The organism is Secundilactobacillus kimchicus JCM 15530 (assembly GCF_001433995.1).
Lineage (GTDB): Bacteria > Bacillota > Bacilli > Lactobacillales > Lactobacillaceae > Secundilactobacillus > Secundilactobacillus kimchicus.
On the sequence record NZ_AZCX01000001.1, the window covers coordinates 114,499 to 171,873 of the forward strand.

Sequence of the window (57,375 nt, forward strand, 5' to 3'; positions counted from 1 at the left end):
GCTATCGACTCAATTTGGGCCAATCGGTGCTGAAGTTTGAATTGGAATTTCTCAACGTCTTGATTGATTGCAGTTATTGTCGGCGCCGCGTCTTTAAGTGTCGTTTGAAGCCGTTCTGCGTTTTGTTTAACGGCTTGGCTCGCTTGATTAAAGCGGTCATACTGGACTTTCTTGAGCTTGATCTCGGCGGCTTTTTCCTGAGCAAACGCCCAAGGCGTCTGACGTTTTTCAACGAGGTGGGCTGCCAATAAAGCCCCAGCTGCCATCAGACTTGAAATCAGTAATCGCTTCATGAAATCACTCCTAAGTGAGTTAGTTGAATTGCGCTTGAATCTGGGCCTGAATGGCGGCGTATTTAGCGTCATCATAGTTGGCAGAATTATCTTTGAACAGCATTTTGAAGTCGTCTTGATCAGTGTAACGAGGCACAAGGTGGAAATGGGAATGAAAGACCGATTGGTAGGCAACTTCGCCGTTATTATTGACAATGTTCATCCCATTAATTGCGGGATTTGCATCACGAACGGCACGGGCAATCATCGGAATTTTGGCAAAAACAGTGGCTGCCAAATCTGCATCGTAAGCGAAAATATCAGGGACGTGGGTTTTGGGAATGACCAAAGTGTGACCTGGCGTGCCTTGGGAGATATCCAAAAAGGCCTTAACGTCGTCGTCTTCGTAAACGGTATAACTGGGAATTTCGCCCTTGATAATTTTACAAAAGATACAGTCATCATCATAGTCGTGAGTCATAAGCGGTTCCTCCTTAAAGTTGTTTCTAAAGTTATCTTAAATTATACACGGAAACGGCGTGAGTTTCATTGCATTCCGACTGCCGGTCTGTAAAATAGGGTATACTGTATTGAAAAGACAAACTAGTAGAAACGAAGGGATATTGATGACGCTCAAAGTCACAAAAGTCGTCGGTGGTTACTCACAAATTCCAGTATTAAAAGAAGTGACTTTTGATATTAAAAACGGTGAATTAGTGGGGCTTATTGGTCTTAATGGGGCCGGAAAGTCAACGACGATTAACCACATTATTGGGCTCTTAACGCCGTTTAAGGGGCAAATCGAGATCAATGGGGTCACCCTTGCCAAGGATCATGATGCCTATAAAAAACAAATTGCCTACATTCCTGAAACTCCGATTTTATATCAGGAGTTAACACTTCAGGAACACTTAGAAATGACGATGATGGCTTACGATCTTGAACCTAATCAGGCTTGGGAAAAAGCCCACCGATTGTTGAAAATGTTTCGTTTGGATAATAAACTTGATTGGTTCCCAGATAATTTTTCTAAAGGGATGAAGCAAAAAGTCATGATTGTCTGTGCCTTTATCACGGATGCCCCATTGTTTATCATTGATGAGCCATTCTTAGGTCTCGACCCAATTGCGGTGCACGACTTACTAGACTTAATTGAGGAGCAAAAGCACCGCGGCGCAAGCGTTTTGATGTCGACGCACGTTTTGGATACAGCAGAAAAATACTGTGATCGGTTTGTACTTCTTCACGATGGTCAGGTTAAAACGGAGGGAAGCTTACCCGAATTGCGGGCAGCCTTACCTGACGCTGGCGAATCCCTAGATGATATTTACATGTCGATGACGAAGGCGGCGCAACAATGACAGGTTTATTTAACACCCGACTCAAACGACATCTTAAGGAGATGTTTAAGTATCTCCGATTGGTCTTTAATGACCACTTTGTATTTGCTTTGTTAATTATGCTCGGCGGATTAGGACTCGCGTATTCAAACGCTCTAAAGACGCTTCCTAGATTGCCTTGGTGGGGAGCGCCAACTGTCATCGTTGTTTTGATTGCCATCTTACAACTGGGGAGCCTGGCCACTTTTCTCAAGGATGCGGACGTTGTTTTCTTAATGGCTAAGGAAGGTGGCATGACGGACTATTTGCGTTACGCCAAGCGGTATAGTTTGGGCTTGAGTGCCGTTGTCCAAGTTCTTGGGGTGTTTGTTCTCCTGCCATTTATTCAAGTGACTGTCGGTCTATCAGGGGTCGCGATTTTAGTCCTAACGGTTACCCAATTATTACTTAAAGATAGCTGGCTTGAAATTGATCGATTAGCAAAGTTCCGGGGCTTTCCGGGTTGGCAAACAAATCGCTTTGTATGGCGGTTAGTGATTCCGACCATTATTCTTATTAGTGGGCTTTACGGCACAGAATGGTTGGCGCTAGTCCTGGCAGTGTTGCAGGCAGGATTACTACGCGTTCAAGGTCGTCATACCCGAACTCAACCACTGAATTGGTGGGCTGCAATTAAAACTGAAAATAATCGAATGATGCGGATTTACCGGTTCTTTAATCTGTTTACGACGGTGCCAATGTTAAAGGGTGAAGTTAAGCGGCGGCGATACTTGGACTTTTTGTTGACCCGGATTAAAAAGACCCACTCAAACGCTTATTTGTATTTGTATAGCCGCGGTTTGATTCGGAGCGGTGAATTCAGCGGGTTGTATTTTCGGTTAACCTTGATTGGGATGGTGCTATTGTATTTCGTTCATGGCACCTGGCTTCCAATAGCATTAGCGGCTTTGTTTATCTATTTGATTGGGTTTCAACTTATCCCGTTTTACTGGCAGTTTGACGACATTGTCTTTACCCATCTTTACCCCATTGATGATCGCCAAAAAGCAGCCAGTTTTAAGAAAATTTTGGCCACTTTATTAACGGTGACAAGTGGGTTAATGCTGATTGTTGTGGCCGTCGTTAATTTTAACTGGTCGGTGATTGCTATTACGGCAATCGTTGAAGCCATCGAGGTTATCGGGATTTCAGGTTATTACTTGCCACTTCGATTGCGCAAAAATCGTTAGTTGACTCGCATTCAATAGTTTCATAAAATGTTTCATTGATGAGAGAAGCGAAAACGGCAGGCTTTTTGACTGAGTCAAGAAGACCGCCGTTTTACGTCTTTAAGGAGGAATAAATTAATGAGAGTCCGAAAAAAGCCTTGGGCAGAAGGCTACATCAAGACCCACAGTGACTTAATTACGACCAATCCGGCTGAGCACCTTGGCCACTGGCAGGAGCGGTTTGCGACCGTCCAACCGCTTCAAATTGAAATTGGAATCGGGAAGGGCCAATTCATTGTTGAAATGGCCCGGCAACACCCTGAAATCAATTTTCTGGGGATCGAAATTCAGGAATCCGTTATTGCCGTCGCGTTACGGAAACTAGTTGAGAGTGGTTTGAATAACGTCCAGCTTGTTGAAACGGATGGCGCTAATGTTGATACTTTATTTGCGCCGGGTGAAGTTGATCAACTTTTCTTGAACTTTTCAGATCCTTGGCCAAAAACGCGGCATGCCAAGCGTCGCCTAACAGCACCAGGATTTTTGGGCCACTATGCGAACGTTTTAAAGCCGGCGGGCAAAATTCAATTTAAAACGGACAACCGTGGATTATTTGAATATTCGCTAGCCAGCTTTAACAACACGGGACTTATTTTTGATGAAGTCTGGTTAGACTTACACCACAGCGACGGTAACGTCGGAAATGTCCAGACGGAATACGAAGAAAAATTTAGCCAAAAGGGACCAATTTATGAACTTATTGCGCACTTTCCGCAGAGCTAAGGGCAATCTTTAAGCTGTTGTTTTTGACCTGAAGGTTGTATAATGTGTACTATTAAAAAGTAAGTAAGGAGTGGTCGAAGTGGAAGCATTACCTAAAATGACGATCGATGAATTAAAGGACAGAATTAAGGATGGTAAGTACATGCTGTTTTTCTCGGCCACTTGGTGCCCAGATTGCGCATTTATTAAGCCGGCCATGCCTGAAATTGAAGCCGAATACCCAGACTATCAATTTCTAGCCGTTGATCGTGACGAAAATACGGACTTGGCAGTTGACCTGTTTGTCCTTGGCATTCCGAGTTTTATTGCGTTTGATCAAGGGAAAGAAATCGGTCGGTTCGTTAACAAGGACCGGAAAACAAAAAAACAAGTTGAAGACTTTATCGATGCCCTTTAGAATGGATAAGGCAAAGTTACAGGCTCGTCAAATTTGTTTTGAAAGGGATTCCGCATGTTAATTTCTAGTTACAATAAAAAAGCGCTGGGTGATGTTTTAATTGTCATCTGTGCGCCAGATGTTGAGCAGCAGGCTTCAGAGACACGGGGTAGCGTGACTCGAATTTTCGATGTTGCGACCGGTGAAACATTAGGCTACAACTTTGATCAAGTCTCAAAAACGTTGGGTGACTTGTCGGTGGCCGGTCAAATTGTTTTGACGACCGATCAGGTTGGGCAACTTAATGACGTTCTGTCGGCAGCTGGATTTACGCCTGATTTAATGCCGGATACGCGATCCAAGTTTGTGGTGGGGTATGTCAAAAAGATGACGCCGCACCCAGATTCCGATCATCTTACTGTGACAACGACTGTTGTCGAGGAGGGCAAAGAGCTACAAATCGTCAGCGGGTCGCCCAACATGCAGGCTGGTATTAAAGTCGTTGTCGCCGAAGTTGGGGCCATGATGCCGGACGGGCTGATTATTTGGCCCGGTAAATTGCGCGGTGTGGAGAGTAATGGTATGATTTCATCAGGACGAGAATTACGGATTCCAAACGCGCCTAACCGGCCTGGGGCGTTGATTTTGCCTGATGATTACGAAGTGGGTCAACCCTTTGATTTTGAACGGGCCAAAACGCTTTTTAGTTAAATTTGGTAAGAATTACAAAAAAGGCTTTAGGGCCTTTTTATTTTTGGGTAAAATAGGAGTTGGACGTTTTTTCGGATTTATGAATTAGATATTATTTGAATGGATGAGTGATATGAAACACTATGATGGCCCTGCCTTCTTTCGGAGGTATTCCAACCCTGATCAAAAAGCACCACGTCAGGCTAGATCTCAAAAGCCTCGAACCCGACGGTCAACACCCGCGGATAGTCAGTCGTTAGAGCCAATCCGACGACAACCAGTTCAAATTAAGGAAGCAACAACCGGTAAAGCTTCAATCCCACTGGAAAGTGTTGGTAATCCGGTGAAATGGGAAAGCAATGCACCGTTTCGCTTAACCACGGTACCTAAGCAGTTACCAAGACGCCAACGGGTCCAGCCAAGGGTTGATTTTGAAAAGTTAAAACAACAGTTTGAAAAACCAGACGAGCAAGTCTTGGTGTTTTCGACCGACCAGCAGGGAACGCCGACGTTATATGATCAGTTACCGCCGGCCACGGCTAAGTTTGGGCTGTCTGAGACCTCTGAGACGGTCGCCACACCTTCGATGGCGACAGAGGTTGCGTCAGAATCAGCGACGGCTAACCCGGTTGCTCAATCAACCGCCCCAAAGGCCAGTCAGTCAAAACTTGATGATCGTGAAATTGCAGCTAAGAAACAGGCCGCCATTGATCGGTTAAAGGCGCGGGCGTTAGCTAAGCATGCCAAAAAGACTGCTCAACGCAGCGACCATGTCACTAATCCGATTGATGAAAGTCAAACCCGAGAAGCTAATGAACACCAACCGTCAGAATCGGCTACGATGACCTCTAACCAACCAAATGAAGCAATCGTTGTGCCGGCCGTGAGTCAGGCACCCGTGTCTCAAAATGCCGCGACGCCGACAGAGAATTTGACACCAGTTGAGCCGGTTGATGCGCCAGCCGTTGAATCAGTTCAGATGTCTCAGCCAACTACTCCGTCCAGAAGCGCTGTTTCGCACGGTTTGGGGCATTCGCTGGGCGATATTTTGAATGAAGAACAAAACAGCACCAAACAGAGCGATTTGGCACTTTTTCAAGATAAGCCGTTAGCGCCTAAGCCAGTTGTGTCTGGCGTTAACGTGGCAGGCTACCAATATCCAGATCCTAGTTTGTTGAACCCACCTGTGCACCAAGACGAAAGCGCAATGGACGAGTGGATCGAACACCAGGGTGAGGTTTTGGATGAAACGCTCCAGGCCTTTCACGTTGATGCGCACGTCGTGGATTGGACGGTTGGGCCAACTGTCACCCAGTTCCAAGTTAGCCTAGCGCTGGGAGTGAAGGTCAATAAAATCACTAACCTGACGGATGACTTGAAGCTTGCTTTAGCTGCCAAGGACATCCGAATTGAGGCCCCAATTCCGGGACGAACGACGGTTGGAATTGAAATTCCAAACTTAAAAACGCGCCCCGTTATGCTCTCAGAAGTTGTGCAATCTGAAGCCTTTAAAAACAGTGCTTCACCGCTGACGGTCGCATTAGGGGTTGATTTATTTGGTCAGCCACAAGTCACGGATTTGCGGAAAATGCCACATGGTTTGATTGCCGGGGCGACGGGGTCGGGAAAGTCTGTGTTTATTAACAGCCTCCTGTTATCGTTGCTTTATAAGGCGACGCCGGCCGAACTGCAATTGATCCTGATTGATCCAAAAGCCGTCGAGCTTGCACCATACGATGGGTTGCCGCACTTGTTATCGCCGGTGATCTCAGATCCAAAGGCGGCTGCTGCAGCGTTAAAATGGGCGGTTAACGAAATGGATGAACGCTACGAACGACTGGCCGCTGGTGGCGTTCGCAATATCGAGCAGTTTAACGACCGCGCTGAATTAACGGAGTCCTATGGGTTAAAGATGCCATACATTGTCATTGTGATTGATGAATTGGCGGACTTGATGATGACAGCTTCCAGTGAAGTTCAAGATTACATTGTCAGAATCACCCAAAAGGCGCGAGCAGCGGGGATTCATTTGCTGGTGGCTACGCAACGACCAAGCGTCGATATTGTAACCGGGGTCATCAAAAATAACATTCCAACCCGGGTCGCTTTTATGGTGTCATCTCAAATCGATTCACGAACGATCCTAGATTCTGCTGGGGCCGAGCGGCTGCTAGGGAAGGGCGATATGTTGTACCTTGGAAACGGTGCCGCCCAAGCCATGCGGTTGCAAGGGACGTTTGTGGAAGATGAGGTTGACCGAGTGACTGATTTTGTTAGAACCCAGGGCGAACCGCACTATGCATTTGACCCAGATGGACTATTGAAAACGGAGCAGGTCGCTCAAAACCAAGATGAGTTGATGCCTGAAGTGCTCGACTACATTGTTAATGAAAGTACGGTTTCAACATCAAAACTACAACGGGTCTTTTCGATTGGGTACAACCGTGCCGCCAATCTGATTGATACACTTGAAAGCAAAACGTACATTTCAGGACAAAATGGGTCCAAGCCGCGCGACGTCTTTTTAACGCCTAAACAGCTGGCTGAAATGCGGGCACCTCGGACTGACTAGCTAAATTAGCCTGGCTTTGTGCTACAATAAAAAAGGATATAAATAATAAATTAACTGTCACTTTATGGTGATCGATGAGAAAGAGGATTTCAATGGATAAGGATACGACGTACTACTTTATTGGCATCAAAGGATCAGGCATGAGTTCGCTGGCTCTGATCTTACACGATAAGGGGATGAAGGTTGAAGGATCAGACATCACTCAGTACACGTTTACCCAGCGCGGCCTTGAGCAAGCTGGGATTACGGTTCATCCATTTGATCCAGAAAATATTAAAGCCGGCCAGACCATTATTGCGGGTAACTCATTTACGGATGATCATCCAGAAATTAAAAAGGCCCATGAGTTGGGCTTGCCGTTTTACCGCTACCATGAATTTCTCGGGGAACTGATTAAGGGCTACACCAGTATTGGGGTAGCAGGGGCGCATGGGAAAACCAGTACGACAGGCCTGCTATCCCACGTTTTGTCGGGCATCGCGCCGACTAGTTACCTAATTGGTGATGGAACGGGGAAGGGGACCCCTAATGCCCGTTTCTTTGTCTACGAAGCGGATGAATATCGTCGGCATTTTTTAGCAACCAGCCCAGATTATGCCATTATGACCAATATTGACTTTGATCACCCGGACTATTATCACGATATCGATGACGTCACGACCGCGTTTGAAACATTTGCGAGTCAGGTTAAAAAAGGGATTTTTGCCTGGGGTGATGATGTGCATTTGCGCCATTTAAAAACTGACGTGCCGATCTACTATTATGGGACCGGTGAAGAAGATGACTTCCAAGCCAAAAACATCAAGCGAACCACTAAGGGGTCACAGTTTGACGTCTATTACCGAGAAGAATATCTGGGGAACTACCACGTTCCGCTGTTTGGTAAGCACAATGTGTTGAACAGCCTTGCCGTCATTGCAGTGGCCTACTTTGAAGACGTGGATTTGGACGAAATTAAAAAAGAACTCGAGACTTTTAAAGGGGTTAAGCGCCGGTTTGCAGAACGGAAAATGGCGGATATGACCATCATTGATGACTACGCCCACCACCCATCAGAAATTCGCGCAACGTTGGATGCCGCCCGTCAGAAGTACCCAGATAAACAAGTGATTGCGGTCTTTCAACCGCACACGTTCTCACGTGTGATTGCGTTGATGGGTGATATTGCAGAAGCCCTTGATAATGCCGATAAAGTGTACCTGACTGACATTTTTAGTTCCGCTCGTGAGCAGAATGGTCAGGTCAGCAGTGAGGATTTAGCCGCCAAAATTAGTAAGGGTGGCGAGATTCTAACCGTGGAGAACATGTCACCACTGTTGGATTACCATGATGCCGTCGTGGTCTTCATGGGGGCTGGGGACATCCAAAAGTATGAGCATGCCTACGAAGACCTTTTGAGTCATCTTTCCTTAAAAGATAATTAAGATGTCAGAGGATAAGCAGCTTTAATTGCTTTTTCTAATTGTTTTGATAGACTGTCATTAACCTGAAAAACAGGCGTTCGAAAATTTGGAGGGACCTAAATGAACAATTTTGAACAACAACCACGACGTGTGGTAAACGACGTCTCTGGATTAAATGGCTTTTTAACCCGGATGTATGGTTGGATGGCTTTGGCCGTGTTAGTTTCGGCCCTTTCAGCCTTCTATGTCTTGACGCAGCCAAGCCTCCAACAAGTCTTCTTGGGTGGCTCGCGATTATTACCATTAATCGTGTGGTTCGTTATTCCAATCGTCATTAATTTTCAAGCAATTAAACGGCCGACCCTGAGTTTTATCCTGCTAATGGCTTACGCGGCTTTAACGGGTGGCATCTTCTCGATGTACGCCATGATTTACAGCGGCGCAACGATCACTTCGGCATTTGTTTCAAGTGCTTCAGTGTTTGTTGTCATGGCCCTTTTTGGGACCTTCACCAAACGAGATTTGACCGGGGTTGGCAACCAAGCAATCGCTGCTTTAATTGCGTTAGTCATTGCGATGCTGATCAATCTCTTTTTACAAAGCCAGTTAATTGCCTATGTGTTTAGTTTCATCGGGATTATTATTTTTACAGCACTGACGGCGTCCGACAGTCAGAAAATGAAAACATTATACAACCAATCAGGTGGTCAAGTTTCTGTGACCGGTTTGGCCGTTATTGGGGCCATGCAGCTCTACCTTGATTTCGTTAACCTTTTTGTTTTCTTTCTACAGATCTTTGGCGGCTTTGGTAACCGGGACTAAGGATTTATTAAAACGACTTTCTTATTGAAAGTCGTTTTTTATTCGGCTCAAGATTTGTTAAACTGGGAGTAACGATTTCAGGAAAAAGGGGTTCACCATGGCAGAAAAACGATTATTATTAATAGACGGAAACAGTGTGGCCTTTCGGGCATTTTACGCACTTTACAATTCGCTCAATCGATTTACCAATCCGGACGGGCTGCACACCAATGCCATATACGGATTTAACACAATGCTGGATACCATGCTCAAAGAAGTTAATCCTACCCATGCGTTAGTTGCGTTTGACGCGGGGAAAACCACGTTTCGGACGGAAAAATACGGTGATTATAAGGGCGGCCGCGCCAAGACACCGCCGGAACTGTCAGAACAAATGCCCTTTTTGCGCGATCTTTTAGCAGCCCGCGGGCTTAGGACGTATGAGCTGGCCAACTTTGAGGCGGATGACATTATTGGGACGATGGCTAAAATGGCCGATCAGCAGGACTGGGCAACAACAATTTTTACTGGTGATCGAGACTTAACCCAATTAACGAGTGATTACACTAATGTTGCCGTATCACGGAAAGGAGTCAGCGACGTTGAGACGTATACGCCGGCTCACGTTGAGGAAAAACTGGGCGTTAAACCCAGCCAAATTATTGAAATTAAAGGACTTCAAGGCGACACTTCAGATAATTACCCTGGCGTTACTGGTATTGGGCCCAAGACGGCGGTTTCGCTGATTCAAAAGTATGGCACCATTGACGGGGTTTATGAGAATTTAGCGACGATTACGGCTAAAAAAATGAAAGAACACCTCATTGAAGATAAGGATCAGGCGTTTCGAGCTCGCGACTTAGCCACTATTCGGCGTGATGCACCCGTCGATTTATCGTTAGATGACCTAACCTTTAATGGGATGAATCGTGACGACCTCGTGGCGTTTTACCAAAAAATGAACTTTCAGTCGTTTCTTAAAAAAATGAGCAGTGAGGACGGTGGCGATATGTTACAGCTTGACCCCGTCGACTGTACGGTGCTGACAGCCGATAATCTGTCGCAACTTGAGGGATTAACGGGTGAAGTTAGCTTTTACTTGGAGATGCCTGAAGCCAACTATCATACGTCACCATTTGCCGGCTTTGTCATTGGGCAAAAAGGGCACTGGTTTGTCTCTCGTGACGTTTCACTACTCTCTCAAGCACCGCTAAAGGCGATTCTTGAGGGGCAAGAAATTAAGAAAAACGTTTTCGATGCTAAGCGAACCTACGTTGGCCTCAACCGCTTGGGCGTACAGTTGAACAACGTGGACTTTGATCTTTTATTGGCGTCCTACCTGCTCGATACCAATGAAAATAGTAATGATTTGGGGGCCCTAGCGGCTCAGCATGGTGATCATCAAGTCCAAAGTGACGAAGAAGTGTATGGAAAAGGTGCAAAACGGGCAATCCCAAGTGATGACCAACTGTTATTTGACCATTTAACACGCAAAGGCATTGCAATCGAAACGCTGGCAGCCCCGCTTTTCAAACAGTTAGAAGAAAACGAACAGTCCAATCTTTACCGTGACTTGGAGCTACCGATTGCCAATGTATTAGCGCACATGGAAATTGCCGGTATTAAAGTGGACGTTGACCGATTATCGAATATGCAAAGTCAGTTCACAGAATTATTGGCCCAGATTGAACAAACCATTTATCAAGAAGCGGGCACTGAGTTTAACATTGGGTCACCTAAACAGCTGAGTGACATTTTATTTGGGACGATGGGCTTGACCCCAATTAAAAAGACCAAAACGGGGTACTCAACTTCGGTGGACGTTTTAGAAAAATTAGCTGCTGAAGCACCGATTGTTGAAAATATCTTGCGCTATCGTCAGATTTCAAAAATTCAGTCGACTTATGTGGAAGGACTTTTAAAAGTGGTTCACACCAAGGACCAAAAGGTGCATACCCGTTATCTCCAAACGTTAACGCAAACCGGTCGATTATCGTCTGTTGATCCAAATTTACAAAATATTCCGATTCGGACTGAGGAAGGTCGCCGTATTCGACAGGCGTTTGTTCCAAGTCATGAGGGTTGGCAGATCTTTTCATCCGATTATTCCCAGATTGAACTCCGGGTTTTGGCTCATATTACCCATGATCATAACCTTCAAGAAGCGTTTATCGAAGGGGAAGATATTCACGCTAGCACGGCGCGTCGGATTTTCCGAATGGACCCAGACGACGTTGTGACGCCGAATATCCGGCGTCAGGCCAAAGCTGTTAACTTTGGGATTGTTTACGGAATCAGCGACTATGGCCTGTCTCAAAACATTGGGATTTCGAGAAAACAGGCTAGACAGTTCATTGATACGTATTTTGAGGAATTCCCTGGCGTTAAACAATATATGGACGACATCGTGAAGAGTGCCCATGATAAGGGCTATGTTGAAACGATTGCTCATCGGCGCCGATACCTTCCTGACATTAATTCGCGAAACTTTAATCAGCGTTCGTTTGCTGAACGGACGGCGATGAATACGCCGATTCAGGGAAGTGCTGCTGATATTATTAAAATTGCGATGATTAAGATGGCAGATGCCATTAAAGACTTGCAGGCTAACATGCTGTTGCAGGTTCATGATGAACTGATTTTTGAAGCACCAGCAGCCGAGATTGCACAACTAGAAAAACTCGTGCCAAGTGTGATGGATTCGGCTGTTAAGCTGGAAATTCCTCTTAAGGTTGAAAGCCATTTTGGTGATACTTGGTACGACGCAAAATAAAACGGACGGGGGAGAGAAAATGCCTGAACTACCAGAGGTTGAAACGGTTCGGCGAGGCCTGACTCGGTTGGTTGGTGGGGCCACTATTCAATCAGTGACGGTTTTGTATCCCAAAATGGTGTCGCCGGAAGCAGCCACGTTTGTGGCCGATTTGACAGGCAAGACCATTGAAAAAATTGACCGGCGTGGGAAGTACTTACTGTTCCGGTTTAATGGTGATCTCACGATGGTGTCCCACCTTCGGATGGAGGGAAAGTACGATGTTCAGCCCGCAGGCTCACCGGTAACTAAGCATACTCACGTGGTTTTTACCCTGACGGATGGGCGGGAGCTTCGGTACACGGATACGCGAAAATTTGGTCGCATGCGGTTAATGGCCACCGGCAAGGAGACTACCTTGCCGGGCTTGGCAACCATGGGACCCGAACCTACGGAAGCAACGTTGACGTTTGACTATATGAAACAACGGTTTCAAAAGAGTAAAAAGGCTATCAAGCCGTTTTTGCTCGATCAAAGCAATATTGCGGGTTTGGGCAACATTTACGTTGATGAAACGTTGTGGATGTCGCGAATTCATCCGTTACAAGAAGTGAATACACTGCCTGACTTTCAGATTCGTCAGCTTCGAGAAAATATTATTAAAGAATTGAATATGGCCATTTTGGGCCATGGAACCACGGTCCACTCATTTTCAACGGCTTTTGGTGAAGCTGGCGAATTTCAAAATCACCTCCGGGTATACGGTCGGAAGGGCCTGGCCTGTCAGCGGTGCGGGACGCCGATTGAGAAAACAAAGGTGGCCCAGCGGGGAACCGCATTTTGTCCAGCTTGCCAGAAGTACCACAAACACGTGAAGCAAACCATGATTTTAGGGTTAACCGGGGGAATTGCAACCGGAAAGTCAACGGTGAGCGCAGTTTTTCGGGAATTTGATATCCCGGTGATTGATGCGGATGCCATCGCCCATTCGGTGCTAGCGCCTGGAAGCGATGGTGTTGATCAGGTGTGGGAAGCCTTTGGAGACCGTGTTTTTGAAGCGGGGAAACTTAATCGAAAAGCGCTTGGCCACATTGTTTTCAACGATGCTGATGAATTGAAGCGGCTGACCGATATTACTGGACCGTTAATCAGCGCGGCCATTAAGGCGGCGGTCTCAACGTATCGGCGAAAGCACGCAAACCTGGTTGTCTTGGACGCCCCAACGTTATTTGAGGCCGGGTATGCCGCTAAGACGAACGAAATTATGGTGGTTAAAATATCCGCAGCTCAACAGTTACAGAGGTTAATGGCCCGAGACGACTTGTCTGAGGATCAGGCTGAAAGTCGGATCAAAAGTCAGTTGCCATTGCAAAATAAGATCGAAAAAGCAGATGTGGTCATTGATAATTCGGGTTCTGTTGAAACGACTCGGGTTCAAGTGGTAGAATGGTTGGATAAAATGGGATTTATCAAGACACCTGCCGAAGATTCGGCTGGGTAAAAAGTGAGGCTAAAATATGCAATGTCCGCACTGCCACCACAATGGCTCTCGGGTCGTTGACAGTCGTCCAACTGATGAGGGACGAGTCATTAGGCGACGTCGAGAATGTGAGAACTGTGGCTTTCGGTTCACGACATTTGAACGAATCGAAGTGACCCCGTTACTCGTTATTAAAAAGAACGGGACGCGTGAGGAGTTTAATCGAGAAAAAATTCTGCGCGGGATTATTCGTTCTGCTGAAAAGCGACCCGTCGGGATGACAGTTATGACTAAAATCGTCGATGAAGTCGAAAACGAAATTCGGTCACTGGGTGAAAATGAAGTGTCAAGTCAGCTCATTGGGGAGTACGTGATGAAACGGCTCGCTGATATTGATGAGATTTCCTATATTCGATTTGCCAGTGTTTATCGGCAATTTAAAGATATGAGTGTGTTTTTAGAAGAATTACAAGATGTTATGAAAAAGGATAAAAAGTCATCAACGAACAAACAAGACTAAAGTGAGGCAAAAAGCATGGTGGAGGGTTCCAACCAAATGACACCTAAAACGACGGTTGCGGTGACTAGCCAGTCACGGTTAACCGAGTCGGACCGATTGGTTTTGGATCGGCTATATCAACCCATTTTGGGCGTTAGCGCGTATAGTTTGGTGACGAGCCTTTGGCGGGAAATTGAATTTCAACCGCACCAACGCATCGAGGTCCCACATTACCATTTTTTGCAGATTCTCAACATTGACCTGCCAACCTTTGAGACGGCTCGAAAGCGATTAGAGGCGGTCGGCTTGTTGCGCTCCTTTCACCGCCGAGATCAGGTACTACCTGAGTGGTTGTACCAGTTAGAACTACCGGTCAATAGCAGTCTCTTTTTTAGCGACAACTTATTGAGCTTGTTGTTACTTGAAATCGTTGGTGAACAGCAGTTTAAGGCCTTAGCCCTCGCTTTTCGTCCAGAACCCGTGGATCATACGGGATTTCAAGAAACAACTGACCAATTTTTAAACGTCTTTAAAGTGGACAACCGGTTAATTGCCACACCACCAGCAGTTATTCAAGAAGTTCAAAACAGCATGGGTGACGTTGAGACTAGTCGTGCGCCAGCAACCGTCACGCCCGATCATGATGGCTTTGATTTCGACTTATTAACTGCCATCTTACAGCGATCGTACGTTGAAGCGGCTGACTTGAGTCACCACCGCGACCTGATTTTAAACGAGGTGGCGCTGTATGGATTAACTGAAACGGAAATGGCGAGCTATATCACGGACGCAACCAGTCTAACCACGAATAAAGTGGACACTCGGCAGCTAAAACTAAAAATTGCTGCGGACCATCGATCTGCTCCAAGGTCTCAAGCAACGCCAGTCTCGACAACCCAGAGTGCAAAGGCTGATACGGTGACCGGTCTAAGTCAACCCGAAAAGTCGCTGGTTAGTCTGGCTAACCGACTATCACCAATGGATTTCTTAACGGCGATTCGAACTGAACAGCACGGCTTTGTTGCGGCAAATGAACAGCGGATTGTTGAACGGTTAGACGCTCAGAAAGTGTTTGGCCATCCAGTCTTAAACATTTTAGTGTTTTATCTGTTAAATGATATGGGAAAGGCAACCCTGACGCAAAGTTTGGCCGATACGGTTGCGAACGGTTGGGCCCAGGCTGGTGTGACGACAGCAGCTGAAGCCATCCGTGAGATTCACCGGTATCGAGCTAAGCAAAACAGTCCGAAAAAGACACCGCGGCGCAGTGCATCTTCTAATCGGCGAACAGTTAAGGAAACGCTGCCAGAGTGGGCTAAGGACGATTATCAGCCAACAAACGGTACTGGTTCGAAACTATCTGATGAGCAACGCGCTAAGATGGCCGAACAGCTCAAGCGGTTAAACGCAAAGAACGGAGGCGACGTTGACAATGGAAAACATTAGTGAGTCAATGCAGCGTTGGATGGACAAAAAGCACTTGAACGATAACTACCAAAAGTTGATGGCTCAGGTTTATAACGACCCGGACGTTCGCGAATTTTTGGAACAGCATCAAGCGGACCTTTCAGAAGAAACCATCGACAGATCATCTGCTAAACTCTACGAGTACGTCAATGCACGGGATCGCCTTGCAGCGGGAAAAACCGTTTTTGCCCCAGGGTACCAGCCGGCTTTGATCATCAATGACCACTTGATAGATGTGACCTATTCGCCGACGGCCGAACAGCAAGAAAAAATGCGGTCTCAAACGGTTCGCCAACGCGTGAATGCGGTAATGATGCCGAAGATGATTCGAGAAGCTAATTTTGACAACTTCGCACGTGATGATCAACGATTAGCTGCATTAGCCGCCGCTGCTGACTTTACCGAGTCCTATGAATCTAATCCTAAGGGGTTTCATAAGGGCCTGTACCTGTACGGTAGTTTTGGAGTTGGGAAGACCTATTTACTTGGTGCTATTGCGAATCATTTAGCGGCCAATGGGTTCAAGACAACCCTTGTCCATTTTCCAAGTTTCGCGGTCGATATGAAAAATGCCATTGGGGATAATCGCGTGGCTGAGAAGTTGGATACGGTTAAAAAGGCGCCCGTTTTAATGCTGGACGATATTGGAGCCGATTCAATGTCGGCTTGGGTTCGGGATGAAGTGCTTGGCGTTATTTTGGAATACCGAATGCAGTCGGAATTACCGACCTTTTTCTCATCAAATTTTTCAATGAACCAATTGGAAACAGAACATTTACAAATAACACAACGGGGCGATGAAGAACCGCTTAAAGCGAAGCGGTTGATGCAACGAATCCGTTTTTTGGCTTCAGAAATTGCAATGGTGGGCAAAAATCGGCGGCTGGATTAACTTGACGGATTTTTCCTAGAGTGGTTTAATGGGTTTTGTAATCATAATTTAAGACTTTAAATGCGTGAAAGACACGATGATTCGGCGCTTTCTAAGAGAGATCAGCCTTGTTCTGTAAGCTGATTGTCAGCCATGACTCATTACCACTTTCTATCAATGCGCGATGGAAATATTGCGCCGGTCTGACCGTTATCAGTTTTGAGGTTTGGTTCGCTGTTTGAATCAGACGAATTTCGGGTGGAACCGCGCAATTAACGTCCCGGCATGCTTAGGCATGTCGGGATTTTTTTGTGGTCACACATTTAAACGATTATCCAAAGGAGTAGGAAAATGGCAGAAATTTCATTACAATTTCCAGATGGTAACAAGAAACAATTTGATGCAGTGGCAACTGCAAAAGACGTTGCCCGATCCATTGCCATTAGTTTGGCAAAAAAGGCGGTTGCTGGGAAACTTGATGGTCAATTAGTTGACTTAAACGCGCCATTGAAGCATGACGGTGCCATCGAAATCGTGACAGCTGATGGTGAAGATGGGTTAACGGTATTACGGCAAACCGTTGCTATTTTGGTTAAGGCCGCATTAAAAGAAACGTTCCCAGAAATTCAATTTGGTCCTGAAAAGGGCGATGCTGACGGCTTTTACGTTGACACGGATAAGTCTGATGGCCAAGTTAGTGTGGATGACCTCGCCGCAGTTAGCGACCGAGTTTCCGCCATGATCAGTCAAAAGGCTGAGATTAGCTTAGAACAATTAAATCAAGCTGATGCTGCCAAAGCGGTTGCCGGCAACCCCTACGAAGCCAAAATGGTGGCAGACAGCGAGGCTACGGTCTTTAATTTCTACACGGTTAATGGTATCCGGGTCTTGAGTGAAGGCGTCAGCTTCGACAACGCTGGAGCTGTGAAATTCTTCAAGTTATTGTCTGTTGCTGGAGCCTACTTTGAAGGTAAGTCATCCAATCCAATGTTACAACGTATTTACGGGACGGCCTTTTACAAGCAAGCTGATTTAGATGCTGATTTGCAAGCTCGTCAAGAAGCCCGCGAACGTGATCACCGGGTAATTGGGAACGATCTGGACCTCTTCTTCGTTGACCCTAAGGTTGGGGCTGGGCTACCTTATTGGATGCCAAACGGGGCCACAATTCGGCGAACTATTGAACGGTACGTCATTGATAAGGAAGTCGGCGACGGCTATAAGCACGTTTATACACCAGTTCTCGCTAACCTTAACCTTTACAAGACGTCCGGTCACTGGGAGCATTATCGTGAAGATATGTTCCCACCAATGGACATGGGCGACGGCGAAATGCTTGAGTTACGGCCAATGAACTGTCCAAGCCACATTCAAATTTACAACCACCATATTCGATCATACCGTGAATTACCGCTTCGGATTGCTGAGCTTGGTATGATGCACCGTTACGAAAAATCTGGTGCCTTATCTGGACTACAACGGGTTCGGGAAATGACGTTGAATGACGGCCATACTTTTGTGACCCTTGACCAAGTTCAAGAAGAATTCAAGAAGATCTTGACGCTGATCATGGACGTTTACAAGGATTTCAACATCACCGACTACAGTTTCCGGTTATCTTATCGTGATCCTGAAAACACTGAAAAGTACTTTGACGATGACGAAATGTGGAATCGTAGCCAGTCAATGTTGAAGGGGGCCATGGATGATCTGGGATTGGACTACTACGAAGCTGAAGGCGAAGCCGCTTTCTACGGTCCTAAGTTAGACATTCAAACGAAGACGGCCCTCGGTAACGATGAAACGATGTCAACAATCCAACTTGATTTCATGTTGCCCGACCGATTTGATTTGAACTACGTTGGGGCCGACGGTGAAGACCACCGGCCAGTGATGATTCACCGTGGGATCGTGGGAACGATGGAACGGTTCATCGCCTACCTGACTGAAATTTACAAGGGGGCATTTCCAACTTGGTTAGCGCCTAAGCAAGTTACAATTATTCCAGTGAGTGATGACAAATATGGTGACTACGCAGAAAGCCTGCGGAAGGAAATGGCTGCTGCTGGAATTCGCGTAGAGGTTGATCACCGTGGCGAAAAAATGAATTACTTGATTCGTGATGCCCAAACTCACAAGATTCCATACACGTTGGTTGTTGGGGAACATGAAATGGCTGACAAGTCGGTCAGCGTTCGAAAGTACGGTGAACAACAAAGTGAAACGATGGCCGCTTCAGCCTTTGTTGATGAGATCCTGAAAGATATCGCCAATTACAGTCGCGAAGATTAAAAAAGGGTCGACAAATGACTCAATCTGGCCTATAATTTTTATTTGTGAGTTTCGGGAAGTTGATTCCCTTGACAGGCAGTGTATTAATTGATAGACTAGTTGAGTTGATAAATGTAAGTAGGAGCGCCCGCTTCTCGCCTTGTGACGTAAGTTGCCTGGCTGATACGTAAATAAACCGACCACGGTTGAGTGGTTGGGGATTTAACGGGTGCTTTAGCGCCCGTTTTTTCTTTGCAACGAGACTTACGTTTAATGTTTTGCTGATACTCACTCGGAGGTGAATGACCATAGCAAACGATATGATTGTTAACGAAGGAATCCGTGCTCGTGAAGTTCGATTGATTGCCGCTGATGGTGAACAATTAGGGATCAAGAGTAAAGCAGATGCCCTCAAGATGGCTGAAGATGCAAACCTTGATTTGGTACTGGTTGCCGCAAAAGCAAAGCCACCAGTTGCTCGAATCATGGATTATGGGAAGTACCGCTTCGAACTTCAAAAGAAGCAGCGTGAAGCCCGTAAGAAGCAAAAGGTCGTCAGCGTCAAGGAAGTTCGCTTAAGTCCGTCAATTGATACCAACGACTTTAACACTAAGTTGAAGAACGCCTTGAAGTTCTTGGCTAAAGGTGAAAAAGTCCGCGTGTCAATCCGCTTTAAGGGTCGGGCCATTACCCATAAGGATATTGGTCGGGAAGTCTTAAACCGGATGGCTGATGCAACAAAGGAAGTTGCAACAGTCGAACAACGGCCAAAAATGGAAGGGCGTAGCATGTTCTTGCAGCTCGCTCCAAAGGCCGACAAATAAGTTAGTATATATTTGAGGAGGATTCATCGTTATGCCAAAACAAAAGACCAACCGCGCTGCTGCCAAGCGTTTCAAAGTGACTGCTAAAGGCGGTATCAAGAGTGCGAATGCTTACACAAGTCACCGTTTCCACGGTAAGACTAAGAAGCAACGTCGTCAATTGCGTGGGACTTCTATGATGAAATCAAACACGATCAAGACAACGTACCGTCAATTATTACAAAAATAATCGCCATTTATTGGCGTCACATTTGGACACGATCGGTATTGTCTGGTCGTTAGTATTAGGAGGAATTCATTATGCCACGAGTTAAAGGTGGAACAGTTACACGCGCACGACACAAGAAAGTTCTTAAGTTAGCCAAGGGTTACCGGGGTTCAAAGCACCGTCTGTTTAAGGTTGCTAAGGGCCAAGTGATGAAGAGTGCTCAATACGCTTACCGTGACCGGAAGGCCAACAAGCGTAACTTCCGTCGTCTTTGGATCGCACGGATCAACGCTGCTGCTCGGATCAACGGTTTGAGCTACAGCAAGATGATGTTTGGCTTGAAGCAAGCAAACGTTGAAGTTAACCGTAAGATGCTTGCTGACTTGGCTGTTAACGATGCTGATGCCTTTAAGGCACTTGCTGAAGAAGCTAAGAAAGCTTTATAAGAAACTGAATTGCGAGACTAAAAATGGCTGGTGAATTTATCGTTCACCAGCCATTTTATTGCATTAATTAAAGTTCAGATCCCGTTATTAGTTAGTTGCTAGCAGGACGATTTTGCCAGGTTTGTGATGCTGCGCCAGTAGCGTATGACTGGCTTTAACGCCGGCCAAAGTCAAAGGGAAAGTTGCCGCAATTGGAACTGTTAATTGACCTTGTTCCATCGCCTGGATGAGAGCCGCAAAAGCGCGCTGCTTTTGTTTGTAAGCAGCGTCGTTAAATGAAATAAACGTTGCCTTGGGGAAGTCATGAACGAGGTCGGTAGCGACTGAGTTGAGGCTGATGACCGTGCCAGTTTCCGTCATCAGAGCCCGAACAACATCTTGATGACGACCACCGGAAACCGCATTAATAATGAGCGGTTGTGGGGCGGGGTTGTTAAGCAGATCGGAGTAGCTGAAACGGTTGATATGCGGTCCTGATACGATGGTTTGAGGATCACTTGCAACAGCTGTAACGGCACTGAAGAGAGGGGCTGCGAGTTGTGTTAATATACTTCCAACGACGCCGGCGGCACCCAGAATCGTGAGTTCATCATGTTGCGTCATTGCAGTTTCGCTTAACAGATCATAAGCGGTGATTCCTGGAGTCGGCAGGGCAGCCGCTTGTTCCAACGAAATTTGACTTGGTAGTTTCGCTATGGCTTTTCGACCGATAGCGACCCGGTCACTGTAGGCGTGTAAGCTTGCTCGACCAACCACGCGATCACCAATGGATAGTTCCGTGGCCTCTGCACCTGCCGCGATGATGGTTCCCACAACGTCTGACCCTGGGACGATAGGGAAAGTTTGCGGTCGATCTGCTTGAGTCTCGCCCTTTCTCATGGCTTGTTCGTAAGGGTTGACCCCAACCGCTTGAGTTTGAACGAGGTATTGAGTGGGCTTGAGTTCTGGATCTGGTCGTGTTAAAGATTCAAAAACCTCTGGTCCCCCGAATTGATTAAAGCCAAAACTTTTCATCAGACTGCCTCCTAATTTATTGGTTATTGTTATTGTAAGCGATATGGACCGATTAGGGGATAAAAACGGCTTCAATAACGTCAACGGATAGTAATATTGCAGAAAATCTCGTATAATAAATTGTCAGAAGCGTGTAAAGGAGAAGTTATGTTAGCCAAGTTTTTGCCAACGTGGATGGTTCAAGCCACCTACGACATTTCGCCAACGAAACTAAAGGAATTAGGAATCAAAGTAGTGTTGACCGATTTGGACAATACGTTGATTGCTTGGAATAATCCGTACGGAACCCAAGAACTCCGGACCTGGATGGCGGCTCTGAAAGCCGCCGGCATCGCGCTTGTTGTGGTCTCAAACAACTCGCAAACCCGGGTTGATCGAGCGGTCTCAAAACTTGAATTGCCCTTTGTCTCAAGGGCATTAAAACCGTTAACGCGTGGCATTAAAAAGGCGATGCATGACTATCAAGTGACTAAAGATGAAGTAGTGATGGTCGGTGACCAGCTACTAACGGATATTTGGGCAGCTAATAATAGCGGTATTGCAAGTATTTTGGTGAAACCGATTTTACCAAGTGATGCTTGGAACACCCGGATTAACCGTTTTTTTGAGAAATTTGTGATGACCGCCTTAGTCAAAAAGTATCCGAAACTGACCTACCGAAAGGACATAAACATTAATGAACGAAACACAAAATGAAGTTTTAGTGAATGATGAACCCCTATTTTGTATTGGCTGTGGGGCTCAGATTCAGACTGCCGATCCCAAAGGACCAGGGTACACACCGCAATCTGCAATACAAAAGGGTCTAGAGAGTGGTGAGCTCTATTGTCAACGGTGTTTCCGATTACGGCACTATAATGAAATTGTGCCGGTCGGATTGACTGATGATGATTTTTTGCGGTTACTGACCCAAATTAAAGATGCCGACGCGTTGATCGTGTATGTGGTTGATATTTTTGATTTCAATGGCTCAATGATTCCGGGTCTGCACCGGTTTGTGGGGGACAACCCGATATTGCTGGTCGGCAACAAAGAAGACCTGTTACCGCGGTCTTTAAAACGGCCGAAGCTACGTGATTGGTTACGTCAACGGGCCAACGAACAGGGTATCCGACCCGTTGATGTGGCCCTCGTTTCAGCAAAAACGAACCACTCCGTTGATCAACTTTTGAACTTGATTGAAAAGTATCGTGAAGACCGCGATGTTTATATCGTTGGGGTGACTAACGTCGGAAAGTCAACGTTGATTAATCAAGTGATTCGCCAAACGACGGGGCAAAAAGATGTGATTACGACGTCTCGCTTCCCGGGGACAACGTTGGATCGTATCGAGATACCATTAGACGATGGTCATTCATTAGTTGACACACCTGGGATCATTCATAATTCGCAAATGGCCCATTTTCTCTCGGGTAAAGATCTCAGAATTGCAACACCACAAAAACAGATTAAGCCAAAGGTCTACCAACTTAATAGCGATCAGACGATTTTCTTGGGTGGCCTGGCGCGATTTGATTACGTGGCTGGCGCAAAGCATGGGTTCACTGTCTATACGGAGAATACGTTACCGTTACACCGGACGAAGTTAAGCAATGCCGATGCTTTCTATGAAAAACATCTTGGCGATTTGTTGACGCCACCTTCAAGTGACGATGTGACGCTGCCTAAGCTGGTTGCCCACGAATTTAAGGTCACGGAAAAAAGCGATTTAGTTTTCGAAGGATTAGGCTGGATTACAGTTCCTGCCGGGGTCACGGTTCGTGGTTACGCCCCTGAAGGTGTCGGTGTTCTCGTTCGAAAAGCCATGATATAAGGAGATATTAATTTGACATTAACAGGAAAACAAAAGCATTATTTACGTTCCCAAGCACATCATTTGCGGCCAATTTTTTCAGTTGGGAAAAACGGGTTGAATGAAACCTGGTTGAACCAACTTGACGGGGCATTACAACACCGTGAGTTGATTAAAATCAATTTACAACAAAGCGCCGACGTTGCGGTAGATGACGTGCAAGCTTTCATTGAAGAGAACACGCCAATTGCGGTCGTTCAAAAAATTGGCCGAGTGCTTGTGTTATACCAGGCTGCTGAGGATGAGAAGTATCAACGATTGTCGATTGAAGTTAACAAGCTCTAGTTGAAAATGGGGAATCAGTTATGGTAAATGTTCTTGAACGAACTGACACGAAAGTCGTCGAGCAGCTGGCGGCCACAGTCGGTAAAAAGCGAATTGGAATTATGGGGGGGACGTTTAATCCGCCACATCTCGGTCATTTGGTGATGGCTGATCAAGTTCTCACGCAGCTCGGACTTGATCGAATTTTGTTCATGCCAGATGCAACACCACCCCATGTGGATCATAAACTGACAATTGCAGCTGAGGATCGGGTCCGGATGGTTGCTGATAGTATCGCGACTAATCGGAACTTTGGGATAGAGCTATCCGAGGTTCAGCGTGGTGGCGTGAGTTATACTTACGACACGATGTTGGCTTTGAAACAGCGTCATCCCGAAATTGATTATTACTTCATTATTGGCGGTGACATGGTGGCTTATTTACCGAAGTGGTATCGAATTGATGAATTGGTGAAACTCGTTCAGTTTGTGGGTGTGAAACGAACAGCGTATCCTGTTCAGACGCCATACCCGGTGATTTGGGTTGATGCCCCCGTTTTGGATATTAGTTCAACAATGATTCGAAATCGGGTTCGACAAGGCCAGTCCATTCGGTATTTGGTGGCAGATCCAGTTGCAGATTTCATAAGGAAACGAGGACTTTATCGTGACTAATACCGTTGTTTATTCGACCCGTTACTTTGACGGGTCACGGGAAGATTTGTTGACTAAGTTGCGTCAACAGCTAAATGATAGCCGGTTTGAGCACGTCAAGCGGGTAGAGCAAACAGCGTTACAATACGCAGATCGTTATGGCGTGGACCGGGAACGAGCATCCATTGCTGGTCTGGTTCATGACTATGCAAAACAACGACCAGATGCTGATTTTTTAAAGGCAATCTCGGACTATAAGCTTGATCCCGATTTGAAGAATTGGGGCAACGCTATCTGGCATGGCGTGGTGGGGGCCGAACTCATTGCAACTGAATTGGGCATTACCGATCAACTCATTTTGGATGCTGTCCGGTTTCACACGACTGGCAATCGGTACATGACGCCTTTAGCCCAGCTGATTTACATGGCAGACTACATTGAGCCAGCCCGGGACTTTGACGGCGTCCAGCAAGCTCGGACGTTGATGACTAATAATCTCCACGCAGCAGTGGCTTTTCAAACCAAGCATACCTTGGCTTATCTGATTGCTGACAACAAACCGGTTTACCCCAAAACAATTGACACTTACAACGCCTGGGTTCCAGGCCAAGACGCAAAGGAGAGTTTAAATGGATAGTAAAAAAATATTAGAAATTGCTGTAAAAGCCGCAGAAAGCAAGCGGGGAGAAGATATTGTTGCGCTTGACATGGAGAAGGTCAGTTTGATTACGGATTACTTTATGATTGTCGATGCTGCTTCCACTCGTCAAGTTCAAGCAATCGCGGACAGTGTAGAAGAGGCAGTTGAGGCGGCTGGAATCGAAATTAAGCGAATTGAAGGGTACAGTGCGGCGCGTTGGGTTCTGATTGATCTAGGTGACGTGATGGTACACGTCTTCCAAAAAGACGATCGGAGCTACTACAACCTTGAAAAACTATGGGTTGAGGCGCCAATGGTGGACGTGAGCGACTGGGTTGAAGCATGATCTATCAGACCTTTGCCAAGTTGTACGATGATTTGTTTGATAGTGATCTCTATGATGACTGGCTCACGTACGCAACCACTGAAATTGAGCAACACAAGCAACCGTTATTAGAACTGGCTTGCGGGGCTGGTCGGTTAGCAGTTATGTTAGCGTCGGCAGGGGTCCCCGTAACCGGTTTTGACCTATCTGAAGAAATGCTGAGCCTAGCTGATCAGCATGCTCAAGAAGCTGGTGTTTCGCTTCCTTTGATTCAGGGGGATATGCGCGATTTGACTGGTCTCTCTCGGTTTCAAACGGTCACCTGTTTTGCAGACTCACTTTGTTATCTAACCGATGAGGCGGCACTGCAAACCGTTTTTGAGCAAGTTTATCAACACTTAAACGACGGTGGCCAATTTTTATTTGATGTGATTTCACCTTATCAAACGGATGAGGTCTATCCTGGTTATATGTATAATTATCAAGATGAGAATCAGGCTTTTTTGTGGGAAAGTAGCTCTGATACGATGCCGCACAGCGTGATTCACGATCTCACTTTTTTTACCTATAACCAGCAAAAAGAGGCGTTTGACCGGGTGGTTGAGACGCATCATGAGCGGACCTATCCAGTTGAGACGTATCTTCTACGTTTAAAACAAAGCGGGTTTGAGGACGTCAGTGTGACCGCCGAATTTGGTACTCAAGTTGTCCAGAAGACAACGACCCGCTGGTTTTTTAGTTGTCGCAAGAGGAGGTAATCCGAGTGCCTAAAGTGCTAGGTATCGTGGCAGAATATAACCCACTTCATAACGGCCACCTATATCAGTTGGCTGAAGCTAAGCGACAAAGTCAGGCAGATTGTGTGATTGTTGTGATGAGCGGTAATTTTATGCAGCGGGGCGAACCCGCCTGGCTGGATAAGTGGCAACGAACTGAGCTAGCACTTTCTGCTGGGATTGATCTTGTGGTAGAGTTACCAGCGAAGTTTGCTGTTCAGCCAGCCCATCTATTTGCCAAAGGGGCCATTCAGATTTTGGCGACGCTGGGTTGTGATGTGGTGGCGTTCGGTGCCGAACATCCGGATCTGGATTTCGATCAATTGGTGGCGAACCAACCGATTCAGGAAAGCGCGCATTTCAAGCAGTTTAATGAAACCTATCCGACCCTCTTTCATGACTACTTGTTGGCCACAACTGGTATCAACCTTGAAGCATCCAACGATATCTTGGCGTTTGCATATGCAGCTGCTAATCAACAATTAAAACGGCCGATGGCGCTCTTGCCCATTCAACGTCGGGGCAGCGATCACCGGGATTCAGAGGTATCTGCCAATCACTCAGTTGCCAGTGGATCGGCGATTAGAAAGCTTCTGGTGAATCGCGATTTTGACCGGATAGCGGCGGTAGTGCCTGAGACCACGTTATCGACTTTAAAAGCCGCACCTGCCGTAACTTGGACGACGTATTGGCCGTTTTTACGATATCAGTTACTCAGCGCTTCCTTAGCGCAGTTAGAGACCGTTTATCAGATGACGGAAGGAATCGAGTATCGACTTCAACGGGCTGCCGAACAAGCGACAGACTTTGCCAATTTTCTTCAATTGGCCAAAACAAAACGCTACACTTACTCGCGGCTCCAACGTTTGGCAACCAGCGTTCTTTGGCAGGTTCACACCGATGAGTTACCAGGCATCTTGGATTATGTTCGCATCCTAGGATTTAACGGGGCCGGTCAACAATTGTTAAACCGGCTGAAGAAAACGGCACCATTACCATTAATTACAAAGGTCACACCAGAATGGGTGGCGGGACCGTACTGGCTTGACTACCGTGTCGGGCGACTACGACAGATGGTAACGGGGGTTGATCAAGACCTTACCCGGCATCCCATTGTAAAGCCATAACTATCAAGGAATTTACCTTGACAAGCCAAAAGGCTGACGGTATACTAATAGAGTTGCATTAGGAGGATGTTCAAGTGGAATTTACGCTATCCGATTTACGCAAAAATAACCGCCATGAACCACAAAAATTTGATACGACCTTGGATTTAAAAAAGACGCTGACCGAACGGGTTCCTGACGAGGTATTGGACTTGTCACCCGTTGTTGTCAGTGGTCTCATCAGTGTTGAATCTAGTGGGGATGCGCTGTTATATGCAAAAGTGAAGGCTACTTTAACGGTACCTTCGACCAGATCACTAGTGCCAGTTACATTGGCCTGTGATTTTGACTTCACCGAGTTTTATGTTGATAGTAAAGCAGCTTTAAACCGATACGACGCCACGGACGTGGTGATTGTTGCGGAAGATGGTGTTATTGATCTTGATACCGCTGTTGCTGACAATTTATTATTGCAGATTCCGATGCAAGTCTTGTCTCCCGAGGAACAAAAGGCTCAAACAATGCCGAAAGGTAAAGGTTGGGAAGTCACCCGCGAAGGTGACGAATCGGCAGACGCTCAATCAGTTGATCCACGTCTTGCTAAGCTAAAGGACTTCTACAAAGACAGTCAATCCTAAGGCGGTTGCAAGGCCCTAAAAACATTTTCACTAGTGGATATATTTTAAGGACAAAGGAGGTGTTGGTTTTGGCTGTACCAGCACGGAAAACTTCAAAGACCAAGAAGCGGATGCGTCGTGGTCACATCAAGTTAAACACACCTAACTTGAGTGCTTGCCCAAACTGTGGTGAATTACGTAAGACACACATGGTTTGCCCAAACTGCGGCTTCTACGATGGCCGTCAAGTTGTTCAAGTGAACAACTAGCACAATAAACACCTTAGAGAACCGCGGTCTCTAGGTGTTTTTTTTTGCCCTCATTTTAAGTGTGGGGGAGACTAAAAAAGCAATCACCGCTGAACGGGATCGCTTTTTTTGGGACTCATATGGATTGCTTACTCTTGGGTAAAGTCGACAACCATTCGGCCGACAATTTTCCCAGCTTTCATTTCGTCAATGATGTCGTTAATTTCACTTAGACGGCGTTTTTGGACGATAGGATGAACGCGACCTTCTGCACCAAATTGGAAAGTTTCAGCCAAGTCTTGACGGGTCCCAACTAGGGAACCTGCAACTTGGATTCCGTCAAGGACGGTTTTAGCGATGTTGAGTGCCATATCACCTTGTGGCAAGGCAACGGCAACTAGCCGGCCATCTGGTCGCAAAGCGTTAACGGATTGGGTAAAGGCATCTTTATTAACCGCTGTGACTTGGGCGTTGTGAACCCCGCCAACCTGTTTTTGAATTTCGTCAGCAACATCTTGAGTGTGACGGTTAATCAAAATGTCGGCCCCATCTTTTTTGGCAGCGGCCAACTTATCATCGTTTCCATCAACGGCAACCACGTGAGCGCCGAAAACGTTTTTAGCATATTGGATGGCTAAGTTTCCTAAGCCCCCGGCACCAACCACTTCGACCCATTGACCGGGCTTGGTTTCACCAACTTTAAGCGCTTTGTACATGGTGACTCCAGCACAGGTCAGAGACGTTGCTTCAACGGGATCCAGACCGTCTGGAACCTTAACCGCGTAATTAGCGTCAACAATGACTTGTTGGGCCATGGCGCCGTCAACGGTAAAACCAGAGTTTTGGACGTTGCGGCAGAAGGTTTCACGACCGGTTAAGCAGTACTCACAGTGGCCGCAGCCCTTGTAGAACCAGGCGATTGACACACGGTCACCAATTTTTAGGTTATCAACACCTTCGCCAAGCTTCGATACAATCCCGACGCCTTCGTGGCCGATAATGCGGCCAGGAACTTTGCCAAAATCACCGGCGGCAACGTGCAAGTCCGTGTGGCATAACCCACAGTATTCAACATCTACTAACGCTTCACCATAGTTTAAGGACCGAAGGGTGACATCCTTCACGTCAACGTAGCCATCTACTGGATCACGTACAACTGCTGCTTTCATTTGATAGACCTCTTTCTGTTTAATTCGTATTGTTTTTCACAAGGTCTATTTAACCACATTGTGAATTAATTTTCAAGCCGTTCTGGTTTGTTTTCGAGGTTTCTTTCGGGATTTTTAAATATTTCGAAAACGGCTGAGTGTTTTCATCCCCAATCTGAACAGTGAGTGGGTTTAATTTGCTAGGATTATGAGAAAATCGGTGGCAGCATCTCGCCAAAAAGAATCGAGTATAGTATGATAAAAGAGTGTGATAATGAATAAAAAGTAATAATGAAGCCAGCGTTTTTAGCGCTGGCTTAACGAAATCTGATATTAGGGGAGTTCATTGATAATGAGTCGTATTTTAATTATTGAAGATGAAGAAAACTTGGCCCGATTTGTGGACCTAGAATTGAAACATGAAGGCTATGAAACCGAGGTTCAATACGACGGTCGTAAGGGACTGGACGCAGCATTAAAACAAGATTTTGATGTAATTTTACTTGATTTGATGTTGCCTGAACTGAATGGGATTGACGTTGCTCGCCGGATTCGGGAAATTAAGAGTACGCCAATCATCATGATGACGGCGCGCGACTCTGTTATTGACCGGGTCTCCGGATTTGATCATGGGGCTGACGACTACATCGTTAAGCCGTTTGCTATTGAAGAACTGTTGGCTCGGGTTCGGGCGTTGTTACGTCGGATTCACATCGAAAGCGAGCAAAAAGATTTCAAACAAACGACGGTCACGTATAAGGACTTGACCATTGAAAAGGAAAATCGGGTAGTCCGTCGTGGTGACGAAGTGATCAACCTGACTAAACGGGAGTACGAATTGCTGTTAACCTTGATGGAAAACGTTAACGTTGTTTTGGCCCGGGATGTCTTGTTAAACAAGGTCTGGGGTTATGAATCCGAAGTTGAAACGAACGTGGTCGACGTTTATGTGCGTTACCTCAGAAACAAAATTGACCGGTCTGGCGACGATAAGAGCTATATTCAAACCGTCCGTGGGACTGGGTATGTGATGCGTGATTAATCATGACCCAAACTAGTTCTGAAAATAACCAGCCGATTCGAAAACACCGCCGGTTATCCATCAAGTGGAAATGGGCGCTAGGGACGGCCTTAGGCGTGTTTATTCTCTTTTTGGCCTTTTCAGGGTTACTCTACCGCGGCTTTTCTGGGGTTTTGTATAACCAGGAAAGAAATCACGTGAGCAGCACTTTGGATACGGTGTTGAGCCGGGTCGACAACTTGCAGGGCCACTTTAATAAGGCAACGGTTAGTTCGGCCTTACAGCCATCTTTGACCCAACCCAGTGGGTCAGTGAGCGCTGAGTCCAAGCTGTATCAGAATTCTCTGATTACGGATTTGTCCCGTGATAGTACGACCGTTGTTGTGTATGATGCTAATCGAAAACAGGTCTTTAGTTCTCGAGATACTCAAATAACAGCACCTGAATTTTCTAGCAAACGAACGATTACGGCAAAAAGTCAGGGGGCCTTTGATGGTCTCGTCGGATTTAGCCCGATTTATTCGGTGGATCGTCATAAGTTGCTTGGTTATGTTCAAGTCACAAACGCAATGGGTGAGTATAAAAATGCTCGCAGTAAACTTATCGCGATTCTAACGGTGTTAATCATTTCCGCGGTCTTTGTTGCAGCCCTCTTTGGTTACATTTTATCAGCGTATCTATTACGACCCGTCGTGGCGTTGAATGACACAATTCGGGCGGTCCAATCAGATCCTCAATCGGAAGAGCGCGTTCCGGTGACGAAGCGTGATGATGAGCTGGCCGATTTAGGGAATCTGTTTAACGACATGTTAGATCAGATGCAACGTTATATTGATCAGCAGCAGCAATTTGTCGAGGATGTTTCCCATGAATTGCGGACGCCAGTGGCGGTTATTCAAGGTCACATTGAAATGTTGCAACGGTGGGGGAAGGATGATCCGACCGTTTTGAATGAATCGCTGTCAGCTGCGATGCAAGAAACTAAGCGGATGCAGAGCTTGGTCGCTGAAATGCTCGATTTAACTCGGGCCGAACAGATTGAAATTACCCTCAATAACGAAACGACGGATGTGAAGGAAGTGGTTAACCAAGTTTTTAACGACTTCAAGATGATTCATCCGGACTTTACGTTTATCTTAGACGATGACGTGTCGAAGCCTGCCTATGCTCAGATTTACCGTAATCACCTCGAACAAGTCCTGATTATTCTGTTGGATAATGCTGTGAAGTATTCGGTTAAGCGCAAGGAGATTCATATGTCGTTAGCCGAAGGTGCTAGTACCGTCGAAATCGCGGTTCAAGATTTCGGTGAGGGGTTATCTGAGGAAAACGTTAAACGAGTCTTTAACCGGTTTTACCGGGTTGATAAAGCGCGTAGTCGAAATAAGGGTGGAAACGGGCTTGGTCTGTCAATTGCGCAGCGCCTGATAGAGGCTTATCATGGCAAGATTAGTATTGAAAGTGCCCTGGGGTACGGTTCGGTGTTCCAAATTGTATTGCCACTCTTATCTGAACAGGAAAGGCAACAGTTGGATTCAGCCAAAGCAGCAACGGCTAAACCGAAGACGCCAGCGATGCTGCCAACAAATCTAGGTGCTAATCAGAAGGCTGACGACGCTGATTCAACGCCAAGCGCACCCGGGGTGTACCGAGCGGGTTCACCAACTGAACATGATCATGAGTCATAGCCGTTGATCATTTTTAAACGATAACTTAAAGAAGCGATGGATTCCCAGGTATTCTGGTTAGCCATCGCTTTTTTGATTGAAAAAACGAAAACACCCTGCTACCAATTTCAGCAGGATGTTTGTGATTGATGATTCAATTAATCGTGGTGGTGCCGTTGCTTGCCGGCGTTTCGTTGACGATTGTTACGCGGAGCCGGTTGTGTTGTTGCGCTTGATCCGTTTGATTGAGTAGGCGTGACTGCTGGCTCAGGGATGTCAACATCAACGATCTTAGGCGGATTCTTTTTCATTTCGGCTTCAATTTGGCGCCGAATCCGTGGCCGAGCCATGTTCACTAAGAGCGTTTGTAAGCAGGCAAACAGGCCACCAATAAAGAAGTAAAGGCCGAGCCCAGCCGGTGCTGATAAGGTGATGAATAGGATGAATGCGGGGCTGATCACCATAGTCATGCGCATTGTTTTTCGCTGCTCAGCCGGCATACCAATCATTGAGAGGTAACCTTGAAGAAAGTATGACAGAAATGACAAGATTGCGAGAACAATGGACGGCTTACCAAGGTTGATACCGAAAAAGACACTGGATGATAGTTCAGGTGAATATTGGATGGCTGCATAGAGTGCAGCGAAAATTGGCATTTGAATCAGAAGTGGCAAACAACCGATTCCGCCTGTCATACTGATGCCGTTGTCACGGTACAATTGCATCATTTGTTGGCTAGCGGCCGCCTGTTCTTCAGGTGTCTTAGCGTTTTTTTGCCGTTCTTGCAACTTGGTCATGTGGGGCCGAATCGCGTTCATTTTCTCCATTTGCACAGTGGATTTTCGCATTTGGCTCATCATAACGGGCAGTAGCACTAACCGGACAATGATTGTCACGGCGATAATGGCCCAGCCATATGAGTGCCCTAACAAGTTAGCGGCCCACTCCATGACGTGTTGGCCAGGAACAGCTAAGTAATCATAAACTAAGCCAAAGGGCTTACCGCTCTTTGTTCGTTGGACACACCCACTTAAGAACAGCGTGAGGACACCCAACAGTAGAGCGAGTTGAATCGGTTTTTTATTCTTCATTTGATTTGGCTCAATTCCTTCCAGGGATTAAATTACACAACAGGATAAATCTTACTGTATTAAGGAAAGTTTTTCAATTACTTATAAAAAATTGTCGAAAAGATTCGGGTGCTTGGCTGGTCACTGTGACGCTGTCAATTCGTGCAAACGGGCTTGGACTATGCTTGATGGCTGATAAAAAAATAGCCATGTCAGGATCAGCACCTTCTGCTCGGATGATGACTGCCCCAGACTGATCATTTCGAACCCAGCCGGTAATGTTGTTTTGGTCAGCGAGTCGTTTTGTTGACCAACGAAATCCCACGCCCTGGACGAGACCTGTCACTGTGATTAAACTTGATTTCATATCTTACCCTCCCAAATCGTGCTAAACTGTATAAGGACATTATAAACTACAAGAAGAGGGTTCACATGCGAGAAAAAATTACCTCAACGCAAAATGCGCGAGTAAAACGTTGGCAACATTTAACAACGAAAAAGGGGCACCAAAAATATCAGGCTTATCTGATTGAGGGATGGCATACCGTTGGTGACGCTATCCAAGCGGGGCGACCGTTGACAGCTATTATTGGGACGCACGAGCAACTCACAAATCATGGGGCTGTGTTACCAGATTCAGTTGATCAATTTGAAGTGAGTGCCGACATCGTCAAAAAATTATCTGATACCGTGACGCCACAAGGAATATTTGCCGTCGTGACCATTTCGGAAACCGCGACGGTAACGCCTGAAAAGGCAACGGGTGGCTGGTTGCTGTTAGACCACGTTGCCGATCCAGGTAACATTGGGACGATGGTCAGAACGGCGGACGCGGCTGGGTTTAGTGGCGTCGTCTTTGGCCACGGGACGTCTAGTCAATATAATCCTAAGGTTATCCGGGCGATGCAGGGGAGCCAATTTCACATCAGCTTAGTGGCGGGTGACTTAGGTGATTGGATCGCCCGGTTTAAGGAGCGCGAATTAGCCGTTTATGGCTCCGCACTGAATCCGGCGGCCAAGGATTACCGAACCGTGTCACCGACGACGACCTTCGCGATCATTATGGGCAATGAAGGCCAAGGCATGACAGCTGACTTGTTGGCTGAGACGACAGCAAACCTCTATATTCCCATAAAGGGGCAGGCAGAATCGTTGAATGTTGGGGTTGCGGCTGGAGTTTTAATGTTTCAGTTAAATTCCCACTTGCTCGATTAATAATGTTTCTAAATACTTGTTTTTTTCCGCTATCTTTTGTATAGTGAAGCCAATTAAACTTACTTATTGTAAAGGAAGCGTTCTATGAAGACCACTGAATGGCGTCAAGATTCTGAATATGTCGCGTTAGTTAGCGACTTATTGGCTATGCCAGAAGTTCAAAAACTGGCTGATTACACGCAACATCATCATTCGAATCGATTAGATCACTCGATATCAGTATCTTACAACAGTTATTTAATTGCGAAAAAGCATGGTTTAAATACCCGCGCGACTGCCAGAGCCGGGCTACTACACGACTTGTTTTATTACGACTGGCGAACGACCAAGTTCAATCTGGGGTCACACGCCTTTATTCATCCCCGAGTTGCCCTCCGAAACGCTGAAAAGTTGACGGAACTGACACCGATGGAAAAAGATATCATCTTAAAACACATGTGGGGTGCGACATCTGCCTTACCGAAGTATCGCGAAAGCTTCATTGTCAGCCTAGTTGATGATTACGAAGCGATTAACGAGTTTTTCGGTCCGGCACAGTTAAAGTTCAGGCGCTGGCGTCGGATCAGCTTGAAGCAACGGATTTTAAACCAGCTCGAAAAGTAAATTTTGGAGGCGGAAAGTATGGTAGAAGTCGCTAATGGAACTGCAGTTTCAACCGAAGACTTTGAACTCTGTCCTAAATTTGAAAAGACGTTTTCGATTTTGGGTAAGAAGTGGAACGGTTTAATTATCGATGTGTTGTTGAACTTGGGACCGCAACGGTTTAAAGATATTGCAAGCAAGGTGACCAAGTGTTCCGACCGGGTGTTGGTTGAACGGCTAAAGGAACTTGAGATGGAAGGCATCGTGATTCGTAAGACGTATGCTGATTCGGCTTTGATTGAGTATGCGCTGACGGCGAAGGGCCGCGATTTATCAAGTGTGATGCAAACGGTTCATACTTGGGCTGAAAATTGGTATGATACAGAATCAAAAGCGAGTGTTGACCAATGTCACCAACCGCTGTAAACTAATTAAGGTAAATAAATGGAACATTAAATGCGTTGACGAGAGATTAGTATTGCGTGAAGGGTCACAGAGAGAAGGCCGATTGTCTGAGAGGCCTTCGATAATTGACGTAAGAATTCACTCTCTGAGCAGGGATTGGGCGTTAGTAATAACAAAAAATCTTCCGGTTAATTAGCCGTTATTCAATTACCAAGTGACACTTTACGAGTGTAACTAGGGTGGTACCGCGTTGACTTCGTCCCTTTTTTTAGGGGCGGAGTTTTTTTATTTGATTTAAGGAGGAAATAACATGAGTTTACGCGACCAACTTGAAGAAATTCGAGACAACCATTTAAAAGCGATTGAGGAGCTCAGCGACTTGAAAAGTCTTGAGGACTTGCGGGTCAAACTCTTAGGTAAAAAGGGGCCGATCACTCAGGCCCTACGAGGCATGAAGGACCTTTCTGCAGAGGAACGACCAGCTTTTGGGCAGTTTGCTAACCAAGTTCGTGACCAACTGCAGTCTAAGTTGGAAAACCGGCGCGACCAGCTTAAACAAGCAGCTTTGAACCGGCAATTAGTTCAGGAAAAAATTGACGTGACGTTACCTGGAACGCCAGTGGCTCAAGGGCAACCGCACGTGATTCAACAAATTATTGACCAACTTGAGGACCTCTTTATCGGTTTGGGTTACCAAATTTTAACCGGGCCCGAAGTTGAAGAGGACCGTTACAATTTTGAAATGATGAACTTACCAAAGGATCACCCAGCCCGTGATATGCAAGATACGTTCTACATCACAAATGAAATTTTGATGCGGACACAAACCTCGCCAATGCAGGCACGGGCAATGGAGACTCACGATTTCAGTCAGGGACCGCTAAAAATGATCTCGCCAGGCGTTGTTTACCGCCGGGATACAGACGATCCCACGCACTCTCACCAATTCCATCAGGTGGAGGGATTGGTCATTGACAAGCACATCACGATGGCTGATCTAAAAGGTACCTTACAACTAGTGGCTCATGAATTGTTCGGTGATCGATTTGACGTTCGGTTACGACCGAGCTATTTCCCATTCACGGAACCATCTGTTGAAGCCGACATTACCTGTTTTAACTGTGGTGGCAAAGGTTGTGCTGTTTGCAAGTATACTGGCTGGATTGAAGTTCTAGGTGCTGGGATGGTTCATCCCAACGTCCTAAAAATGGCCGGTGTTGACCCAGAAGTTTATGGCGGGTTCGCCTTTGGAATGGGCCCTGACCGGTTTGCAATGTTAAAATACGGAGTCGATGACATCCGGAATTTCTACCTCAATGACGAGCGTTTCTTAACTCAATTTTCTAAGAAAGGATAATCGCAAACCATGAAAATTTCTTACAACTGGCTCAAAGAATATATGACCATCAATATTTCAGCAAAGGATCTTGCTGAAAAAATCGAACGTGGTGCCGTGGAAGTTGATACTGTCACGAAACCAAGCGATGGTTTAAAGAAAATCGTCGTGGGGAAAATTATCTCGATGACACCGCACCCTGACTCTGACCATTTACAGGTTTGCCAAGTCGACATTGGCGAAGAGGAATTATCTCAGATCGTATGCGGGGCCCCAAACGTGGAAGTTGGCAAAAAAGTCATCGTGGCATTACCTGGCTCGCGAATCGGCGATAACGTTAAAATTAAGCGGTCTAAAATGCGCGGTGTCCTCTCTAACGGTATGATTTGTGCCTTAGATGAGATTGGATTCCCGAAAGACGTTGTGCCTAAGGAGTGGGCCGATGGCATTTACTTCCTTGAAGATGACGCTGAGATTGGGGAACCGGTATTTGGCTATCTCGGGATGGATGATGATCTCATTGACGTCGATGTGACACCTAACCGTGGCGATATGTTGAGTGTGTATGGGACAGCTTATGATGTTGCGGCCCTTTTGGACGTTCCGCTGACACTCACTCACCCAAATCTTCAAGAAGTTGCTACGCTGGCGAGCGATGCGTTAATCGCAAAAGCTGATCAAGCGGTGGCGCCAATCTATAAGATGCGGTTAGTTAAAAACGTCAAAATTGCACCTAGCCCAACCTGGTTACAAATTAAGTTATGGAATGCGGGAATTAGACCCATTAACAATGTGGTGGACGCCACAAACTACATCTTACTCAAGTATGGTCAACCGCTTCACGCTTTTGACTTTGATAAGATCAGTGGTAATACGATTGAAGCCCGAATGGCGCAACCAGGAGAACAGTTGACGACATTAGATGAAGAAGCTCGGGATTTGGATCAAAACGACATTGTCATTGCGGATGCTAATGGACCAATCGCTTTGGCTGGTGTAATGGGTGGTTTAAACTCCGAAATTTCAGATGCAACCACGACGGTCGCTATTGAATCTGCCGTATTTGACGCCACCACCATCCGCAAAACAGCTCAACGCCATAATTTGCATACTAGTGCCGCCCAGCATTTTGAACGTGGTGTCAACCGTGGCGGAGTTGAAGAAGCCGCTGATGCCGCTGCTCAATTAATGGCAGAGCTAGCGTCTGGTGAAGTTCAACAAGGTATTGTCACCGCTACAGATCAAGCAGTTGAACCTGTTAAGGTTAGTGTCACGCTTGCTCGAATCAATCACGTTTTAGGCACGACGTTGTCAACGCCGACCGTAACGGATATTTTTAACCGGCTTGGATTTGGGGTTACGGTTGAAAACGATACTTTTATGGTAACGGTTCCGGCTCGACGTTGGGATATTCATATTGAAGCTGATTTATTAGAAGAAGTCGCCCGAATTTATGGTTACGACGAAATTCCAGCGACCTTACCAGGCGGTCCAGCGACTCCGGGCGCCTTGACTGAAAAGCAAAAGCTTATTCGCTCTTCACGGTCAATCATGGAAGCGGCCGGTTTAAACCAGGCGATTTCGTACTCTCTCACCACAGAGGGAAAAGCTGGTCAGTTCATGATGAAAGAAAGTCATAAGACTGATCTTAGCTGGCCAATGACCCTCGACCATGCCACCCTACGGATGAACTTGATTAGCGGTTTGTTAGATGATGTCGCTTACAACAACGCGCGGCGTGTGCAAGACGTTGCGCTCTATGAACAAGGTCGCGTTTTCTACCGGGAAGAGGAGCAAGTTCGACCAAGCGAAGAAGACCATATTGCAGGCGCAATCAGTGGTCGTCTCGTCCCAACTAACTGGCAGGATGCCAAAGGCCAACCCGTTGATTTTTATGAACTTAAAGGAATCGTTGATGTTTTCTTGAAGAACTTGGCGGTTGCCGGTGATGTTCGTTATGAAGCTACAGACCGATACCCGGAACTTCATCCTGGTCGAACAGCTGACATTTTTGTTCATGATCACTACATTGGGTTCATTGGCCAAGTGCATCCATCAACGGCTGCCGCGTATAAGATCAATCCAACTTACGTCTTTGAACTGAACTTGGAAGCATTGATTGAAATGCCAAAGGACGTGAACCAATACGTTCCAATTTCTAAGTTCCCAGCTGTTTCACGCGATATTGCAATGTTGGTTGATGATCAAGTAACGAACGAAGAAGTGGTGGCCACAATCAAAAAGCGGGGCGGTGCCTATCTCAAAAACGTTGCCCTATTCGACGTTTACGAAGGTGCCCACGTTCCAGAAGGTAAGCGTTCGCTTGCTTATACGCTGACCTATCAAAATCCGGAAACAACGCTGACAGATGATGAAGTCAATCAAGCTTTTGAGAAGGTTGAAAAACAGTTGAAAGAGCAACTCAACGCCGAAATCCGGTAAATGCCGAAGCGTTCACAAGCTGTGGACGCTTTTTGGCTGTTAACATTTCCTTGAATTTCTGGGTTTCCTACTGCAAATCCCGGTTTTTTTCGGTATAATGTAGCAGATTATAATCAAATGGAACGGGGGAAACACTTTTGGATAACGGGAACGAACCAACGTCTCGGCAAACAAACGCACCAAAGAAACCTTCAACGGGTCGAAAAATTATTATTGGTGTCGTGAGCGTCCTGGTTTTATTGGTAGTGGCGATTGGCATTGCCTTTTACCAGTACTTTCAGTCGGCGCTAAAACCATTGAACCCGAATAGCAACGAGGTGGTTCAAGTTGATATTCCAATGGGCGCGTCAAATAAAAAAATCGGCTCAATTTTACAAGACGATAAAATCGTCAAGAGCGGGATGGTCTTCAACTATTACGTGAAGTCACATAACTTTTCTGATTTTAGAGCGGGTTATTACCAACTCAAACCGTCAATGACGCTCAACCAAATTGCGAAGGAACTGCAAAAGGGTGGTTCTAGTGAACCAATTCAAAGCCAACGCGGTAAAGTGCTCATTCAGGAAGGGGCTACCGTGGAAAATGTGGCAGATACAATCTCGTCACAAACTGATTTTAGTCGCAGTGAATTCATTAACTTAATGAAAAACCAAAGTTATATGAAACAACTTGCGGCAAAGTATCCGAAATTACTGAAGTCAACGATGGCCGGCAAAGACGTTCGTTATCGTTTGGAAGGCTACTTGTATCCTGCAACCTATACAGTCAGCAAGAACATGTCATTAAAACGACTTGTTGACTCAATGGTCGCTCAGACAAACGTTGAGCTGGCGCCATATTTCAAGACTATTAGTAAAAAACACATGACGATTCAGCAGGTTTTGACCCTTTCCTCGTTGGTTGAACGTGAAGGTGTCAGCACCAAGGACCGGCGTAAGATAGCAGGCGTATTCTTAAACCGAATTGCGGCGAACATGCCACTTCAGTCTGATATTTCTGTTTTATACGCAATCAATAAGCATAAAAAGAATTTGTCGATGAAAGACTTGCAAAGCAATTCGCCTTACAACCTTTACAAAAATGCTGGATATGGTCCCGGGCCATTTAACAATCCTAGCTTAGATTCAATTAAGGCGGTTTTAAATCCGTCAGAACGCAGTGAGGGTTACCTTTACTTTGTTGCCAATACGAAAACGGGTAAGATTTATTACTCTAAAACGTTAGACGAACACAATCAAAAAGCCGGCAACCTACAATCGGTTAATGGTGACTGAAAGGACTAGGAAAATCTTGAACCAATCAAACCCTGTTATTATTGGTGTCACCGGAGGCTCTGGAAGCGGGAAAACCTCGGTTAGCCGAGCGATTTATAACCAGTTATCTAATGAATCAATCATGATCATGCAACAAGATGCGTACTACAATGACCAGTCGTCAATGACGATGGCCGAACGCCGGGCAGTCAACTATGATCACCCACTTGCTTTTGATACGGACCTCTTGATTGAGCAGCTCAAAACGTTGCGCCAGATGAAACCGATTGAAATGCCCGTATACGATTACACGATTTCAACTCGAAGTCAGGAAACGAAGCATCAAGAACCACGCGATGTGATTATCTTGGAGGGCATTTTGATTCTCGATGATCCTCGGTTACGTGATCTGATGGATATCAAAGTGTTCGTTGACACAGATGACGACATTCGAATTATCCGCCGCATCCAGCGAGATATTAAGGAACGAAATCGTGATTTAGACTGGATCATTGAACAGTACTTGGCGACTGTTAAGCCAACCTATCATCAATTTGTTGAACCTACCAAACGCTATGCCGACTTAATTGTGCCTGAAGGTGGTCAAAACCAGGTTGCCATTGACGTTTTGACAACCAAAATTCGATCAATTTTAACGGGAAAAAAGAACCGTCGTCACCAAGTTGAGACAAAATAAACGGTTTTGAGGTTGCAAGAATATGATGACAATGTTATCGTAAGCGACAGTGTTTAAAAATCAGATTTTTAGAATAAGTAAGAGGTGTCTATTTTGGCTGAAGAAAAAACTTTTCCGATGACTGCTGAAGGTAAAACAAAACTGGAAGCAGAACTTGAGGATTTAAAGTTAAATAAGCGTCCTCAAGTGGTTGAACGCATTCAAATCGCGCGAAGCTACGGGGATTTATCTGAAAATTCAGAATACGAGTCTGCAAAAGATGAACAAAGTATGCTGGAGAGTCGGATTAAAACCATTGAACACATGATTCAATACGCAGAAGTGATTGATTCTGGACAAACTGACAAGGACGAAGTGACTGTCGGTAAAAAGGTGACTTTTAAAGAGTTACCTGATGAAGAACCAGAAGAGTACACCATTGTCGGGTCAGCGGAAGCTGACCCAATGTCTGGAAAGATTTCCAACGACTCACCGATTGCCCAAGCTTTGCTTGGACACCGGGTCAATGACGAGGTTGTGATTCAAATTCCAGCTGGTGAAATGACCGTTAAAATTTTAACGGTCGAGCCTGTCTAATTCACAAATGACGTCAATAATGAGATGAAAACGCCGTGGTCGTAAGACTAACGGCGTTTTTTATTTAGTGAGAATTCCTTGCATTTAAGTGGTCGAAGATGTTATAAATAAAGGGTAATGAAAACGCATTCAAAAAAACAAGGGAGATCGTGTCATGAAAATTACGGTATCAGATCGAGCAAGCAAATGGTTCCACGAAGACATGGGGCTGGATGATGGCCGTGGTGTTCGGTTCTACGGAAAAGTATATGGGAAAACCCCCGTGCACGATGGTTTTTCACTCGCTTTAACTCCTGATGATCACCCGGAACGGGTTTATGCCGAAACCGAGAAAGACGGTATTACGTACTGGATTCCGGAATCAGACAAATGGTTCTTTGTGGGGTACGACTTGGGGATTGACTATGATCCAACGATTGACGGTCCCAAATATGATTGGATTCAAAACGATGAGTTATAAAAAAACAGTTACCCAGACCAGTTTAAATGGTTTAAGGTAACTGTTTTTGATTTTAGTTCTGGCGACGCTGCAGGTATCGGAAGCCGACGAATAATCCAATACCTGTGAGGCACAGAATTGTGATGATCAGACCTGGCAATAGGAGCGGCGGCCAGTACGTCAGCGAAACGGTGTGGTGCCCCTTGGATAACTTGAGCGCAACAAAGGTTTCTGCAGCTTTGTTGACCGGAACTCGATGACCATCAACCGTTGCCTGCCAACCGGTACTGTAGGGAATCGTCGTCATTAGAACGGCGCCGTTTGTCGGTGCCGTAATCGTACCGGTCAGGCTACTTTGCGAATGGTGCTGGATATTTAATGGATGAGCCTGAAGACGCTTTAAGGATTGTTCGAACTGAGGATTATTAAACTGATAAAGGGTAAAGTTTTGGAGCCAGAGTGAGCTTTTTTTCAAGTTGACTGTCAATTTGACTCGTTTTCCCTTTTGGTGATTGGCCAAGTTGACGATAATGGTGTTGCGATAGGTTGGATACTGGCCCAACGGTTTGTCATTTAGAGTAAAACTGGCTTTAGTGTTTGAAATTGTCCCGCCTAAGGTGAGATAAAATGAATTGTTCGTCTTAGGGGTGAAGTAAAAAGTGACCGACCCTGGTTTCATAATGTTGGTCTTTTGTAAAATCGCGCCAGTCAGCTTCGTTTGTTGATTGACGTTATTGAATACAACTCGATCAAAGTTTTCAGCTGTGAACAACTGCCGATCAGCTTTACGACCAGTTAAACTCGCCCAAAGATTTGCCTGATACTGCGTCGGATCAGCACTGAAAAGGGGCCCTTTTAAACTATCAGAATCCGCAATAAAGCCCATCGGCAGAGCATTTTGGTTTTCATATGTCGTGATTGCACCGTCGTGCTTAATGGGCATGTAGCTCGCCAAATCGGGCCGCGTTGAGACGGTGAGAAGAGGGGTTTGATTTAGCTTGTTGGGGTTTTTAGTCCCCGCGGTTGATGCCTGTTGATTAATGAAATATTTGTCGTTAAGCAGGGCATCCGATAAAACGGTACCGTTCGTGTAAGCAACGAAACCATCGCCATCCGGTGAGCCGATATTTCCCATAAATGTGACCATTGATTTTTCAAGGGTCGATGAGAAGACCGAACCACCGTTATACTGGCCGGATAGTGGATCGTTTTTCGTGCGCATGAAAGTCGGTGTTAGCCGGTATAGTCCCTTATCCCGACGAGTAACAGCATCCGTCTGGGTAGTGAGGATCTTTTGATACGTTTGATATTCTGGATTAGAGACGTAACTAATATGATTTAAACTAACAATTGCGTTGCAGCTCAATTCGACAACTGCGAACAGGAAAAAGGCGAGTTGGAAAATCTGGTGATCGTGCCGTGGCAAAGCTAGCAGACACAAAGCAGCAACAAAAAAGAGGATGCCGTAGATAAACTGTTGGTCATCTAAGAAGTCAAAGGCTTTGAGTGACAATCCGATGTAAACAAAGACAGCGCTAGCGACAATGGTGATCACTAAGATCTGTCGCAAGTTCAAAGTTAAATCCGGCTGTAAGGTATCCGCTGCCAGCCAGATGAGCCAGAAACAAACGACGAATGAAAATCGGTAAGGATACCAAATTGGGTATTGGAGTCCGTGCCAAATTAAATTAAGCGGATCAAAGCAAAGTGATAGGCCTAGGAAAAAGGTGACCAAGAGTGTTGCTAGCCATTGCCGTCGTGGCCGCCGTTTAAATAAAAGGGCGGTTAACACGCCAATCAGAACGAGACTGCCGACAAAAATATTAGGGAGGCCTTTTGGCATTTGGTTAAAATTAAAACTTCCTAAAAAGAATTTAGCCAGCATTTTGAGCGGGAAATAGTCAAATTTAAACGACCAATGAGTGACGGTGTACGTGGCCTTGCTAGACTGCAAAGCCGCCCATGTTGGTAGTAAGGTAACGGCTGCTAGACCACCCGCAAGCAGTGAACTGCCTAGAAAGCGGATGGTCTGGCGGACGAGCGTCTGGCGGTCAGTCCATCTGCGGGTGATCTCCCAGATAAAAAACAAGCTCACAAAGATGGCCATCATGTAAGCCATGTAATAGTTAATCACTAACGCGGCCGTCAGCCAGCCGACATACCCGCGGATTTTGCCAGTATCAATCAGGCGCAGTAGGCCAAGAATGATTAAAGGAAGCAAGATGACGGCATCAAGCCAGATTAAGTTTAACTGATTGGCAATCATCCAGCCCATCAAGGCGTAGCTGGTAGAAAAACCAAGTGTGGCCCAGCCTGTTTGGCGACCAGTTTTGAACAGAAGCCAGGTGAATGAAAGGCCTGCCGCTCCGTACTTTAAGACGGTGATTAAAAAAATACCACTGGTTAAATTGTGGTCGGGAAAAAAGAGCAGTAACAGGTTAAACGGACTCAGTAAGTAGTAGGTCCAAGTACTGACCATTTCGCCACCCAAGGCTTTTTGGAAAGTGTAAAAAATGCCACTTGGATCGTGTAGCAGGCTATGGCGGAAATAAGCAAAAAAATCGACGTACTGTTGACCAAGGTCAACCGTTAATAAGCTACTACTACCAAAGGGCGCCATATGGCGCGAGATAAAATACATGGTCATCACGAGCGTCGGAACTACGAAACTAAGGCCCAGTATTAGCTGTTGCCGCTGCTGCGTGGATAGATGAAAATGGAATCGCAAAGGGAAACCTCCTGTCAATTGAGACGCGATTTTATTGAATTCAACTATTCAGCATAGCATAAATGAGGGGGGCTATCCCGTAAACCTTTTTTTAAAATCCGGACGAATTGCATTGCCAGTTTTAAGAAGACGTAAATAAAGTTTTAAATGGTCATCCTAAAATGGTTTCGTAGTGAAAATTCTGGTAAAATTGAAAGGTCAGATAAGGAGCTAGTGAGAAAGTGAAAAATTTCTTGAATCGAATGACCAATCGTGAGACTGGTCGTCATAAAAACAACGGCGGATCTTCCATTCCGTTTCGGATGAATTTTTTATTTATTATTGTAGGGTTGCTATTTGCAGCGTTAGTTGGGCAATTAGCTTACCTCCAGATTATTTACGGCGCCCGGTTCCAGGCGGAAGTTAACCGAACCGATAACACCGTTGAAACCAATAATGTTCAACGGGGAATGATTTTTGACTCAACGGGTCGGGTTTTAGTCGGGAACCGAAGTCATCAAGCCATTACTTATACAAAAGGTGTTAACGTCCTGTCAACCGACATGTATAAGACGGCCAATAAACTGGGCAAGTATTTAAACGTGTCTACAGTTTCATTGACCAAGCGCAATGCGGCAGATTATTACTTAACGGATGTCAATCGGTTGAAAACGGTGGAGTCAAGCGTTCCAAACATTAAATCATTTTCGGTGAATGATCGCTATGACAAGGCACTTGACTTTGTTATCAACCATCCTAGTCGCTATCGGTTGACAGCCCAACAGCAAAATGCTGCGGCTATTTTTGCTAAAATGAGTGGGGCCTATCAGCTTTCAACCACTTATATCAAAGACCAAGGTGTGACGAATTCTGAGTTAGCCGAGGTCGGAGAGCATCTTGGTGAGTTACCAGGGGTTAAAATCGGGACGAGCTGGTCGCGGAACTATCCCTACGGTAGTTCAATTAAGAGTATTTTAGGAACGGTTTCTTCTGAAAAAGTAGGACTCCCAAGCGATCGGGTTAACCAGTTATTGTCTCAGGGCTATTCACGTAACGATTCGGTTGGTCAGAGTTACCTTGAAGAACAGTACGAACCCGTTTTACGGGGGACAAAGTCACAGACTGAAGTTGACGTTTCTGGTACCCAGATTACGAAGGAAGTTCAGAAGTATGCAGGTCAAAAGGGAGACAACCTTCAATTGACCATTAACGCTGGGTTCCAAAAGCGACTTCAAGCTCTAGTTAAGTCGGCTGAACAAGGGGCTGGTGGGAACTCGACGGGGACCTATGCCGTTGTCATGAATCCGAATAATGGGGCGGTTATCGGAATGGCAGGAGTTGATCGTAATCCATCGTCCGGTAAGATTACCGATAACGCGTTGGGCACTATCAATAACGCCATCACAATGGGGTCCGTTGTTAAGGGCGCTATGGTGTCCGGTGCGCTGATGTCAGGCGTTATTTCACCGTCTAATAGCACCCTGACAGATAGCCCGATTAATGTTGGTGGGATGAAGAAGAGTTCCTGGTTTAACCACAATGGCGGATCTAACATCGCTGTGGATGCTTCTGGTGCGCTGGAAGTTTCGTCTAACTCGTACATGATGCAATTAGCGATGAAAGAGGCGGGGTACAACTACGTGCCGGGTGCCGCCCTGACCATGAACCCTAACATTTTCAACAAATTACGCGGGTATTTTAATCAGTTCGGTCTCGGGGTCAAAACTGGTATTGATTTGCCAGGTGAGACAACGGGTCTACAAGGACCTAGCGGATTTTCTAATATCGGGAAGGCATTGGATTTGTCGTTTGGAAACTACGATGCTTACACGACGATTCAGGTTGCGCAATACATGTCCACGATTGCTAACGGTGGCTACCGGATTCGACCACATTTAGTTTCTTCGATTCGGGGGACGAGTTCCAGTGGTGGATTAGGGGCCGTTAAGGACTCTGTTACGCCTGATGTGATGAATAAAGTTGGTTTGACTAAGGCTCAGTTGAACGTTGTTAAACAAGGACTTTACCAGGTTGTCCACGGTTCAAACCAGTACAAAACCGGGGGCGAATTATCGTCGATCAAACCAGAAATTTCGGCCAAGACTGGGACGGCGCAAACCTTCTATAAGGGCGGCGAAACAGTGACGTTGAGTTTGGCGTCTTATGCGCCGTCTAAGCATCCGCAAGTCGTTGTTGCGTTAGCCATGCCTAATCTAGGGGTTAATGCTGAAAGTAACAACATGGCCCTGGCTAAGCAAATTTATGCGGCTTATTGGAAAATGGTGGAATCCTCCTCAACAACGGCCGAATAAAGGGTGTTAAGTAATTTTACTTAACAAATTCTAAAACAGCACTAGTAATTGTCGTTAAATAATGATAGACTATTACGAGTTAAGGGCATTTGCCCAATATTGAGATCGAATGGGAGGTTTAGGTTATGCGTGTCCACATCACTTTAGAATGTACTGAATGTCACGAACAAAATTACTTATCTAGTAAAAACCGCCGTAACAACCCAGACCGGGTAGAACTTAAGAAGTATTGCCCGCGTCAACATAAGGTTACGTTACACAAGGAAACTAAATAAAGGCATAGGCTAAAGGCCTGCGCCTTTTTTTATACCCAAAAATATTGGAGGGGCGACGATGACAAAAAAAGCTTGGCGGAATGAGATTGTTCAAGCCCTACACACGCTTGATCCTAATATTAAACAATCAGCGGAAGCTGCATTGTATACCAAACTGTTCGAGACGGCTTACTGGCAATCCAGTCGAACGATCGGGATAACACTATCAACGGAGCTTGAATTAGCCACGGGGCCAATTATTGAACAGGCGACTTTAGACCATAAGCAAGTTGTGATCCCTAAAACCCTTCCAAATTGGCAGATGGCTTTTTACCCGTTTACTGAAACAACTGAGTTGGCCCCAACTAAGTTTGGTATTCAAGAACCAATCACGGGTGATCCTGTTGATAAAAGCGATATTGATTTGATTGTTGTCCCCGGGCTGGGTTTTACCCCCAACGGGTTTCGGTTGGGGTTTGGGGGCGGCTATTACGACCGATTCTTAGCCGATTATTCCGGAACAACGGTGGTGCTTGCGCTACCGGTTCAGACGTTCGAACAGCCGGAGTGGCCGGTAAAAAACCACGATATCGTGATTGATCACGTCTTGACAGTTTAGAGGGGAGCAGAAAAATGCAACAGCGATTTCGTCAATTTGTCAGTGGTCCTTACGTGACCATTTCGTTGATTGCCCTGATGGTCATTGTTTATCTGTTAATGACTGCTGCTGGGGGCGCTGGTAATCCCCAAGTCTTAATGGCTTTTGGAGCTAAAATCAACGTTTTAATTGATGCGGGTCAGTGGTGGCGGTTAGTGACGCCGATGTTTCTGCATTTAAGTTTTGAACACATTTTACTTAATATGGTCACACTGTACTTTTTAGGGTTACAAATTGAAGCTCTGTTTGGCCACTGGCGATTTTTGATTTTATTTGTCGTCTCAGGAATTGGCGGCAATCTTGCCAGTTTTGCCTTTGACCCCAACGCTTTATCGGCTGGGGCTAGTACAGCCATCTTTGGTCTTTTTGGCGCCTTCTTAATGCTAGGTGAAGCTTTTCGCCAAAACGTCTATATCCATCAAATGACCCGGACGTTTATTTTATTTATTGGGTTTAATTTGGTTTTTGGCTTCTTTACTCCTGGCGTGGACATTGCGGGCCACATTGGCGGTCTAATCGCCGGCTTTTTGATGGGATACGTTGTGGGGGCACCGCAAATTGGAAGAGTTGCTTTCATAAAAAGAATTTTTTCTGTAATCGGTACCATTCTTTTATTCATTGGGTTATACTATTATGGGTTATCGAGGTAATGAATGGGTGCTTTGGCAAAACGGAGGCCGTTATAAGTGAAGACGCTATATGATGTACAACAATTACTCAAACAATTTGGGATTTACGTTTACGTTGGCAAACGCCTTTGGGACATTGAAGTGATGGCGTTAGAGCTGGACCACCTTCATGAGGGCCACGTGATTGACGACCAGACGTACGCACGCGCAAAATTAGTGTTACGTCGGGAGCACCGCCTTGAGGAATCGCAACAGACCAAGAAAGACTCTTTATAAACTATTGGAGGAAGCTGAAAATGGCAAGTAAACTAATTGGTATTGATCTTGGAGGAACCACGACGAAATTAGCCTTTCTGAATCAGGATGGCGATATTTTACAAAAGTGGAGTATTCCAACCAACATTGAGGAAAACGGGCAACACATCGTGCCTGACATGATTCAATCGTTGAAAAAAACCATGCAGGATTCAGGCTACACCAAAGATGATTTTGTTGGAATCGGGATGGGGACTCCAGGAGCCGTCAACATCGAAGATGGGACGGTTATTGGTGCCTATAATTTGAACTGGAAAACCACCCAACGGGTTCGTGAACAATTCCAAACAGAACTGGGATTGCCGTTTGTTCTTGAAAACGATGCTAACGTTGCAGCTCTCGGTGAATATTGGAAGGGTGCTGGCGCGAAGGACGACGACGTTATCTTTGTGACACTTGGAACAGGTGTTGGTGGCGGCGTGATCGCCGGGGGCCGGTTGCTTCATGGCGTCAATGGGGGTGCTGGGGAACTTGGCCACGTGACCGTTCAACCAGGAGGTTACCAATGTACCTGTGGTAAGAAGGGTTGCTTGGAACAGTATTCAAGCGCAACAGGAATCGTCCACGTTGCCCGCGACATGGCGGCCGAATTCACTGGAAAGTCACGTTTAAAAGAACTTTTTGATAACAAAGAGGATGTGACGTCAAAAATGGTCACTTACTTGGCTGAAAATGGCGATATTTTGGCCAACCAGGTGGTTGACAGAGTCGCCTTTTACCTCGGTTTAGCTTTAGCCAACTGCGGCAATATTTTGAACCCAGGAAACATCGTGATCGGCGGTGGTGTGTCAGCAGCTGGGAACACGTTATTGCAACCCACCACGCGTTATTTCCAAGAAAACACGTTCCCCTCTGTTCGAGATTCAACTAAATTACGGTTGGCTCAACTAGGAAACGATGCTGGGGCAATTGGTGCTGCTTCATTAGCATTGCGCTTTGCTAATTCTCACTAGTCAAATCCTAAGGAAACTAGTACACTTAAATGAGAATAGCTTTTGGAAGGAACGATTTTGATGGTTGCGGTATCAACAATGACGGTTTACACGATTCTATTGATTCTTTTGGTTGTCATCTATGCGGGATGGCGCCTAGTGACGCTGGTTCGTCGGAATCAAGCGGCAACGTTAATCGACGAACAAACTTTTACCGAAGGGATGCGGAAAGCGCAAGTCGTTGATGTTCGTGAAAAAAAGGACTTTAACGCCGGGCATATTTTAGGGGCCCGTAACATTCCGTACTCAACGCTGAGAGCGTACTATAAGGGATTAAGAAAAGATGTCCCAATTTACCTGTATGATCAAGGCAAGGAAATGAGCACCCGCGCGGCCATTTTCCTTCACAAGCAGGGTTACAACAATATTTCGATTTTAAAAACGGGATATAACCGTTGGGACGGAAAAACAAAAAAGGCAAATTAGGTCGAACTCGGTTAAGCACAACGCCGACAGTAGCGGCCTTTGGTAAGTAGGAGGTAAGTTTGGAATCTGACAAACTGGCCTCCTATTTCATTACAACCATCTCATTGACGGCAATAAAAAAGGAAAGCAGCGAACTGCTTTCCCTAATCAGAATCAATCGATCTTCCTGCTAGCCCTGATGAGCTGACCGACTCTTGCGTGCTGCCCGCTTTCGGTTTTCTTCGAAGCGTGCTTCTTCGTCTTCAATTGGTTCAACGACCTTCTTCTTGAAGGATAAAATGGCTCCTGCAACGACACCAGCAGTTGCAACGGTTCCGAAGATGAAGCCTTTAATAAAGTGTTTCATTGAACGTCCCTCCTTTAACGGCTAGAAGTGTTGTTAATTGTGATTACCACCATTATGCAAGTTTTTCCCAAAAATATCCAGTCTTAGGAGAGTCTCATGGAAAAAGTATTAGCAATTCTTGGGCCAACCGCAGTTGGCAAAACAAAATTATCCATTGAACTAGCCAAACGATTTAACGGCGAGATCATTTCTGGTGATTCAATGCAAGTGTACCGTGGCCTCGACATTGGAACGGCCAAAATTACGCCGTCTGAAATGGCAGGTGTGACCCATCACTTAATCGACATTAAAGACGTGACTGCACGTTATTCAGTTGCTGAATTTGTCACCAGGGCGCAACAGCTGATTACTGAAATCACGGCTCGTGGACATTTACCCATGGTTGTTGGCGGAACCGGTTTTTATGTTAAAGCCCTGCTATATGAAATGAACCTCGGTGGCGACCACTATGACGAGCGTGAAACGGTCCGCAATAAGTGGCGGGACTTTTTGGCGGCCAATGGTCAACACGCCCTATGGCTTACTCTAGCCTCTGTTGATTCAGTTGCTGCTGATCGCATTCCCGAAACGAATACGCGTCGGGTGATCAGAGCCCTGGAAGTCTATGAGACGACAGGAGTTCGGTTTTCCGCGCAGCAATCAGAATTGACACCCCGCTACGATGCGATGGTGATTGGGTTGAATACGGCGCGAGACCAACTGTATGACCGGATTAACCAGCGCGTCGATGAGATGATGACTGCTGGATTGATTGATGAGGCGAAGTGGTTATTAGCGGCTCAGGGGTTTGATCATCAGGCTGGAAAAGGGATTGGCTACCGTGAATTTGAAGCGTACTTTAGCGGTGAACAGTCGCTAGACGACGTTGCAGCTACCATTAAGCTAGATACCCGGCACTATGCTAAACGGCAGTTAACTTGGCTGCGTCATCAATTGCCGGTGACTTGGTATGATTTAGTCCAGCATCCGGCCGAACTCACAAAAATCATGGTGGCCGTTCAGGATTGGCTGGCGATAGATTAAATCATGTAAGAAAATCTAACATGAGATCTTGACACGCTTTTTGCAAGTGGTATTATTAGAGCATGCAAAGGGAGGTGAGTGTAGTGACTGAGAAAGAGCTCCAGCGGTCCAAGTCAGTTTTACCAATTGGTACGGTTATGAAGTTGACCGATTTAACGGCCCGTCAGATCCGGTACTATGAAGAACAAGGCCTCGTTATTCCAAAGCGGAATGAGGGGAATCGGCGAATGTATTCATTGAATGACATTGATCGCCTTTTAGAGATCAAGGATTATTTAACGGATGGCATTAATATGGCAGGCATCAAGGCCATTTATGAACAGCACGAACGAGAAGCTGAAGCCAGAAAACGCGAAATGAACGCTCGCCTGACTGATAGTGATGTTCGCCGTATTTTACATGATGAGTTTATGAATGTTAGCGGGCTAAACCGCAAGCCTGAACAGGGACTACACTCACAACACCCATTTGTATAACCGGTCAGACTATCAATTAAGGAGCGATCTCTATGCCAAAACACGACTACACCAAAGATGATATCCGTCAGATTGTTAAGGATGAAAACGTCCGCTTTATTCGGCTGATGTTTACTGATTTATTTGGAATCATCAAAAACGTCGAAATTCCTATTTCTCAGTTGGACAAGTTACTTGATAACAAGATGATGTTTGACGGATCTTCAATTGAAGGTTTTGTTCGCATCGAAGAAAGTGACATGTATCTGTATCCAGACCTATCGACTTGGATGATTTTTCCTTGGGGTAGCGAACGTGGCAAGATTGCCCGGGTCATTTGTGAGGTTTACAAGACCGATGGAACGCCATTTGAAGGCGATCCAAGAAATAATTTAATTCGGGTTTTAAAGGATATGCGGGCTGCTGGGTTCACGGACTTCAACATTGGACCGGAACCAGAGTTCTTCCTCTTCAAGATGGATGAGGACGGTAAGCCAACGATGACTTTGAACGACACTGGGTCGTACTTTGATATGGCTCCAATGGACTTGGGTGAAAACTGTCGGCGTGAGATTGTGTTGACACTTGAAGAGATGGGCTTTAGTGTTGAAGCTGCTCACCATGAGGTGGCCCCAGGCCAACATGAAATCGACTTTAAATACGCGGATGCCTTAACTGCCGCGGATAATATTCAGACCTTTAAACTCGTTGTGAAGACCATCGCACGAAAGTTTGGTCTTTACGCAACGTTTATGCCAAAACCATTAGCGGGTATTAATGGCTCAGGGATGCACATTAACATGTCTCTGTTCCATGACCAAGGCAATGCGTTCTTCGATCAAGATGGCGAAATGCAGTTATCGTCTGACGCTTACTACTTCTTAGGTGGTTTGCTGAAGCATGCACGGTCGTTTACGGCTGTTTGCAACCCAACGGTTAATTCGTACAAACGGTTAGTTCCAGGTTATGAGGCGCCAGTCTATGTCGCTTGGTCAGGGTCTAATCGCTCGCCGCTGGTGCGGGTGCCAAATTCCCGCGGGCTGTCCACTCGGTTGGAACTTCGAAGCGTTGATCCTGCGGCTAACCCATATCTTGCGATTGCAACCATTTTGGAAGCCGGCTTAGATGGGTTAAAGAATCAGATTGAACCAGAAGATAGTGTTGATCGTAACATTTACCGGATGGATGCCGAAGAGCGGTCAGAAAGCCACATTTCTAACTTGCCTGATACGTTACACAATGCGTTGAAGGATCTTTCGACGGACCCTGTGATGCAAAAAGCCATGGGGCCATCCCTTTACCGCAGTTTCATTGAGGCAAAGAATATGGAATACGATGCTTATCGGACCCAAGTTTCCAAGTGGGAACGCGATCAGTACCTTGAGCTTTATTAATTAAGTGTTACTAAAAGAGCCAGTAATGGCTCTTTTTGATTGGAAATCGGTTTTTGATGAGCTGGCATACTGTCTAGAAGTTTTAGAAACCAGAAATTTTTCGCAAAGCGCTTTATTAATTGAGCGGTTTCGTTTACCATTAAATTAATCGACTATGAGAAAAGCCAAACGAGGGATATTATGGAAAACACTAATGAACCACAACAAACGGTTGAACCGTTGTTGCCAAACCAACTAGATATGACAATTGCTCAAAAAATTGCCTATTTGCAAAAGTTACAACAAGCATTACATGATGGCGATGACCGTCAGATTTACGAATTAATGGATCCAATTCGTTATGCCCGTGACGTTAAGAAGTCGCGAACAACTGATCAAAGTGCTGACTTATCAATGCTTATTTCGGATGTTCATGCGGATTTGAGTCATTATTTGAGCGGTAAGCTGATTGATTATTTAGGTCAAACTTATCCCTTTTTCTACTATGACGAAATCAATAACGGCACGTTTAAAATTTATTTTGGAAATTGGTGGGATCGCCGGTTATTTGGTGAACTTGATGTATTGAATGTGGCCTTCAAATTCGACGAAGAGGAGTATGACAAATTACGTCAAACGTTTGAATTGGCTCCCGCGCACAAACGGTTTAACTCTGACAACATTGATGCCGTGACAGCTGAAAACGCCAAATTACAACGGCTGATTGATGACCAAAGTGAACGTGACAATCAAAAGGACACGTTACGTCAACAATTAAAGGAGCTTGGGTCAAAGAGCACGCTCCCTTGGGATTCAGGGAAGGTCAAAGAAGAGCGGCAAACCATTGTTGACAAGCTATCTGAGCTCGCGGACCAAGATGAGGCCGCAATGAATGCTAATAAGACAATCAAGGAAAATGACGAAAAAATCTTGAGTCTTTCTAAGGAAGACACCATTTTAAACTACGAGAAACAAAGTATTCAAAAGACATTCGAGGATTTCACGCATTTTGAGAGCCATAACGACACTTTGTATACTGATTACCTCACAAGTTTAATCGGTAAAGGGCGGGTGAACGCAAATGATTAATGAAAATGATCCTGCAACCTTAAGCGCTAGCGGACGGCTATTAGCCTACAATGATGCTGTTAAGACCGGGCTTGCGACAGGTGAACGGTTTACTAAATTGATGGATCAACTCATTAATACGACAGTTCCGCAAGAATTAGCTCAAGCGGCTTCTGAACTTTCAACGTTTGTGTTAGATAGCGAGTTTGTCACTTTTCCACACCAGTACGGGGCAGCTGACTATTATTTACTGTTTATGAGCCGGATGTTAGAGCTCCACAATCAGGGTGATGAAGTGGCTTTGGTGTCTCATGAGGGAAGTCACCATCTGACTCAGCAGATTGTCGCAATTGCTGACTCCGGCAGCTTTGCCTTTGAATCCGCAAATGATGGCACGGGTGGCGTGTATTACACTGAGCAATTAACAGGCGAGCGGGTCTTTTATTTAAATTTGCAACGGCAGATGATGCGAATTAACAGTGTCGCAATCACCAACTTGTTCGTTGTCGCTTACGCAGCATCTGTTGACGAAGCCCAACGGTTAGCGGCAACCCAGTTGCTCATCGACTTCGGTCAGGCGCTCAAAACCGATTTTGGGTACAGTGTTGACTTCAACCTACTGGATACGACCAATAGCGAGTTTTATGCCTTCCAAAATGCTCAATTATCGTCTGATATTTTGGACAAACTGTTCGTTGCTGCTGCTAGTGAAGACTACATGCTGATGCATGAAGGTCACGGGCAAGCTGCCATTTTGCAGTTGCCAGGTGACGTGGTCTTGAAGTTAACGAATAAGCCATCTAGCGCACCGGAAGGGTGGGGACTGTACGTTCAAGATTCCGAGCAAAATGTGTCTTGGTTGAAGGTTCTTTTATCCTATGATTTCTTGCGTCAGTGGTATCTAGATAATATTAATGATCTACAAATTCGCTCTGATAATTTAGTTTTTTAAGTAGGAGACAGTGAAGATGGAATTGAATTTACCCGCCATGCTTCAGACCGCGATTCAAGTTGAAAACAAGCGGTGGTATGATCATGCTTACGCTATGCAGCCTGAAGAACGGTTGAGACGCGCCTATGTGGTGGCTCAAACAGCGATGAGTCAGCTGATCGACTTAACGGGTCAAACGGCGCTAGCTCCTCAGAATGCAGCGGATTCTGACAGTATTTTAACAGCGTACGTCGCTGTTGTGGATGCTTTTTTCCAGATTGCAGCTCGACAGAGTTGGTCACAACTCATTGTGATGACGCCGGATGAGCAAGTAGCCATTACGCAAAAGCGACCTGCAAAGAGTCTAAACCAGCAGGCCCTGGCCGTTCAGCAGTTCTTATTACACAGTTACTTTGATCGCCAACAGGCCGCGTTTAAACACGCCTGGCACTTAGTTTTGAAGTGGGGTCTTGTTGATTTAGCAGTAGATGCAAGATTGCTGGAGACAGCCTTTTTAAAGACAGACCGGTAGTTAATTAGAATTTATAAAAAAGATAGCCGTTTGACAGTTGTCCTTAAAAGTTAAGTGCTTTTCACTTGAACTTTGGGGCAGCCCTCAAACGGTTATCTTTGTGCGTTTTTAGTCAATAACTGTCGCAAGAGGGATTCGGACCCTCGACCTACGGTTTAGAAGACCGTTGCTCTATCCAGCTGAGCTATTGCGACATACTTGTAACAAACAGGATTAATTATAGAGGATGGAAGCGCTCAAGTCAACGTAGTCCTGTGAAGAAGCTTGGTTTTTGGCCAAGAAAATTAACTGCAAAAAAGATTACCTATTTTCTTGCAATTTTGCCGTCATAAAACGATAATGAAATTGTAACGTAAATGAAATCTAAGCATACAGGAGGGGTTCGTCATGGCCTTTGTTTATTTCATTATCTTTTTATTCGTTGGTGTTGGGGTTTGGCAATACTATCAGGCATATTCGAAACAGGTTTCGGAGAGTAAACACGCTGTTGCGGTTAATCGCAATCCACTTCAGTTTATTTTTAGATTACTGCATCTAGACTAATTAAAACGACTCGGTTGGGGGCGTAAACCTCAACCGAGTCGTTTTTTTCTAATCATAGTTGTGATCAGCTGGTCACCTATTTAAATTTAACAGCTGTCCCATAAGCGGCCACGCTTTGCATGTCAGCACTGATTGATCCAGAATCAAACCGCATCATGACAACCGCGTCCGCACCCATGTCCTGCGCGTTTTGGCGGAGGCGCTCAATCGCGACATCGCGAGCTTCAATCATCATTTGGGTATAGTCTTTAATCTCGCCACCGACAATGTTTTTGAGGCTAGCGCCGATGTTTCGAACGACGTTTTTAGACTGGGTCGTTAGGCCAAAGACTTCTCCAATTATCTCGAATTCTTGTCCTGGAATTCCTTCGGTTGTTGTGACTAATATTTCTGCCATGGGTTAGATCCTCCTTTAAAATCAACTCGGTAGCCGAGCTTTGCTCATAGTTTACCGCATCTTGTGGTATTTTGTTACGACAAAGTTTGATTCTGGCTGAAATTAACTTTTTAAGGATGATTTGGCCGCCCAAGCAAAAACTGGCCTAACCCTTCAGTCAATCTGCAAAATACCAGTAAAAAAGCCACGATGGTTAACGACCCACCTCTTCATAGAAGGGGGAGTGCCATTAAACCACCATGACCAAAATCAAGGACTAGTCTGCCCAGTGATAAGTTTGATTGATTTTGTTTGAAAAGTAAGCCGTCGTTAAACCATTGGAGTACATCAACAGCGCTTTACGGTATTTACCGTTCACTTTGACTTTTGAGACCCGCATATAATAGGGGGACATGAACGCTTTAACCTTGTAGAACGTATTGCCCCGAACCACTTTACTGCGTGACTTAGAATGACTAAACTTGGTTTTTGTGACCTTGGCCTTCAGTTTGTAGTTAACGCCAAACCACTTAATACCAGTGGTCTTGATGGCCATTGTATCGTAGCCAGACCCCGATTTAGAATACCAAGTGCCACGAATTGCCCTTGGTGTTGTGTTGGTTTTGGCGGCCGCCGTAAGTGGGGTTGCCGCAAAACCTACCCCCAGAGTTGCCAATGCTGCTAAAGAAACGATTTTTACATTATTCACCCAAAATACCTCCTATCTTATAAGAAAAGAATAACACAGTTAGCGAACTAACTCAGCATAGCTTTTAGAAAATTTAAACATCTAAATGAGCAAAACTGATAGACGCAAAGCTGGAAA

62 protein-coding genes, 1 tRNA gene, 1 pseudogene and 2 other annotated features (1 of these 66 only partly in view) are annotated in these 57,375 nt (G+C 45.7%); of the genes and pseudogenes, 53 read left to right on the top strand and 11 right to left on the bottom strand.

Going from position 1 to position 57,375, the window contains the following annotated elements:
• Positions 1-293: the 5' portion of a hypothetical protein gene (locus tag FC96_RS00615; RefSeq protein WP_054660430.1), read on the bottom strand. The gene continues 46 nt to the left of window position 1, outside the view; only the first 293 of its 339 coding nucleotides appear in the window; it begins with the start codon at positions 291-293; the stop codon falls past the left edge of the window.
• 19 nt (positions 294-312) lie between these two features.
• Entirely contained in the window at positions 313-753 is a 441-nt protein-coding gene (locus tag FC96_RS00620) for an HIT family protein (RefSeq protein WP_054660432.1), read from the bottom strand.
• Positions 754-898: 145 nt separating this feature from the next.
• Here FC96_RS00620 and FC96_RS00625 point away from each other — a divergent pair, with 145 nt between their 5' ends.
• From FC96_RS00625 to rplT, 18 genes and pseudogenes are all read left to right on the top strand, one after another.
• Positions 899-1,633 (top strand): ABC transporter ATP-binding protein, encoded by a 735-nt coding sequence (locus FC96_RS00625; protein WP_056941627.1) that lies wholly within the window; start codon positions 899-901, stop codon positions 1,631-1,633.
• Positions 1,630-2,841, top strand: a complete 1,212-nt coding sequence (locus FC96_RS00630) for an ABC transporter permease (RefSeq protein ID WP_056941628.1) — start codon at positions 1,630-1,632, stop codon at positions 2,839-2,841. The genes FC96_RS00625 and FC96_RS00630 overlap by 4 nt, the downstream gene beginning before the upstream one ends.
• Positions 2,842-2,958: 117 nt before the next feature.
• Complete coding sequence (gene trmB, locus FC96_RS00635) at positions 2,959-3,603, top strand: tRNA (guanosine(46)-N7)-methyltransferase TrmB (protein WP_056941629.1); 645 nt, start codon at positions 2,959-2,961, stop codon at positions 3,601-3,603.
• Positions 3,604-3,682: 79 nt separating this feature from the next.
• A complete protein-coding gene (locus FC96_RS00640) occupies positions 3,683-4,000 on the top strand; it encodes a thioredoxin family protein (RefSeq protein ID WP_056941630.1) in 318 nt (105 codons plus the stop codon).
• Positions 4,001-4,054: 54 nt separating this feature from the next.
• On the top strand, positions 4,055-4,690 hold the full coding sequence (gene ytpR, locus FC96_RS00645) for a YtpR family tRNA-binding protein (protein WP_056941631.1): 636 nt from the start codon (positions 4,055-4,057) through the stop codon (positions 4,688-4,690).
• A 112-nt stretch (positions 4,691-4,802) separates the two neighbouring features.
• Complete coding sequence (locus tag FC96_RS00650) at positions 4,803-7,241, top strand: DNA translocase FtsK (protein ID WP_054660436.1); 2,439 nt, start codon at positions 4,803-4,805, stop codon at positions 7,239-7,241.
• A gap of 92 nt (positions 7,242-7,333) precedes the next feature.
• Positions 7,334-8,665 (top strand): UDP-N-acetylmuramate--L-alanine ligase, encoded by a 1,332-nt coding sequence (murC, locus tag FC96_RS00655; RefSeq protein WP_056941632.1) that lies wholly within the window; start codon positions 7,334-7,336, stop codon positions 8,663-8,665.
• 99 nt (positions 8,666-8,764) lie between these two features.
• Positions 8,765-9,466 carry a Bax inhibitor-1/YccA family protein gene (locus tag FC96_RS00660; RefSeq protein WP_056941633.1) on the top strand — a complete coding sequence of 234 codons (702 nt, stop codon included), beginning with the start codon at positions 8,765-8,767 and terminating at the stop codon, positions 9,464-9,466.
• Between the two features lie 97 nt (positions 9,467-9,563).
• Positions 9,564-12,218, top strand: a complete 2,655-nt coding sequence (polA, locus tag FC96_RS00665; protein WP_056941634.1) for a DNA polymerase I — start codon at positions 9,564-9,566, stop codon at positions 12,216-12,218.
• Between the two features lie 19 nt (positions 12,219-12,237).
• Positions 12,238-13,056: pseudogene (gene mutM / locus FC96_RS13145) on the top strand (DNA-formamidopyrimidine glycosylase); the annotation flags it as partial.
• A gap of 24 nt (positions 13,057-13,080) precedes the next feature.
• Positions 13,081-13,698, top strand: a complete 618-nt coding sequence (gene coaE, locus FC96_RS13150; protein ID WP_235804702.1) for a dephospho-CoA kinase — start codon at positions 13,081-13,083, stop codon at positions 13,696-13,698.
• Between the two features lie 16 nt (positions 13,699-13,714).
• Positions 13,715-14,197 (top strand): transcriptional regulator NrdR, encoded by a 483-nt coding sequence (gene nrdR, locus FC96_RS00675; protein WP_056941635.1) that lies wholly within the window; start codon positions 13,715-13,717, stop codon positions 14,195-14,197.
• 36 nt (positions 14,198-14,233) lie between these two features.
• Positions 14,234-15,622 carry a replication initiation and membrane attachment family protein gene (locus FC96_RS00680; protein WP_056941636.1) on the top strand — a complete coding sequence of 463 codons (1,389 nt, stop codon included), beginning with the start codon at positions 14,234-14,236 and terminating at the stop codon, positions 15,620-15,622.
• Entirely contained in the window at positions 15,609-16,535 is a 927-nt protein-coding gene (gene dnaI, locus FC96_RS00685; RefSeq protein ID WP_056941637.1) for a primosomal protein DnaI, read from the top strand. Before FC96_RS00680 ends, dnaI begins: the two co-directional genes overlap by 14 nt.
• Before the next feature lie 330 nt (positions 16,536-16,865).
• The gene (gene thrS, locus FC96_RS00690) at positions 16,866-18,806 is read left to right on the top strand and encodes a threonine--tRNA ligase (RefSeq protein ID WP_056941638.1); all 1,941 of its coding nucleotides are present in this window, start codon (positions 16,866-16,868) and stop codon (positions 18,804-18,806) included.
• Positions 18,807-18,915: 109 nt separating this feature from the next.
• Positions 18,916-19,044 (top strand) — a sequence feature (ribosomal protein L20 leader region).
• 43 nt (positions 19,045-19,087) lie between these two features.
• Entirely contained in the window at positions 19,088-19,609 is a 522-nt protein-coding gene (infC, locus tag FC96_RS00695; protein WP_082593122.1) for a translation initiation factor IF-3, read from the top strand.
• Between the two features lie 31 nt (positions 19,610-19,640).
• Entirely contained in the window at positions 19,641-19,838 is a 198-nt protein-coding gene (gene rpmI / locus FC96_RS00700; RefSeq protein WP_054660442.1) for a 50S ribosomal protein L35, read from the top strand.
• A 71-nt stretch (positions 19,839-19,909) separates the two neighbouring features.
• Positions 19,910-20,263 (top strand): 50S ribosomal protein L20, encoded by a 354-nt coding sequence (rplT, locus tag FC96_RS00705; RefSeq protein WP_054660444.1) that lies wholly within the window; start codon positions 19,910-19,912, stop codon positions 20,261-20,263.
• 87 nt (positions 20,264-20,350) lie between these two features.
• Here the strand turns inward: rplT and FC96_RS00710 are convergent, their stop codons facing one another.
• Positions 20,351-21,277: an NADP-dependent oxidoreductase gene (locus FC96_RS00710; protein ID WP_054660446.1), complete on the bottom strand. Its 927-nt coding sequence runs from the start codon at positions 21,275-21,277 to the stop codon at positions 20,351-20,353.
• A 147-nt stretch (positions 21,278-21,424) separates the two neighbouring features.
• Between FC96_RS00710 and FC96_RS00715 the strand changes: the two genes are divergently transcribed.
• From FC96_RS00715 to rpmF, 10 genes are all read left to right on the top strand, one after another.
• On the top strand, positions 21,425-21,973 hold the full coding sequence (locus FC96_RS00715; RefSeq protein WP_056941639.1) for a YqeG family HAD IIIA-type phosphatase: 549 nt from the start codon (positions 21,425-21,427) through the stop codon (positions 21,971-21,973).
• Complete coding sequence (gene yqeH / locus FC96_RS00720; RefSeq protein ID WP_056941640.1) at positions 21,954-23,090, top strand: ribosome biogenesis GTPase YqeH; 1,137 nt, start codon at positions 21,954-21,956, stop codon at positions 23,088-23,090. Before FC96_RS00715 ends, yqeH begins: the two co-directional genes overlap by 20 nt.
• A gap of 12 nt (positions 23,091-23,102) precedes the next feature.
• On the top strand, positions 23,103-23,414 hold the full coding sequence (yhbY, locus tag FC96_RS00725) for a ribosome assembly RNA-binding protein YhbY (RefSeq protein WP_056941641.1): 312 nt from the start codon (positions 23,103-23,105) through the stop codon (positions 23,412-23,414).
• Between the two features lie 20 nt (positions 23,415-23,434).
• Complete coding sequence (locus tag FC96_RS00730) at positions 23,435-24,067, top strand: nicotinate-nucleotide adenylyltransferase (protein WP_056941642.1); 633 nt, start codon at positions 23,435-23,437, stop codon at positions 24,065-24,067.
• Positions 24,060-24,683 (top strand): bis(5'-nucleosyl)-tetraphosphatase (symmetrical) YqeK, encoded by a 624-nt coding sequence (yqeK, locus tag FC96_RS00735; RefSeq protein ID WP_056941643.1) that lies wholly within the window; start codon positions 24,060-24,062, stop codon positions 24,681-24,683. The genes FC96_RS00730 and yqeK overlap by 8 nt, the downstream gene beginning before the upstream one ends.
• On the top strand, positions 24,676-25,032 hold the full coding sequence (gene rsfS / locus FC96_RS00740; RefSeq protein WP_056941644.1) for a ribosome silencing factor: 357 nt from the start codon (positions 24,676-24,678) through the stop codon (positions 25,030-25,032). The genes yqeK and rsfS overlap by 8 nt, the downstream gene beginning before the upstream one ends.
• Positions 25,029-25,769: a class I SAM-dependent DNA methyltransferase gene (locus tag FC96_RS00745; RefSeq protein WP_056941645.1), complete on the top strand. Its 741-nt coding sequence runs from the start codon at positions 25,029-25,031 to the stop codon at positions 25,767-25,769. Before rsfS ends, FC96_RS00745 begins: the two co-directional genes overlap by 4 nt.
• Positions 25,770-25,774: 5 nt before the next feature.
• The gene (locus FC96_RS00750) at positions 25,775-26,914 is read left to right on the top strand and encodes a nucleotidyltransferase (RefSeq protein ID WP_054660450.1); all 1,140 of its coding nucleotides are present in this window, start codon (positions 25,775-25,777) and stop codon (positions 26,912-26,914) included.
• 74 nt (positions 26,915-26,988) lie between these two features.
• Positions 26,989-27,531, top strand: coding sequence for a DUF177 domain-containing protein (locus tag FC96_RS00755; RefSeq protein WP_056941646.1), 543 nt, complete (start codon positions 26,989-26,991; stop codon positions 27,529-27,531).
• 68 nt (positions 27,532-27,599) lie between these two features.
• Entirely contained in the window at positions 27,600-27,779 is a 180-nt protein-coding gene (gene rpmF / locus FC96_RS00760) for a 50S ribosomal protein L32 (RefSeq protein ID WP_054660452.1), read from the top strand.
• A gap of 128 nt (positions 27,780-27,907) precedes the next feature.
• Here rpmF and adhP read toward each other — a convergent pair whose 3' ends face one another.
• Positions 27,908-28,927 (bottom strand): alcohol dehydrogenase AdhP, encoded by a 1,020-nt coding sequence (adhP, locus tag FC96_RS00765; RefSeq protein ID WP_056941647.1) that lies wholly within the window; start codon positions 28,925-28,927, stop codon positions 27,908-27,910.
• Positions 28,928-29,258: 331 nt separating this feature from the next.
• Here adhP and FC96_RS00770 point away from each other — a divergent pair, with 331 nt between their 5' ends.
• Both FC96_RS00770 and FC96_RS00775 read left to right on the top strand, forming a co-directional pair.
• Positions 29,259-29,948 carry a response regulator transcription factor gene (locus FC96_RS00770; protein WP_054660454.1) on the top strand — a complete coding sequence of 230 codons (690 nt, stop codon included), beginning with the start codon at positions 29,259-29,261 and terminating at the stop codon, positions 29,946-29,948.
• Positions 29,949-29,950: 2 nt separating this feature from the next.
• Positions 29,951-31,615: a HAMP domain-containing sensor histidine kinase gene (locus FC96_RS00775; RefSeq protein WP_082593125.1), complete on the top strand. Its 1,665-nt coding sequence runs from the start codon at positions 29,951-29,953 to the stop codon at positions 31,613-31,615.
• Positions 31,616-31,752: 137 nt separating this feature from the next.
• Here the strand turns inward: FC96_RS00775 and yidC are convergent, their stop codons facing one another.
• Both yidC and FC96_RS00785 read right to left on the bottom strand, forming a co-directional pair.
• On the bottom strand, positions 31,753-32,685 hold the full coding sequence (gene yidC / locus FC96_RS00780) for a membrane protein insertase YidC (protein WP_056941648.1): 933 nt from the start codon (positions 32,683-32,685) through the stop codon (positions 31,753-31,755).
• Between the two features lie 73 nt (positions 32,686-32,758).
• Positions 32,759-33,031, bottom strand: a complete 273-nt coding sequence (locus tag FC96_RS00785; RefSeq protein ID WP_056941649.1) for an acylphosphatase — start codon at positions 33,029-33,031, stop codon at positions 32,759-32,761.
• Between the two features lie 65 nt (positions 33,032-33,096).
• Here FC96_RS00785 and FC96_RS00790 point away from each other — a divergent pair, with 65 nt between their 5' ends.
• The 9 genes from FC96_RS00790 (at position 33,097) to FC96_RS00830 (ending at position 41,630) form a co-directional block, all read left to right on the top strand.
• On the top strand, positions 33,097-33,879 hold the full coding sequence (locus tag FC96_RS00790; protein WP_056941650.1) for a TrmH family RNA methyltransferase: 783 nt from the start codon (positions 33,097-33,099) through the stop codon (positions 33,877-33,879).
• An 84-nt stretch (positions 33,880-33,963) separates the two neighbouring features.
• Entirely contained in the window at positions 33,964-34,482 is a 519-nt protein-coding gene (locus FC96_RS00795; protein WP_054660458.1) for an HD domain-containing protein, read from the top strand.
• An 18-nt stretch (positions 34,483-34,500) separates the two neighbouring features.
• Positions 34,501-34,887 carry a winged helix-turn-helix transcriptional regulator gene (locus FC96_RS00800; RefSeq protein ID WP_054660460.1) on the top strand — a complete coding sequence of 129 codons (387 nt, stop codon included), beginning with the start codon at positions 34,501-34,503 and terminating at the stop codon, positions 34,885-34,887.
• A gap of 26 nt (positions 34,888-34,913) precedes the next feature.
• Positions 34,914-35,133 (top strand) — a binding site (T-box leader).
• Between the two features lie 43 nt (positions 35,134-35,176).
• Positions 35,177-36,223, top strand: a complete 1,047-nt coding sequence (pheS, locus tag FC96_RS00805; protein WP_054660462.1) for a phenylalanine--tRNA ligase subunit alpha — start codon at positions 35,177-35,179, stop codon at positions 36,221-36,223.
• A gap of 9 nt (positions 36,224-36,232) precedes the next feature.
• Complete coding sequence (gene pheT / locus FC96_RS00810) at positions 36,233-38,644, top strand: phenylalanine--tRNA ligase subunit beta (protein WP_056941651.1); 2,412 nt, start codon at positions 36,233-36,235, stop codon at positions 38,642-38,644.
• Positions 38,645-38,781: 137 nt separating this feature from the next.
• The gene (gene mltG, locus FC96_RS00815) at positions 38,782-39,918 is read left to right on the top strand and encodes an endolytic transglycosylase MltG (protein ID WP_056941652.1); all 1,137 of its coding nucleotides are present in this window, start codon (positions 38,782-38,784) and stop codon (positions 39,916-39,918) included.
• Positions 39,908-40,594: a uridine kinase gene (gene udk, locus FC96_RS00820; protein ID WP_056941653.1), complete on the top strand. Its 687-nt coding sequence runs from the start codon at positions 39,908-39,910 to the stop codon at positions 40,592-40,594. The genes mltG and udk overlap by 11 nt, the downstream gene beginning before the upstream one ends.
• Before the next feature lie 93 nt (positions 40,595-40,687).
• Positions 40,688-41,170: a transcription elongation factor GreA gene (greA, locus tag FC96_RS00825; protein ID WP_056941654.1), complete on the top strand. Its 483-nt coding sequence runs from the start codon at positions 40,688-40,690 to the stop codon at positions 41,168-41,170.
• Positions 41,171-41,324: 154 nt separating this feature from the next.
• Complete coding sequence (locus FC96_RS00830) at positions 41,325-41,630, top strand: HesB/YadR/YfhF family protein (RefSeq protein ID WP_056941655.1); 306 nt, start codon at positions 41,325-41,327, stop codon at positions 41,628-41,630.
• Between the two features lie 52 nt (positions 41,631-41,682).
• Here FC96_RS00830 and FC96_RS00835 read toward each other — a convergent pair whose 3' ends face one another.
• Positions 41,683-44,337, bottom strand: a complete 2,655-nt coding sequence (locus tag FC96_RS00835) for a YfhO family protein (protein WP_056941656.1) — start codon at positions 44,335-44,337, stop codon at positions 41,683-41,685.
• Positions 44,338-44,579: 242 nt separating this feature from the next.
• Between FC96_RS00835 and FC96_RS00840 the strand changes: the two genes are divergently transcribed.
• The 7 genes from FC96_RS00840 to FC96_RS00865 all read left to right on the top strand — a co-directional run bounded on the left by FC96_RS00840 (position 44,580) and on the right by FC96_RS00865 (position 49,902).
• On the top strand, positions 44,580-46,628 hold the full coding sequence (locus tag FC96_RS00840; RefSeq protein ID WP_056941878.1) for a peptidoglycan D,D-transpeptidase FtsI family protein: 2,049 nt from the start codon (positions 44,580-44,582) through the stop codon (positions 46,626-46,628).
• Positions 46,629-46,753: 125 nt separating this feature from the next.
• Positions 46,754-46,903: a 50S ribosomal protein L33 gene (rpmG, locus tag FC96_RS12650; protein ID WP_082593127.1), complete on the top strand. Its 150-nt coding sequence runs from the start codon at positions 46,754-46,756 to the stop codon at positions 46,901-46,903.
• Positions 46,904-46,961: 58 nt separating this feature from the next.
• Complete coding sequence (locus FC96_RS00845) at positions 46,962-47,501, top strand: 5-formyltetrahydrofolate cyclo-ligase (protein ID WP_056941657.1); 540 nt, start codon at positions 46,962-46,964, stop codon at positions 47,499-47,501.
• Positions 47,502-47,515: 14 nt separating this feature from the next.
• A complete protein-coding gene (locus FC96_RS00850) occupies positions 47,516-48,190 on the top strand; it encodes a rhomboid family intramembrane serine protease (RefSeq protein ID WP_056941658.1) in 675 nt (224 codons plus the stop codon).
• Positions 48,191-48,226: 36 nt separating this feature from the next.
• Positions 48,227-48,445, top strand: coding sequence for a YqgQ family protein (locus tag FC96_RS00855; RefSeq protein WP_054660468.1), 219 nt, complete (start codon positions 48,227-48,229; stop codon positions 48,443-48,445).
• A gap of 20 nt (positions 48,446-48,465) precedes the next feature.
• Positions 48,466-49,437, top strand: a complete 972-nt coding sequence (locus FC96_RS00860; protein WP_056941659.1) for an ROK family glucokinase — start codon at positions 48,466-48,468, stop codon at positions 49,435-49,437.
• Positions 49,438-49,491: 54 nt separating this feature from the next.
• Positions 49,492-49,902 (top strand): rhodanese-like domain-containing protein, encoded by a 411-nt coding sequence (locus FC96_RS00865; RefSeq protein WP_370866673.1) that lies wholly within the window; start codon positions 49,492-49,494, stop codon positions 49,900-49,902.
• 169 nt (positions 49,903-50,071) lie between these two features.
• On the opposite strand, the gene FC96_RS12655 is transcribed toward FC96_RS00865, so the two are convergent.
• Positions 50,072-50,248 carry a DUF3042 family protein gene (locus tag FC96_RS12655; RefSeq protein WP_082593128.1) on the bottom strand — a complete coding sequence of 59 codons (177 nt, stop codon included), beginning with the start codon at positions 50,246-50,248 and terminating at the stop codon, positions 50,072-50,074.
• A gap of 96 nt (positions 50,249-50,344) precedes the next feature.
• On the opposite strand from FC96_RS12655, the gene miaA reads away from it, so the two are divergent.
• The 6 genes from miaA to FC96_RS00895 all read left to right on the top strand — a co-directional run bounded on the left by miaA (position 50,345) and on the right by FC96_RS00895 (position 55,630).
• Positions 50,345-51,271, top strand: a complete 927-nt coding sequence (gene miaA / locus FC96_RS00870; RefSeq protein ID WP_054660470.1) for a tRNA (adenosine(37)-N6)-dimethylallyltransferase MiaA — start codon at positions 50,345-50,347, stop codon at positions 51,269-51,271.
• Between the two features lie 83 nt (positions 51,272-51,354).
• Entirely contained in the window at positions 51,355-51,747 is a 393-nt protein-coding gene (locus FC96_RS00875) for a MerR family transcriptional regulator (protein ID WP_054660471.1), read from the top strand.
• A gap of 32 nt (positions 51,748-51,779) precedes the next feature.
• A complete protein-coding gene (gene glnA, locus FC96_RS00880) occupies positions 51,780-53,120 on the top strand; it encodes a type I glutamate--ammonia ligase (protein WP_056941660.1) in 1,341 nt (446 codons plus the stop codon).
• A gap of 180 nt (positions 53,121-53,300) precedes the next feature.
• Positions 53,301-54,188, top strand: a complete 888-nt coding sequence (locus FC96_RS00885; RefSeq protein WP_235804692.1) for an exonuclease SbcC — start codon at positions 53,301-53,303, stop codon at positions 54,186-54,188.
• Positions 54,181-55,119 (top strand): hypothetical protein, encoded by a 939-nt coding sequence (locus FC96_RS00890; protein WP_056941661.1) that lies wholly within the window; start codon positions 54,181-54,183, stop codon positions 55,117-55,119. Before FC96_RS00885 ends, FC96_RS00890 begins: the two co-directional genes overlap by 8 nt.
• 16 nt (positions 55,120-55,135) lie before the next feature.
• Positions 55,136-55,630: a hypothetical protein gene (locus tag FC96_RS00895; protein ID WP_056941662.1), complete on the top strand. Its 495-nt coding sequence runs from the start codon at positions 55,136-55,138 to the stop codon at positions 55,628-55,630.
• A 120-nt stretch (positions 55,631-55,750) separates the two neighbouring features.
• On the opposite strand, the gene FC96_RS00900 is transcribed toward FC96_RS00895, so the two are convergent.
• Positions 55,751-55,824 (bottom strand) — tRNA-Arg (locus FC96_RS00900).
• A gap of 193 nt (positions 55,825-56,017) precedes the next feature.
• Between FC96_RS00900 and FC96_RS12810 the strand changes: the two genes are divergently transcribed.
• Positions 56,018-56,173, top strand: a complete 156-nt coding sequence (locus tag FC96_RS12810) for a hypothetical protein (RefSeq protein ID WP_156403123.1) — start codon at positions 56,018-56,020, stop codon at positions 56,171-56,173.
• 76 nt (positions 56,174-56,249) lie between these two features.
• Here FC96_RS12810 and FC96_RS00905 read toward each other — a convergent pair whose 3' ends face one another.
• Together FC96_RS00905 and FC96_RS00910 are read right to left on the bottom strand one after the other, a co-directional pair.
• Positions 56,250-56,570: a heavy metal-binding domain-containing protein gene (locus FC96_RS00905; RefSeq protein WP_054660480.1), complete on the bottom strand. Its 321-nt coding sequence runs from the start codon at positions 56,568-56,570 to the stop codon at positions 56,250-56,252.
• Positions 56,571-56,826: 256 nt separating this feature from the next.
• Positions 56,827-57,258 (bottom strand): hypothetical protein, encoded by a 432-nt coding sequence (locus tag FC96_RS00910; protein WP_054660482.1) that lies wholly within the window; start codon positions 57,256-57,258, stop codon positions 56,827-56,829.
• Positions 57,259-57,375 lie beyond the last annotated feature (117 nt).

Bases quoted from the DNA above. Each gene is read 5' to 3' on its own strand.
- FC96_RS00620 (WP_054660432.1), bottom strand. From the start codon at position 753: ATGACTCACGACTATGATGATGACTGTATCTTTTGTAAAATTATCAAG.
- FC96_RS00625 (WP_056941627.1), top strand. From the start codon at position 899: ATGACGCTCAAAGTCACAAAAGTCGTCGGTGGTTACTCACAAATTCCA.
- FC96_RS00630 (WP_056941628.1), top strand. From the start codon at position 1,630: ATGACAGGTTTATTTAACACCCGACTCAAACGACATCTTAAGGAGATG.
- trmB (WP_056941629.1), top strand. From the start codon at position 2,959: ATGAGAGTCCGAAAAAAGCCTTGGGCAGAAGGCTACATCAAGACCCAC.
- ytpR (WP_056941631.1), top strand. From the start codon at position 4,055: ATGTTAATTTCTAGTTACAATAAAAAAGCGCTGGGTGATGTTTTAATT.
- FC96_RS00650 (WP_054660436.1), top strand. From the start codon at position 4,803: ATGAAACACTATGATGGCCCTGCCTTCTTTCGGAGGTATTCCAACCCT.
- murC (WP_056941632.1), top strand. From the start codon at position 7,334: ATGGATAAGGATACGACGTACTACTTTATTGGCATCAAAGGATCAGGC.
- FC96_RS00660 (WP_056941633.1), top strand. From the start codon at position 8,765: ATGAACAATTTTGAACAACAACCACGACGTGTGGTAAACGACGTCTCT.
- polA (WP_056941634.1), top strand. From the start codon at position 9,564: ATGGCAGAAAAACGATTATTATTAATAGACGGAAACAGTGTGGCCTTT.
- coaE (WP_235804702.1), top strand. From the start codon at position 13,081: ATGATTTTAGGGTTAACCGGGGGAATTGCAACCGGAAAGTCAACGGTG.
- nrdR (WP_056941635.1), top strand. From the start codon at position 13,715: ATGCAATGTCCGCACTGCCACCACAATGGCTCTCGGGTCGTTGACAGT.
- FC96_RS00680 (WP_056941636.1), top strand. From the start codon at position 14,234: ATGACACCTAAAACGACGGTTGCGGTGACTAGCCAGTCACGGTTAACC.
- dnaI (WP_056941637.1), top strand. From the start codon at position 15,609: ATGGAAAACATTAGTGAGTCAATGCAGCGTTGGATGGACAAAAAGCAC.
- thrS (WP_056941638.1), top strand. From the start codon at position 16,866: ATGGCAGAAATTTCATTACAATTTCCAGATGGTAACAAGAAACAATTT.
- infC (WP_082593122.1), top strand. From the start codon at position 19,088: ATGACCATAGCAAACGATATGATTGTTAACGAAGGAATCCGTGCTCGT.
- rpmI (WP_054660442.1), top strand. From the start codon at position 19,641: ATGCCAAAACAAAAGACCAACCGCGCTGCTGCCAAGCGTTTCAAAGTG.
- rplT (WP_054660444.1), top strand. From the start codon at position 19,910: ATGCCACGAGTTAAAGGTGGAACAGTTACACGCGCACGACACAAGAAA.
- FC96_RS00710 (WP_054660446.1), bottom strand. From the start codon at position 21,277: ATGAAAAGTTTTGGCTTTAATCAATTCGGGGGACCAGAGGTTTTTGAA.
- FC96_RS00715 (WP_056941639.1), top strand. From the start codon at position 21,425: ATGTTAGCCAAGTTTTTGCCAACGTGGATGGTTCAAGCCACCTACGAC.
- yqeH (WP_056941640.1), top strand. From the start codon at position 21,954: ATGAACGAAACACAAAATGAAGTTTTAGTGAATGATGAACCCCTATTT.
- FC96_RS00730 (WP_056941642.1), top strand. From the start codon at position 23,435: ATGGTAAATGTTCTTGAACGAACTGACACGAAAGTCGTCGAGCAGCTG.
- rsfS (WP_056941644.1), top strand. From the start codon at position 24,676: ATGGATAGTAAAAAAATATTAGAAATTGCTGTAAAAGCCGCAGAAAGC.
- FC96_RS00745 (WP_056941645.1), top strand. From the start codon at position 25,029: ATGATCTATCAGACCTTTGCCAAGTTGTACGATGATTTGTTTGATAGT.
- adhP (WP_056941647.1), bottom strand. From the start codon at position 28,927: ATGAAAGCAGCAGTTGTACGTGATCCAGTAGATGGCTACGTTGACGTG.
- FC96_RS00770 (WP_054660454.1), top strand. From the start codon at position 29,259: ATGAGTCGTATTTTAATTATTGAAGATGAAGAAAACTTGGCCCGATTT.
- FC96_RS00775 (WP_082593125.1), top strand. From the start codon at position 29,951: ATGACCCAAACTAGTTCTGAAAATAACCAGCCGATTCGAAAACACCGC.
- yidC (WP_056941648.1), bottom strand. From the start codon at position 32,685: ATGAAGAATAAAAAACCGATTCAACTCGCTCTACTGTTGGGTGTCCTC.
- FC96_RS00785 (WP_056941649.1), bottom strand. From the start codon at position 33,031: ATGAAATCAAGTTTAATCACAGTGACAGGTCTCGTCCAGGGCGTGGGA.
- FC96_RS00790 (WP_056941650.1), top strand. From the start codon at position 33,097: ATGCGAGAAAAAATTACCTCAACGCAAAATGCGCGAGTAAAACGTTGG.
- FC96_RS00795 (WP_054660458.1), top strand. From the start codon at position 33,964: ATGAAGACCACTGAATGGCGTCAAGATTCTGAATATGTCGCGTTAGTT.
- FC96_RS00800 (WP_054660460.1), top strand. From the start codon at position 34,501: ATGGTAGAAGTCGCTAATGGAACTGCAGTTTCAACCGAAGACTTTGAA.
- pheS (WP_054660462.1), top strand. From the start codon at position 35,177: ATGAGTTTACGCGACCAACTTGAAGAAATTCGAGACAACCATTTAAAA.
- pheT (WP_056941651.1), top strand. From the start codon at position 36,233: ATGAAAATTTCTTACAACTGGCTCAAAGAATATATGACCATCAATATT.
- udk (WP_056941653.1), top strand. From the start codon at position 39,908: ATGGTGACTGAAAGGACTAGGAAAATCTTGAACCAATCAAACCCTGTT.
- FC96_RS00830 (WP_056941655.1), top strand. From the start codon at position 41,325: ATGAAAATTACGGTATCAGATCGAGCAAGCAAATGGTTCCACGAAGAC.
- FC96_RS00840 (WP_056941878.1), top strand. From the start codon at position 44,580: ATGACCAATCGTGAGACTGGTCGTCATAAAAACAACGGCGGATCTTCC.
- rpmG (WP_082593127.1), top strand. From the start codon at position 46,754: ATGCGTGTCCACATCACTTTAGAATGTACTGAATGTCACGAACAAAAT.
- FC96_RS00845 (WP_056941657.1), top strand. From the start codon at position 46,962: ATGACAAAAAAAGCTTGGCGGAATGAGATTGTTCAAGCCCTACACACG.
- FC96_RS00850 (WP_056941658.1), top strand. From the start codon at position 47,516: ATGCAACAGCGATTTCGTCAATTTGTCAGTGGTCCTTACGTGACCATT.
- FC96_RS00860 (WP_056941659.1), top strand. From the start codon at position 48,466: ATGGCAAGTAAACTAATTGGTATTGATCTTGGAGGAACCACGACGAAA.
- FC96_RS12655 (WP_082593128.1), bottom strand. From the start codon at position 50,248: ATGAAACACTTTATTAAAGGCTTCATCTTCGGAACCGTTGCAACTGCT.
- miaA (WP_054660470.1), top strand. From the start codon at position 50,345: ATGGAAAAAGTATTAGCAATTCTTGGGCCAACCGCAGTTGGCAAAACA.
- glnA (WP_056941660.1), top strand. From the start codon at position 51,780: ATGCCAAAACACGACTACACCAAAGATGATATCCGTCAGATTGTTAAG.
- FC96_RS00885 (WP_235804692.1), top strand. From the start codon at position 53,301: ATGGAAAACACTAATGAACCACAACAAACGGTTGAACCGTTGTTGCCA.
- FC96_RS00890 (WP_056941661.1), top strand. From the start codon at position 54,181: ATGATTAATGAAAATGATCCTGCAACCTTAAGCGCTAGCGGACGGCTA.
- FC96_RS00895 (WP_056941662.1), top strand. From the start codon at position 55,136: ATGGAATTGAATTTACCCGCCATGCTTCAGACCGCGATTCAAGTTGAA.
- FC96_RS12810 (WP_156403123.1), top strand. From the start codon at position 56,018: ATGGCCTTTGTTTATTTCATTATCTTTTTATTCGTTGGTGTTGGGGTT.
- FC96_RS00905 (WP_054660480.1), bottom strand. From the start codon at position 56,570: ATGGCAGAAATATTAGTCACAACAACCGAAGGAATTCCAGGACAAGAA.